This window comes from Runella sp. SP2 (assembly GCF_003711225.1).
In the GTDB taxonomy this organism is placed as follows: Bacteria; Bacteroidota; Bacteroidia; order Cytophagales; family Spirosomataceae; genus Runella.
Window position 1 is genome coordinate 5,817,501 of record NZ_CP031030.1, and the last position, 57,671, is coordinate 5,875,171.

The 57,671-nt window shown below is 42.9% G+C and carries 51 protein-coding genes and 1 tRNA gene (1 of these 52 only partly in view); 22 read left to right on the top strand and 30 right to left on the bottom strand.

Annotated elements, in window-relative coordinates; genetic code table 11:
• Window positions 1–118: 118 nt before the first annotated feature.
• From DTQ70_RS23355 to DTQ70_RS23365, 3 genes are all read right to left on the bottom strand, one after another.
• Window positions 119–478: a hypothetical protein gene (locus DTQ70_RS23355; RefSeq protein ID WP_122933036.1), complete on the bottom strand. Its 360-nt coding sequence runs from the start codon at window positions 476–478 to the stop codon at window positions 119–121.
• An 18-nt stretch (window positions 479–496) separates the two neighbouring features.
• Window positions 497–835 carry a carboxymuconolactone decarboxylase family protein gene (locus DTQ70_RS23360; protein WP_122933037.1) on the bottom strand — a complete coding sequence of 113 codons (339 nt, stop codon included), beginning with the start codon at window positions 833–835 and terminating at the stop codon, window positions 497–499.
• A 113-nt stretch (window positions 836–948) separates the two neighbouring features.
• On the bottom strand, window positions 949–3,618 hold the full coding sequence (locus DTQ70_RS23365; RefSeq protein WP_122933038.1) for an MGH1-like glycoside hydrolase domain-containing protein: 2,670 nt from the start codon (window positions 3,616–3,618) through the stop codon (window positions 949–951).
• A gap of 114 nt (window positions 3,619–3,732) precedes the next feature.
• Between DTQ70_RS23365 and DTQ70_RS23370 the strand changes: the two genes are divergently transcribed.
• Genes DTQ70_RS23370 through DTQ70_RS23400 form a run of 7 tightly spaced genes read left to right on the top strand, consistent with a single transcriptional unit; the run spans window position 3,733 to window position 10,100 of the window.
• Window positions 3,733–4,557: a 5'-methylthioadenosine/adenosylhomocysteine nucleosidase gene (locus DTQ70_RS23370; RefSeq protein WP_164490172.1), complete on the top strand. Its 825-nt coding sequence runs from the start codon at window positions 3,733–3,735 to the stop codon at window positions 4,555–4,557.
• A 46-nt stretch (window positions 4,558–4,603) separates the two neighbouring features.
• Window positions 4,604–6,232 carry an acyl-CoA carboxylase subunit beta gene (locus DTQ70_RS23375; RefSeq protein WP_122933039.1) on the top strand — a complete coding sequence of 543 codons (1,629 nt, stop codon included), beginning with the start codon at window positions 4,604–4,606 and terminating at the stop codon, window positions 6,230–6,232.
• 11 nt (window positions 6,233–6,243) lie between these two features.
• Window positions 6,244–6,942 (top strand): hypothetical protein, encoded by a 699-nt coding sequence (locus tag DTQ70_RS23380; protein ID WP_164490173.1) that lies wholly within the window; start codon window positions 6,244–6,246, stop codon window positions 6,940–6,942.
• Entirely contained in the window at window positions 6,902–7,669 is a 768-nt protein-coding gene (locus DTQ70_RS23385; protein ID WP_122933041.1) for a glycosyltransferase family 2 protein, read from the top strand. The genes DTQ70_RS23380 and DTQ70_RS23385 overlap by 41 nt, the downstream gene beginning before the upstream one ends.
• 43 nt (window positions 7,670–7,712) lie before the next feature.
• Entirely contained in the window at window positions 7,713–8,915 is a 1,203-nt protein-coding gene (locus DTQ70_RS23390) for a glycosyltransferase (protein WP_122933042.1), read from the top strand.
• A complete protein-coding gene (locus tag DTQ70_RS23395) occupies window positions 8,884–9,489 on the top strand; it encodes a sugar transferase (protein ID WP_122934532.1) in 606 nt (201 codons plus the stop codon). Before DTQ70_RS23390 ends, DTQ70_RS23395 begins: the two co-directional genes overlap by 32 nt.
• Before the next feature lie 11 nt (window positions 9,490–9,500).
• Window positions 9,501–10,100: an acetyltransferase gene (locus DTQ70_RS23400; protein ID WP_122933043.1), complete on the top strand. Its 600-nt coding sequence runs from the start codon at window positions 9,501–9,503 to the stop codon at window positions 10,098–10,100.
• A 68-nt stretch (window positions 10,101–10,168) separates the two neighbouring features.
• Here the strand turns inward: DTQ70_RS23400 and DTQ70_RS23405 are convergent, their stop codons facing one another.
• Complete coding sequence (locus DTQ70_RS23405; RefSeq protein ID WP_122933044.1) at window positions 10,169–10,501, bottom strand: phage holin family protein; 333 nt, start codon at window positions 10,499–10,501, stop codon at window positions 10,169–10,171.
• A gap of 111 nt (window positions 10,502–10,612) precedes the next feature.
• Between DTQ70_RS23405 and ubiE the strand changes: the two genes are divergently transcribed.
• From ubiE to DTQ70_RS23430, 5 genes are all read left to right on the top strand, one after another.
• Window positions 10,613–11,335, top strand: coding sequence for a bifunctional demethylmenaquinone methyltransferase/2-methoxy-6-polyprenyl-1,4-benzoquinol methylase UbiE (ubiE, locus tag DTQ70_RS23410; protein WP_122933045.1), 723 nt, complete (start codon window positions 10,613–10,615; stop codon window positions 11,333–11,335).
• The gene (locus DTQ70_RS23415; protein ID WP_122933046.1) at window positions 11,284–12,024 is read left to right on the top strand and encodes an outer membrane beta-barrel protein; all 741 of its coding nucleotides are present in this window, start codon (window positions 11,284–11,286) and stop codon (window positions 12,022–12,024) included. The genes ubiE and DTQ70_RS23415 overlap by 52 nt, the downstream gene beginning before the upstream one ends.
• 105 nt (window positions 12,025–12,129) lie before the next feature.
• Window positions 12,130–13,089, top strand: a complete 960-nt coding sequence (locus DTQ70_RS23420) for an isopenicillin N synthase family oxygenase (RefSeq protein ID WP_122933047.1) — start codon at window positions 12,130–12,132, stop codon at window positions 13,087–13,089.
• Between the two features lie 60 nt (window positions 13,090–13,149).
• Entirely contained in the window at window positions 13,150–14,349 is a 1,200-nt protein-coding gene (gene chrA, locus DTQ70_RS23425) for a chromate efflux transporter (protein WP_122933048.1), read from the top strand.
• 85 nt (window positions 14,350–14,434) lie between these two features.
• Window positions 14,435–16,582 carry a S46 family peptidase gene (locus tag DTQ70_RS23430; RefSeq protein ID WP_122933049.1) on the top strand — a complete coding sequence of 716 codons (2,148 nt, stop codon included), beginning with the start codon at window positions 14,435–14,437 and terminating at the stop codon, window positions 16,580–16,582.
• Between the two features lie 98 nt (window positions 16,583–16,680).
• On the opposite strand, the gene der is transcribed toward DTQ70_RS23430, so the two are convergent.
• Window positions 16,681–17,988: a ribosome biogenesis GTPase Der gene (gene der, locus DTQ70_RS23435; RefSeq protein ID WP_122933050.1), complete on the bottom strand. Its 1,308-nt coding sequence runs from the start codon at window positions 17,986–17,988 to the stop codon at window positions 16,681–16,683.
• A 93-nt stretch (window positions 17,989–18,081) separates the two neighbouring features.
• Complete coding sequence (gene era, locus DTQ70_RS23440; protein ID WP_122933051.1) at window positions 18,082–19,005, bottom strand: GTPase Era; 924 nt, start codon at window positions 19,003–19,005, stop codon at window positions 18,082–18,084.
• A gap of 129 nt (window positions 19,006–19,134) precedes the next feature.
• On the opposite strand from era, the gene DTQ70_RS23445 reads away from it, so the two are divergent.
• A tRNA-Met gene (locus DTQ70_RS23445) sits at window positions 19,135–19,207 on the top strand.
• Between the two features lie 172 nt (window positions 19,208–19,379).
• On the opposite strand, the gene DTQ70_RS23450 is transcribed toward DTQ70_RS23445, so the two are convergent.
• From DTQ70_RS23450 to murD, 22 genes are all read right to left on the bottom strand, one after another.
• Window positions 19,380–19,895, bottom strand: coding sequence for a hypothetical protein (locus tag DTQ70_RS23450; RefSeq protein ID WP_122933052.1), 516 nt, complete (start codon window positions 19,893–19,895; stop codon window positions 19,380–19,382).
• Window positions 19,896–22,928: 3,033 nt separating this feature from the next.
• Window positions 22,929–23,228, bottom strand: coding sequence for a sigma factor-like helix-turn-helix DNA-binding protein (locus DTQ70_RS23485; protein WP_122933058.1), 300 nt, complete (start codon window positions 23,226–23,228; stop codon window positions 22,929–22,931).
• A gap of 350 nt (window positions 23,229–23,578) precedes the next feature.
• Window positions 23,579–24,448, bottom strand: a complete 870-nt coding sequence (locus DTQ70_RS30855) for a hypothetical protein (protein ID WP_164490174.1) — start codon at window positions 24,446–24,448, stop codon at window positions 23,579–23,581.
• A 657-nt stretch (window positions 24,449–25,105) separates the two neighbouring features.
• Window positions 25,106–25,531 (bottom strand): hypothetical protein, encoded by a 426-nt coding sequence (locus DTQ70_RS23495; RefSeq protein WP_122933060.1) that lies wholly within the window; start codon window positions 25,529–25,531, stop codon window positions 25,106–25,108.
• The gene (locus tag DTQ70_RS23500) at window positions 25,528–25,836 is read right to left on the bottom strand and encodes an AlpA family transcriptional regulator (RefSeq protein ID WP_122933061.1); all 309 of its coding nucleotides are present in this window, start codon (window positions 25,834–25,836) and stop codon (window positions 25,528–25,530) included. Before DTQ70_RS23500 ends, DTQ70_RS23495 begins: the two co-directional genes overlap by 4 nt.
• A gap of 93 nt (window positions 25,837–25,929) precedes the next feature.
• The gene (locus tag DTQ70_RS23505; protein ID WP_122933062.1) at window positions 25,930–26,622 is read right to left on the bottom strand and encodes a hypothetical protein; all 693 of its coding nucleotides are present in this window, start codon (window positions 26,620–26,622) and stop codon (window positions 25,930–25,932) included.
• Window positions 26,623–26,656: 34 nt separating this feature from the next.
• Window positions 26,657–27,964 (bottom strand): site-specific integrase, encoded by a 1,308-nt coding sequence (locus DTQ70_RS23510; protein ID WP_122933063.1) that lies wholly within the window; start codon window positions 27,962–27,964, stop codon window positions 26,657–26,659.
• Between the two features lie 310 nt (window positions 27,965–28,274).
• The gene (locus DTQ70_RS23515; RefSeq protein ID WP_164490175.1) at window positions 28,275–28,796 is read right to left on the bottom strand and encodes a histidine phosphatase family protein; all 522 of its coding nucleotides are present in this window, start codon (window positions 28,794–28,796) and stop codon (window positions 28,275–28,277) included.
• Between the two features lie 34 nt (window positions 28,797–28,830).
• A complete protein-coding gene (locus tag DTQ70_RS23520) occupies window positions 28,831–30,633 on the bottom strand; it encodes a tetratricopeptide repeat protein (protein WP_229599998.1) in 1,803 nt (600 codons plus the stop codon).
• 595 nt (window positions 30,634–31,228) lie between these two features.
• Window positions 31,229–32,890 (bottom strand): Ig-like domain-containing domain, encoded by a 1,662-nt coding sequence (locus tag DTQ70_RS23525; RefSeq protein WP_164490176.1) that lies wholly within the window; start codon window positions 32,888–32,890, stop codon window positions 31,229–31,231.
• 151 nt (window positions 32,891–33,041) lie between these two features.
• A complete protein-coding gene (mnmG, locus tag DTQ70_RS23530; RefSeq protein WP_122933066.1) occupies window positions 33,042–34,904 on the bottom strand; it encodes a tRNA uridine-5-carboxymethylaminomethyl(34) synthesis enzyme MnmG in 1,863 nt (620 codons plus the stop codon).
• 97 nt (window positions 34,905–35,001) lie between these two features.
• Window positions 35,002–35,427 (bottom strand): rRNA maturation RNase YbeY, encoded by a 426-nt coding sequence (gene ybeY / locus DTQ70_RS23535; protein ID WP_028522347.1) that lies wholly within the window; start codon window positions 35,425–35,427, stop codon window positions 35,002–35,004.
• Between the two features lie 255 nt (window positions 35,428–35,682).
• On the bottom strand, window positions 35,683–36,654 hold the full coding sequence (locus tag DTQ70_RS23540; RefSeq protein ID WP_122933067.1) for a radical SAM protein: 972 nt from the start codon (window positions 36,652–36,654) through the stop codon (window positions 35,683–35,685).
• A gap of 52 nt (window positions 36,655–36,706) precedes the next feature.
• Window positions 36,707–37,549: an acetyl-CoA carboxylase, carboxyltransferase subunit beta gene (gene accD / locus DTQ70_RS23545; protein ID WP_122933068.1), complete on the bottom strand. Its 843-nt coding sequence runs from the start codon at window positions 37,547–37,549 to the stop codon at window positions 36,707–36,709.
• Between the two features lie 123 nt (window positions 37,550–37,672).
• A complete protein-coding gene (locus tag DTQ70_RS23550) occupies window positions 37,673–38,380 on the bottom strand; it encodes a DNA alkylation repair protein (RefSeq protein ID WP_122933069.1) in 708 nt (235 codons plus the stop codon).
• 1 nt (window position 38,381) lies between these two features.
• On the bottom strand, window positions 38,382–39,866 hold the full coding sequence (gene ftsZ, locus DTQ70_RS23555; protein ID WP_122934534.1) for a cell division protein FtsZ: 1,485 nt from the start codon (window positions 39,864–39,866) through the stop codon (window positions 38,382–38,384).
• 94 nt (window positions 39,867–39,960) lie between these two features.
• Entirely contained in the window at window positions 39,961–41,325 is a 1,365-nt protein-coding gene (ftsA, locus tag DTQ70_RS23560) for a cell division protein FtsA (RefSeq protein ID WP_122933070.1), read from the bottom strand.
• A 69-nt stretch (window positions 41,326–41,394) separates the two neighbouring features.
• On the bottom strand, window positions 41,395–42,159 hold the full coding sequence (locus DTQ70_RS23565) for a cell division protein FtsQ/DivIB (RefSeq protein ID WP_122933071.1): 765 nt from the start codon (window positions 42,157–42,159) through the stop codon (window positions 41,395–41,397).
• A 5-nt stretch (window positions 42,160–42,164) separates the two neighbouring features.
• The gene (murC, locus tag DTQ70_RS23570) at window positions 42,165–43,547 is read right to left on the bottom strand and encodes a UDP-N-acetylmuramate--L-alanine ligase (protein ID WP_122933072.1); all 1,383 of its coding nucleotides are present in this window, start codon (window positions 43,545–43,547) and stop codon (window positions 42,165–42,167) included.
• Between the two features lies 1 nt (window position 43,548).
• Window positions 43,549–44,640 carry an undecaprenyldiphospho-muramoylpentapeptide beta-N-acetylglucosaminyltransferase gene (murG, locus tag DTQ70_RS23575; protein ID WP_122933073.1) on the bottom strand — a complete coding sequence of 364 codons (1,092 nt, stop codon included), beginning with the start codon at window positions 44,638–44,640 and terminating at the stop codon, window positions 43,549–43,551.
• A gap of 8 nt (window positions 44,641–44,648) precedes the next feature.
• Window positions 44,649–45,818: an FtsW/RodA/SpoVE family cell cycle protein gene (locus DTQ70_RS23580; RefSeq protein WP_122933074.1), complete on the bottom strand. Its 1,170-nt coding sequence runs from the start codon at window positions 45,816–45,818 to the stop codon at window positions 44,649–44,651.
• 15 nt (window positions 45,819–45,833) lie between these two features.
• Window positions 45,834–47,189 (bottom strand): UDP-N-acetylmuramoyl-L-alanine--D-glutamate ligase, encoded by a 1,356-nt coding sequence (murD, locus tag DTQ70_RS23585; RefSeq protein ID WP_122933075.1) that lies wholly within the window; start codon window positions 47,187–47,189, stop codon window positions 45,834–45,836.
• A 155-nt stretch (window positions 47,190–47,344) separates the two neighbouring features.
• Between murD and DTQ70_RS23590 the strand changes: the two genes are divergently transcribed.
• The gene (locus DTQ70_RS23590) at window positions 47,345–48,112 is read left to right on the top strand and encodes a cyclase family protein (RefSeq protein ID WP_122934535.1); all 768 of its coding nucleotides are present in this window, start codon (window positions 47,345–47,347) and stop codon (window positions 48,110–48,112) included.
• Here DTQ70_RS23590 and DTQ70_RS23595 read toward each other — a convergent pair whose 3' ends face one another.
• Window positions 48,113–49,618, bottom strand: a complete 1,506-nt coding sequence (locus DTQ70_RS23595; RefSeq protein ID WP_122933076.1) for a c-type cytochrome domain-containing protein — start codon at window positions 49,616–49,618, stop codon at window positions 48,113–48,115.
• On the bottom strand, window positions 49,615–51,603 hold the full coding sequence (locus tag DTQ70_RS23600) for an alpha-L-fucosidase (RefSeq protein ID WP_122933077.1): 1,989 nt from the start codon (window positions 51,601–51,603) through the stop codon (window positions 49,615–49,617). The genes DTQ70_RS23595 and DTQ70_RS23600 overlap by 4 nt, the downstream gene beginning before the upstream one ends.
• 217 nt (window positions 51,604–51,820) lie before the next feature.
• On the opposite strand from DTQ70_RS23600, the gene DTQ70_RS31280 reads away from it, so the two are divergent.
• The 8 genes from DTQ70_RS31280 to prfB form a co-directional block, all read left to right on the top strand.
• Window positions 51,821–51,886 (top strand): hypothetical protein, encoded by a 66-nt coding sequence (locus tag DTQ70_RS31280; RefSeq protein WP_310588037.1) that lies wholly within the window; start codon window positions 51,821–51,823, stop codon window positions 51,884–51,886.
• Window positions 51,887–51,989: 103 nt separating this feature from the next.
• The gene (locus tag DTQ70_RS23610) at window positions 51,990–53,039 is read left to right on the top strand and encodes a TlpA disulfide reductase family protein (protein ID WP_122933078.1); all 1,050 of its coding nucleotides are present in this window, start codon (window positions 51,990–51,992) and stop codon (window positions 53,037–53,039) included.
• 68 nt (window positions 53,040–53,107) lie between these two features.
• Window positions 53,108–53,485 (top strand): glycine cleavage system protein GcvH, encoded by a 378-nt coding sequence (gene gcvH, locus DTQ70_RS23615; RefSeq protein WP_122933079.1) that lies wholly within the window; start codon window positions 53,108–53,110, stop codon window positions 53,483–53,485.
• Between the two features lie 69 nt (window positions 53,486–53,554).
• Window positions 53,555–54,826 (top strand): dihydroorotase family protein, encoded by a 1,272-nt coding sequence (locus tag DTQ70_RS23620; protein ID WP_122933080.1) that lies wholly within the window; start codon window positions 53,555–53,557, stop codon window positions 54,824–54,826.
• A 15-nt stretch (window positions 54,827–54,841) separates the two neighbouring features.
• On the top strand, window positions 54,842–55,390 hold the full coding sequence (locus DTQ70_RS23625; RefSeq protein ID WP_122933081.1) for a DUF4199 domain-containing protein: 549 nt from the start codon (window positions 54,842–54,844) through the stop codon (window positions 55,388–55,390).
• 27 nt (window positions 55,391–55,417) lie between these two features.
• Complete coding sequence (locus tag DTQ70_RS23630) at window positions 55,418–56,542, top strand: hypothetical protein (protein ID WP_122933082.1); 1,125 nt, start codon at window positions 55,418–55,420, stop codon at window positions 56,540–56,542.
• Between the two features lie 75 nt (window positions 56,543–56,617).
• Window positions 56,618–57,070 (top strand): DUF4920 domain-containing protein, encoded by a 453-nt coding sequence (locus DTQ70_RS23635; protein ID WP_122933083.1) that lies wholly within the window; start codon window positions 56,618–56,620, stop codon window positions 57,068–57,070.
• 99 nt (window positions 57,071–57,169) lie between these two features.
• A protein-coding gene (prfB, locus tag DTQ70_RS23640) for a peptide chain release factor 2 (RefSeq protein ID WP_122933084.1) occupies window positions 57,170–57,671 on the top strand; the annotation gives its coding sequence in 2 pieces (ribosomal slippage) (window positions 57,170–57,229 and window positions 57,231–57,671; 1,077 coding nt in all) (it continues 576 nt past the right edge of the window).

Below are 57,671 nucleotides of genomic sequence, written 5' to 3' on the forward strand. Positions count from 1 at the left end.
TTCACCCGCCCTCGTTGTTTGGGGTTGCAAAAGTCCCACTTTTTCCAACACACTCCAAATATTTTAACAACTATTTTTGAAAATATTTCACAATCACCTAACAACCAAACCATTACACCTACAAAAAAATACCCAGCTCCTCCCCAAAATATCGTAAAACGTGCTCACGCAAAACGTTTTCTTGGCTAATTAATGAGATACGAGGCAGTTTTTCGTTCAATTTCCAGTGTGGCCAACCATCTTTATCAAGTCCTTCGAGGGTATAAAAGCCCGATAAACTGAGAACTTTACAGGTAGCAATGTGCATTAAATCCTGTTTTTGCTCTTTTGTAAAGTGCAAAGGCCCCTTCCCCAGCTCTTGAACTCCTATTAGAAATAGGACGCTGTTCAAATCTTCTGGTCTTTTACCCACCATTGACTGGAGCGTATCCAACAGTTTTTCCCAATTTTTTTCGAGTTGTTCGTTTACCTCTATCATATCCTATATATATAAGCACTATTTAGAAAGTTCGTCCCAATACTCAACGGCACGACGTAGGTGTGGAATCACGATTGAACCGCCGATGAGTGTGGCGATTGAAAACACTTCTTGAATTTGTGGTTCGGTTACGCCCAATTCTTTGCATTTCCCTAAATGGTATTTTACACAATCGTCACACCGAAGAACCATCGAACACGCAAGCCCCAACATTTCTTTGGTTGCTTCATCAAGATGCCCTTCTGAATAACAATTTGTATCTAAATTGAAAAGGCGCTTAATAATAAGATTATCGGACGACATAATGCGGTCGTTCATTTTAGTCCGATAGCTATTGAAATCTTCTACAAGTGACATACGTATAAATAGTAAATGCTTTGGTCAATGATATGGTTAACAAAACTGAGGTTATGCCTATTTTGTTCCCTACCTTGACCAAAGCATTGATTCAACAATGAATTAATGGATGATTAATGAGCTGATAGTTCGCTCATTTTCTGTTTATGAACCGAAGTAATTTCTATCAAATCAGCGACTAACCCCGTCCAGCCCATCTGGTGGGATGCTCCTAGCCCATCTCCGTTATCTCCATTAAAGTATTCATAGAATAAGTACAAATCTTTGAAGTGTTCGTCTTCTTGGAACAACTTCGATGAAGTATAGACTGGGATATTGCCGTTTGCGTCTCTACGGAAAATATTAATCAGTCGCTCCGCTACGCACATAGCAGCTTCCCGAACAGTCATAACGTTGCCTGAATTGGTAGGATATTCAATCTCGTAGTCGTCGCCGTAGTAGTTATAGAACTTCAACAGTGAATCGACGATTAGGAAGTTAAGCGGGAACCAAATGGGGCCACGCCAGTTAGAGTTTCCACCGAAGATACTGCTTTCGGATTCGGCAGGCGTATATTTCACTCGAAGCACTTCCCCATTTACGTAAAACTCGTACGGATGTTTTTCGTGGAATTTTGACAAAGCACGGATACCATAGTCCGACAAAAATTCGGTTTCGTCAAACATTCGTTTGAGCAACATCTTCATTCGGTGACCGCGAAGCAAAGCTAATAAGTGTGATTCTCCTTTGCCTGGTTCGTGCCAACGAGACACCAACGACGCCAAATCGGGTCGATTGGTGAGTACCCATTCTACCCTTCTTTTAAAGTCAGGGAGCTTTTCGAGCAAATCGTCGTCCAAAATCTCGACGGCAAATAGCGGAATCAGACCGACCATAGACCGCACTTTCAACAACATACTTCTATTGTCAGGGGTATGGAGTACATCATAGTAAAATTGGTCTTCTTCGTCCCAAAGGCTAATTTTATCTCCCCCCAATGACTTCATGGCAGCAGCAATGTGCAAGAAGTGCTCAAAAAATTTCGATGCCATGTCTTGGTACGCAGGTCGTACCAACGAAATTTCACAGGCAATGCGAAGCATGTTCAATGTGTACATGGCCATCCAACCCGTTCCATCGGCTTGTTCCAAATACCCACCTGTTGGTAATTCTGCACTTCTATCAAATACCCCAATATTATCAAGCCCTAAGAAACCACCTGAGAAAACGTTGTTTCCTTCGGCATCTTTACGGTTGACCCACCATGTAAAGTTGAGCAGCAATTTATGGAAAACACGTTCAAGGAAGGCCACATCTCCCTGTCCGTTCATTTCACGGTCAATTTCATAGACTTTCCAAGTTGCCCACGCGTGTACAGGCGGGTTTACGTCCGAGAAGTTCCATTCGTAAGCAGGCAACTGACCATTGGGGTGCATGTAATACTCCCGAAGCACTACTGCCAGTTGTCGTTTGGCAAAATAAGGATCAAGTCGAGCCAAAGTAACGGTATGAAATGCCAAGTCCCAAGCTGCAAACCAAGGATACTCCCATTTATCGGGCATCGACAAAATATTGGCCGTGTACATGTGCTTCCACGTAAGGTTACGCGGATAGGCTCTTCCTTTGAACTCGAACGGCATCTTAGGATCACCTTTGAGCCATTCGTTTACATTATAATAAAAGAACTGTTTATTCCACAACATTCCCGCAAAGGCTTGACGCTGCACGGTACGAAGCTCAGGGTCAGTAACATTTTTTTGCAAGTCATCGTAAAACTCGTCGGCTTCGGCTTTGCGTTGTTCAAAAATTTCGTCGAAATCCTCAAACGCGTTCATCAAGTGGGTTTGATTTGAAAAACGAAGGCGAATTTCTACGCTTCCACCAGCAGGTACTATTTTTTTATAATGCCCCGCCGCTTTCGAACCAATTTGATTTCGATTGATAAATTGCTTTTTCCCCGTAACAATGTAATTATTGATACCATCTTTGGTATAAGGGATGGCATTCGGTTTTCCAAATATCTTTTCTGTATTGGTTTCGTTTTCACAGAAAATTAGCTCATCGGCTCCATCCAAATAAAACTTATACCGTCCCAGCAAGCGGTGGTTTACGTCAATTTGACGATTGGCAATACCATTCAGAATGGGTTTGTAATTGAACTGCTCGTATCCCCACGACCACGTGTTGCGAAACCAGAGTGTGGGCAAAATGGTCAATGGCGCTTCTTTGGTATAGCGGTTATGTGCCGTAATTTTTACCAACAAGTCGTTTTCATCCGCTTTGGCATACTCTATATATATATCAAAGTAGCGATTATCATTAAAAACGCCCGTATCCAAGATTTCATACTCGGGTTGAAGGCGGTTTCGTTTGCGGTTTTCCTCCGATAGTTTGGCATAGGGAAATGCTTGCTGCGGGTATTTGTACAGCAATTTCATGTAAGAGTGAGTCGGTGTACTGTCGAGATAATAGTACAATTCCTTCACATCTTCCCCGTGATTTCCTTCGGGTCCTGTTAGGCCAAACAAACGTTCTTTGATGATGGGGTCTTGGTGATTCCAAAACGCAAAAGCTAGGCAGATGTGCCCTTTATTATCCGAAATACCACCGATGCCATCTTCACCCCAACGATACGCATACGAACGAGAAAGTTCGTGTGAGATGAACCCCCACGAATCGCCCCAGTAACTATAATCTTCGCGAACAGTCCCCCATTGGCGTTCAGCTAAGTAAGGCCCCCATTTTTTCCAGCCTTTGTTGTCGGCACGCGCATGAATACGCTTTCTTTCAGCAGTATCTTTCATTGTGTATTAGAGTGGGTTATTACAAGGAATTACAAAAATAGCGGAATCAGCGATAGGTTTTTCTGCAATTTTGCATCAAATAAGCATTTATTCCCATCTTCAACTATCTTTTTTATGTATTTTTTGCGCTGGAAACTACTATTTATCTTTCTATGGGGCAATATTCCCTTGCTTTTTTCTCAAGTTTATTCTCCTACCTCTACCATCGCGCTGGTAGGAGCAATGGACGAAGAAATTGAATTACTTCAACGTTCATTGCAACATTCCAAGACAAAAATCATACACGGAATTCCGTTTTATACGGGGAAAATTGGAAAACAAAAGGTCGTTATTCTCAAAACAGGAATTGGAAAAGTAAATGCCTCGATGGCAGTGGCTTTTCTCCTTAATGAATTTCGTCCTAAACAGCTGATTTTTACGGGAATTGCGGGTGGTTTACATCCCGATTTGGAGGCAGGCGATATTGTCATTGGTAAACAAACCCTCCAATACGATTATGGCCAAGCGACCAACGACAGTACATTTACCCGAAGTACTCGCAACCCGATGACGAAACAACTCAATCCTTTGTATTTTTTGGCTGACTCTATGTTATTAACAACAGCTCAAGAAGTAGCCAAGCATACCAATTTTCAGCCATTGGGTACGACTCATCGTTCACCAAAAATTTTGACAGGAACGATTGTCACGGGCGATTTGCTCGTTACTTCTGAAAACAAAGCCAACGAACTGCGTCGAAAATTTGGGGCGGACGCCACCGAAATGGAAGGAGCAGCCGTGGCGCAAATTTGCTGGCAACAAAAAGTACCTTGTTTGGTTATCAGAAGCATGAGCGATAAAGCCGACAGCAAAGCGCGCGATAGCATCGAAAATTTTAAACAGGTGGCATCTTACAATTCAGCGCACCTTTTACTAAATTTATTGGGGAAACTTCCCTAAAAAGGTGCATTTTGTGACATCATTCATTCCCTAAATCAGGTCAATTATGACGAATCGTGAATTTCATCAACAGCTTTTAGACGAATTGAACCGTCGTTACGAAAAAGTAAAATTAGGCGGTGGACTTAAAAACATCGAAAAACACAAAGCAAAGGGAAAACTAACCGCCCGCGAGCGCATCGACTATATGGTGGACGACGCTAACGATTTTGTGGAAGTAGGCGCATTTGTAGGCGAAGGTATGTATCCCGAAGAAGGCGGCTGCCCATCGGGCGGTGTGGTGATTGGGATCGGGAAAGTATCGGGGCGGCAGTGCGTGATTGTGGCCAATGATGCGACGGTGAAGGCAGGCGCTTGGTTTCCGATTACAGCCAAAAAGAACTTACGGGCCCAAGAAATTGCCATTGAGAACCAACTTCCCATTATTTACCTCGTCGATAGTGCGGGGATTTACCTACCCCTTCAAGCCGATGTATTTGCTGATAAAGAGCACTTTGGAAGAATTTTCCGTAACAATGCCGTGATGTCGTCCATGGGCTTACTGCAAGTAGCGGCCATTATGGGAAGCTGCGTTGCAGGCGGGGCTTACTTGCCTATCATGTCGGACGAAGCGCTGATTGTGGAAGGGACGGGTTCGATATTTTTGGCAGGTCCTTACTTAGTCAAAGCGTCCATTGGTGAAGACGTAGATGCCGAAACCTTGGGTGGTGCCTCCACCCACTGTGAAATTTCGGGTGTTACCGACAATAAATACCCCGACGACCCTTCCTGTTTGGACGCTATCAAACGCATTTTTGACCGAATTGGCCATTCGCCTAAAGCTGGGTTTGACCGCATTGTACCCGCTCCACCCAAAAAAAATCCCGACGAAATTTTTGATTTGCTCCCCGCCGACCGCAACAAGCCCTACGATATGCGGGAAATCATTGAGCGAATTGTAGATAACTCCGAGTTTGAAGAATATAAACAATTGTACGGTCAGACTTTGCTCTGCGGTTATGCTCGAATTGACGGTTGGTCGGTAGGAATTGTGGCCAATCAGCGAAAAATGGTCAAAGCTAAAAAAGGAAGTGGAAGCGGTAACGAAATGCAAATGGGCGGCGTGATTTACTCCGACTCCGCCGACAAAGCTGCCCGTTTTATCATGAACTGTAACCAAAAGAAAATTCCGCTGGTGTTTCTGCACGATGTGACAGGTTTCATGGTAGGCAGTCGTTCGGAACAAGGCGGGATTATTAAAGACGGCGCTAAGATGGTCAATGCCGTAGCCAACTCGGTGGTGCCCAAGTTCACGTTTATCATCGGAAACTCTTACGGCGCGGGTAACTATGCCATGTGCGGCAAAGCCTACGACCCGCGTTTGATTTATGCGTGGCCAACGGCTCAATTGGCCGTTATGAGTGGGGCTTCGGCGGCCAAAACGCTGCTTCAAATTCAGGTGGCTACGCTTAAAGCCAAAGGTCAAACGATTGACCCCGAAGTTGAAAAAGAGCTTTTATCCGACATCACCAACCGTTACAACGAACAGCTTTCACCGTATTATGCGGCTGCACACTTGTGGACCGACGGTATCATTCATCCCTTAGACACGCGCCGCACCATTTCGGCAGGTATCGAAGCGGCCAACCATGCGCCTATTCAAAAGCCATTCAATGTAGGAGTGATTCAGACGTAATTAAACGCTTTATGAAAAATCTACCTCGACTGGTTGTATTATTCATACTACTCCTGTCCCACCAAGTGATGGGGCAGGAGTTTTCGCCTTATTTCGAAGGGCTTACCAAGCAATTACGTTTGAATAAGCCTAGATTGCCGCGAAACTCCTACCAAGTAAGGCTCTGGGTTAACCTTTCACTAGCTATTGGAGAGGCCGAAGAATTGTACATCATTACCCAAAAACGAAAAAAATTATCCCTCGAAAAACGTACTCTTTTTCACACCAAAGAAGGATTTCTACGTTCTACGGTTGATTTCAAAGTCAGTTTAAAAGAAACCACTTTTTTTAATGAACTGATTGCCAACGCTGTCTTATCAAGCCGCGACCAATCCATCGTTACAGATTCATTATACAATGTATATCGTTCTTTTAAACAAACGACTCGGGTTGAAATACAAGATGGCGAAGTACAAGTGATTTCTAATAAACCTCCAAAATTGACCATGTTGCTAGACGGAACTACGTATTATTTTGAGGTGATGGGAAATGATTTTTTCAGAAAGTATAAATTTCATTCACCCAAATCCTACGCAAAAATGTATCCTGAAATAGGAGAATTGAGTCGAAACGTAGATTTGGTTCGGCGTATTTACATCGCCTTCTCTGAAAATACGAAAGACATCAGCTATGTGTCCAGCTCAAGTAACCGTCATTTTGCCCGTTTTTAACGGTGAAACTACGCTCGCAAGGGCAGTAAAATCAATTCAGCAACAGACCTACCCACACTGGAAACTCCTCCTCCTCGACGATGGTTCGACGGACTCTACCCTGAAAATTGCACATTCATTTCAAGATTGTCGGATTACAATCATCAGTGATGGGCTTCACAAAGGCATCGTCGAGCGGCTTAATCAAGGGGTGAAGCTCGCCGATACACCCTACATTGCACGAATGGATGCCGACGATTTTTCCTTGCCCGAACGATTAGAACAACAAATCATTTTTTTGGAAAATACCCCCCAAGTTGACCTTGTAGGTACGGCAATTCACTTAGTTAGCCCCACTGGCGAAGTAATTGGAAAGCGTATATTTTCTACTTCACATTCGGGTATAGTTTCTAAACCTTGGCTCAAAACCATTTCAATCGCTCATCCCACTTGGTGTGGACGTACTGCATGGTTTAAAAAATGGCCTTATCAAGATTTTTCCAGAAATGAAGACCAAGAACTTCTCCTGAGAGCAGCTTCTTCGAGCACATACTCAAATCTCTCAACTCCTTTGCTAGAATATACCTTTAAAAATAATTTCTACCAAAATTTTCAAACTCGCTTTAGCTGGTTAATCGTTTTGGTAAAATACTATCTAAAAAGATGGCATTTTATTAAACTATTCTTAGGTATATCTGTATTTTTTGTTAAAATTTTTCTAGATTTTTTGCGAAAGCTCTTGCACTAATTACCTATTTTAAAGTCACCAAGGTTTTAAAAAGTGACTCATTATGAAGGTAATACACACATTTACTGTACCCATTTCGCTTTGTTTCTTAGAAAATCAATCGTCGTTTTGGAATATAAACCAATATAATCTGCACGTCCTTTCGTCAGAACACCGTGGGCTTTTGAAGGAGTTTGGTCAAAAGAATCATCTCACCACTTTTGCGATTCCTTTTACCCGCAACAAAGACATTCTCAATTCGCTCTCAAATATAAGAGTGCTTTACGCTTACTTCCGTAAGCATCGCCCTACCCTAGTTCACGGCAACACCCCCAAGGCCGCCTTTCTAAGCATGATGGCTGCGACGTTCGCCCGTGTGCCTGTTCGCGTGTATGAAATGCACGGGCTTCCACTCGAAACGGCCCGCTGGCCTTGGAAACTATTCTACTGGGGAATAGAAAAAATGACATGTGCGTTGGCTACCCACGTCATCGCGGTCAGTCCTTCCCTACGGCAAAGTGCCATCCAAAAACGTTTGATTTCTACGCAGAAAATTTCGGTTATGCACCACGGCAGTTGCAACGGCATAGATGCCAAACAGAAATTTAACCCTGCTTTTATCGACTTAGAAAAAGTAGAAAATTTACGAAAAAAGTGGAATCTCAATCCTGCTCAGCCCATCGTCGGATTTGTGGGTAGGCTCACGCCCGACAAAGGTATTCAAGAATTGTATGATGCTTGGCAATGGGTAAAGCAGGTCATTCCTGCCGCTAAACTTTTGATGGTGGGTGACTGTGACGACCGACAGCCTATTTCCCATCGGTTGCTTTCACAATTGAAACACGATACTTCGATTGTACACATCAATCACCAATCAGACATTGCTTCCGTGTATGCACTGATTGATTTTTTGGTATTGCCCAGTCACCGCGAAGGACTCGGGAACGTTGTCCTAGAAGCCGCTGCCATGGGCAAACCCGCAGTGGTGAGTAACGTCACGGGCTTGAAGGATGCCGTTGACGATAACCGAACAGGCACATTTTGCGCGCCCCGCTCAGCCCAAGACCTTGCAGCGAAAATAATTGCCTACCTCCAAAACCCGCAGCTCATCCACCAACATGGGCAAGCAGCCCAGCTCCGCGTCCGCAAATGGTTTGTTCCAGAAGACGTATGGCACGCAAAACTTATGCTTTATCGGCGTTTGGTAGCCGCTACCGAATCCGTAACTTTGCCGCATGTACCCACAATTTTTCAAACCGCTGATTGACAAAACCGTCGCTGGTATTTTACTACTCCTTACTTTACCTATTACGCTGTTGGTAAGTGGATTGTTGTATTTTTATAACGACGGAAAACCTTTCTTTTTTCAACTGCGGCCTGGACTTCATGGGCAGATTTTTAGGATTTGGAAGTTTAAAACCATGAACGACCGTAAGAATAAACAGGGAGAACTATTACCCGACCACGAGCGCCTGACAGCGGTAGGGAAATGGGTACGCAAAACTTCGCTAGATGAATTGCCTCAGCTTATCAATGTATTGAAGGGCGATATGTCGCTGGTTGGGCCTCGTCCGTTATTAGTGGAATACTTACCGTTGTACAATCTCCGTCAACAGCGCCGACATGAGGTCAAACCTGGGATTACGGGCTGGGCACAAATCAATGGGCGCAACGCGATTTCATGGCAGCAAAAATTTGAGTACGATGTTTGGTACGTAGAAAATCTTTCCTTCTTTCTCGACTTGAAGATTTTATGGCTAACGGCCATGAAAGTGGTTAAATCGGAAGGAATAAATGCTTCGCAGACAATGACAATGGAAAAATTTACGGGAAATAACTAACTCCAACGACTATGCTCTTATACGGTGCCAGTGGTCACGCCAAGGTAATCATCAGTTGTTTGCGGGCCCAAAATGTAGAAATCAACGCCATTTTTGATGATGATTTATCGAAAAACGAACTTTGGGGAATTCCTGTCGTTGGAAAGTATCGTGCCCAACAATCGCCGTCTCTTCCCCTCATTATTTCTATAGGCTACAATGCCATACGAAAAAAAGTAGCTTCAAGCATACAACATCGTTTTGGAAAAGTGGCTCATCCTACGGCTATCATTGACGAATCGGTGGTATGGGATGAAGGGACCGTTATTTTTCACAACACGGTAATTCAAGCCGACGCTTATATTGGTAAACACGTGATTGTCAACACCGCCGCCTCCATCGACCACGACTGTATTATTGGAGATTTTGTACACATTGCACCCAGAGCCACGCTGTGCGGCAACGTTCGGGTAGGAGAAGCGACGTTGATTGGCGCTGGGACAGTCGTCGCTCCTAACTTAACCATTGGCAAAAACTGTATGATTGCCGCAGGAAGTGTTATCACCAAAAACATTCCTGACAACGCCATTGTACGCGGCAATCCTGCTCGGGTTATCAAAATAAGTGCTTGATTACAAGTTAACTGTTATTTGTTAGCCGTTTGAGTGTGCCGAGGGATGCTCACACCCCGAGCTTTAGCTTAGTTCTTCTTAAAGATGTGGTATAAAAGCCGACGGACAATGTTGTTGACCCAACCTCCTGCCCGAATCCAAACAATTGTTTTTATTAAAAGGAGTCCAAACACAATAGCAAAGCCCCAATAACGGCTATCGAGCCATTCGTTGAGTAAAACGGCTAACATTATAAAAACAAAAATGCCCGTCAGAGAAACCAGCAACAACAAAACCACCAAATAGATGATTTGAATAACAATGTTTTCAATCTGCTCTTGGGCTTCGGTTTTGAATAAATCCAGGCGGGCTTCGAGGTATTTGTATAAATAATCCCGAATTTCTTCGATTTTTTCTATCATTCTGGGTAAGTATTTCAATACGATTAACAATTTTACGTAAAACTCTTTAGTCTTACAAAGCGTTTCACCAATGTCGTTCGTACCTTTGTATCCTTATTTATTGATACTCACATGACTGTAGTTCCTTATAAAGATAAAGACGCTTCTAAGCGTGAGCAAATTGCTGAAATGTTTGATAACGTATCGGCAAAATATGATTTTTTAAATCACTTCCTGAGTGCAGGAATTGATTTTTACTGGCGCAAACGTGCCATCAAACTTCTTCAACCCGAAAAACCTCAAACGATTTTGGACATTGCCACGGGCACGGGTGATTTTGCCATTGAAGCCCTCAAGCTAAATCCCACCAAAATCGTTGGGGTCGATATTTCGGAGGGGATGTTGGCGGTAGGCCGTGAGAAAATCAAAAAAATGGGCAAGGAAAACGTGATTGAACTTCGCAGTGGCGACTCGACCAATCTCATGCTCGAAACCAATTCGTTCGATGCGGTCATTGCCTCTTTTGGAGTCCGTAACTTTGAAAACCTATTAGCGGGCCTCACCGAAATGTGCCGGGTGACCAAACCAGGCGGAACTTGCGTTGTTTTGGAGTTTTCAAAACCGAAAACTTTCCCTTTCAAACAATTATACAACTTTTACTTTCGTTACATTTTACCAGTTATCGGACGAATGGTTTCCAAAGATGCCTCGGCCTACACCTATTTGCCCGAATCGGTACAGGCGTTTCCTGATGGAAACGCCTTTTTGAAAGTTTACGAACAGGCAGGTTTTAAAAACACGAAATGCATACCACTCACTTTCGGAATTTGCTCCATTTACGTTGGCAAAAAGTAATTGTTGGCGCGTTGCTCCTTGGGCAAGCAATCTTGTTTTCGGCAAACGCCCAAACGTCAAGCTATTACCGCAAACATTTAGAACACTACGACGATAAGCCCGTACATTACGGCTTTTTGTTTGCCCTGCCCGTCACCCGTTTTGGTATCGTGCATAGCAATACGTTTTTAACCCAAGATACCCTCAATCGCATTACGGCACCTGCCACGGCAGGTTTCCGCATGGGCTTTGTGGTAAATGGCTATCTCAATGATAGTTGGGATATTCGTACGACGCCTTCGGTATCGCTGTATGACCGCCAAGTTCGGTATGAATTTGCCAAGGGAAGTACCCGCAGTGAACTTCGTGAGGCTACGTGGATTGAAATCCCTGTCTTGTTCAAATACAAATCTCAACGTCGCATGAACACCCGCATGTACATGCTTGGGGGTATGACATTTGGTTTTGAAACCAACGTTCGGAAGCGTCTTCGCCAAGGTTCGGATTTTCTCAATACCCGTGGTTCAGATTTGACGGTGGACTACGGTTTCGGGCTTGAGCAATTCTTGGCCTACACAAAATTTTCCCCTGAAATTCGATTTTCGCACGGCATTGTTAACTTATTCCGTGCCAATGACCTCAATACCGTAAGTAACGGAATCCGTCGTTTGACTTCCCACTCCGTTACAATTTATTTGATGTTTGAATAAACCGATTGTTTTTTCAAACTTTGTATAAATGAATCCCAAATTGTTGGGCTATCCGCTATTTGACCAATAGCGGATAGTTTCTTTTATTCCAAATCATCAACTATCATGTCAGAAATTGCTCTTTTAGACGAAATCCCGTCTTTAGACTTATCCGATTTTACCTCGGGCAATCCTGAGCGCAAAGCCAAATTTGTTCAAGATTTAGGTTCTGCTTTTAATAATATTGGCTTTGTAGCCATTTCTAACCACGGCCTGACGGAAGACATTCGGGTAAAACTTTATGAAACTGTTCAGGCGTTTTTTAAACAACCAGACGAAGTCAAATACAAATACGAGTTTCTTGAACTCAACGGTCAGCGTGGCTACGTCAGCAAAGGGCGTGAAAAAGCGAAAGGGTTTAAAGTAGCTGATTTAAAGGAGTTTTATCACGTAGGCCAGCCTACTCCCGAAGGCGAAATGCCGTCCAATGTTTTCCCCGAAGAAGTACCTAACTTTGAAGAATACACAACCTTGGTTTTCAATACATTTGAAAATACAGGAAAAACCCTTCTTCGCGCCATTGCCCTGTATCTCGACTTGGAGGAAGATTATTTTGAAGACAAGGTACGTAACGGAGATAGCATTTTGCGGGCGTTGCATTATTTTCCACTTGACCCCGAGACTGTACCCGAGGGAGCCGTTCGGGCGGCGGCCCACGGCGACATCAACCTCATTACGTTGTTGATGGGTGCCAGTGCGGAAGGATTAGAAGTGCTCCGTCGCGATGGAGCTTGGATTGCTGCAACGCCTTCGCCCGACCAAATCATCATCAACGTAGGCGATATGCTCGACCGCCTCACCAACCACAAACTCAAGTCAACGATTCACCGCGTAGTCAATCCTCCACGTGAAAAGATGAATACGTCGCGGTACTCGATTCCGTTTTTTATGCACCCACGTGCCGAGATGAACTTGACTTGTTTGAGCAGTTGCGTTACGGCCGAACATCCCAAACTGTACGTTGACATGACCGCAGGTGAATTCCTAAACGAACGCCTCATCGAGCTTGGATTGAAAAAAGCATAATCATCCCCCTCCTCACTGCTTTTTCAGAAGGTAGTGAGGAGACTAAGCCCACCTACTCACTTGTCGGAATCAGTTTTACACTCACACGTTAGGCAAATTCGCTACCTCATCTTTCTCAAAGATGTTCTTATTCTTGCATTGACGTGTTTCGGAGGCCCACAAGTGCATTTGGTGATGTTTTTGGAGCGTTTTGTTCAAAAAAGACGCTACATTACCGAAGCAGAACTCCTTGAATTACAAGCACTTTGTCAAGTACTTCCTGGCCCTACTTCCACTCAAACCATCACAGCCTTGGGCTTTAAAATCGGAGGCCCTACCCTTGCTTATCTTACCGTGCTGATTTGGTCGTTGCCTGCCGTAATTGTGATGACGTTGGCAGCTTTAGGGATTTCTTACCTCCAGCAGCATCACATTTCATTATCGTTTATGCGTTTTGTAGAGCCAATGGCCATTGGTTTTCTAGCGTACGGCGGCTATTCAATTGGTTCCAAAGTCATTCATGATCAGCTTCATTGGATTATTTTGGGAATATCGGCGGTCGTATCGTACATTTTTCCCTCGCCCTACATGACCCCCATTGTCGTGATTTTAGGTGGCGTCATTACATCTTTTCAATACCAACGACTCCAAAAATTGGACAAAACGCCTATTCGCATCGAGTGGGCCAACTTTTTTCTTTGGCTTGGCGTACTCATTGCAGCTGCCCTTCTTGGGAAAATCACCAACTGGCTCCCGATTCGCTTATTTGAAAACTTTTACCGAAATGGTAGTTTGGTATTTGGCGGAGGGCAGGTACTTAACCCCATGCTTTACACTGAGTTTGTGGAGTTTAAACAATGGCTCTCAGAGCAAGAGTTTTTAACAGGTATGGCCTTGGCTCAGATTGTCCCTGGCCCTGTTTTCTCGATAGCGTCTTACATTGGCGCACTTTCCATGCGTAACGATGGCGTTTTTGGGCAGCTCGTTGGCGGTGCTGCCGCAAGTTTTGGAATTTTTCTCCCAGGCACGTTTTTAATTTTCTTTGTGTATCGTTTTTGGAATGAATTAAAAAAATACCGAGGCGTCAGGGCTTCGCTTGAAGGGCTCAATGCCGCCAGTGTTGGCCTAACCACCGCGGCAGTCATTCGGATGTTTATGGCGACTGCTACTTCTTCTACGGGTATTTTTAGTATTCTGCTCACAATTTGTTTACTTTACTTCACCAAAACGCCCCCTTATATGATTGTTTTTGGTGGCATTTTGCTGGGAATCCTGCTTTAAAAGCAGCTCTTTCCTTTCCGACAATCAGAAAAATCTACGTTCAACCAATAGTTTCTTTTTATTACATTTCTGTTTTTAGCAAACCATGAATAAACTTAAAACAACCCTGTGTGCATTGTTGGCAAGCTCGCTGGCATGGGCTGGGAATCCCTCCGACGAAGGAATGTGGCTTCCGCTTTTGATTGGAAAAAATGAAGCCCAAATGAAAAAACAAGGCTTTAAACTCTCCGCAAAAGAGATTTATAACGTCAACAATGCCAGTTTAAAAGATGCCATCGTTCGCATGGGTGGCGGTTTTTGTACGGGCGAAATCGTGTCTGACCAAGGTCTTTTGTTTACTAACCACCATTGCGGCTACGATGCCATCGCGACAAACTCTACCCCACAAGACAACATTCTCGACAACGGTTTTTGGGCAAAATCCTCCAACGAAGAACGCCCCATCAAAGACCTTTACATCGACATTTTGGTACGTATGGAGGATGTAACAGACAAAGTTCTCCCTCAATTGGCAGGTCTTAACGAAAAAGCCCGCGCTGCCAAAGTCAACCAATTGGGCAATGAGCTTTCTCAAAAAGCGACCGAAGGCACCAATTACAACGCTTCTGTACGCGAGTTTGCCAAAGGGAATGCCTATTATTTGTTTGTTTTTGAAAAATTCTCCGACATTCGTTTGGTAGGAACTCCTCCGCAAAGCATCGGAAAATACGGGGGTGATACCGATAACTGGGTTTGGCCTCGCCACACGGGCGATTTCTCGGTATTTCGTATTTATGCCAACAAAGACAACAAAGGAGCTGACTACTCCAAAGACAACGTTCCGTACCGTCCCAAAAAATTCTTACCTATTTCCCTGAAAGGCATTAAACCAGGGGATTTTGCGATGGTATTTGGGTTTCCAGGACGTACCAACCGCTACGAGACTTCTATGGGAATCAAATTGGCGATTGAAAAAGTGAACCCAGGCATTGTCAAAAATCGTGGAGTACGTTTGGAAGCATGGAAAGAAGAAATGGACAAAGACGTGGCAGTCAAACTTGCTCTTGCGTCTGAATATGCCAGCATTGCCAACTATTGGAAATATTTTATTGGTCAAACCGAGCAACTCGTTCACCTCAAAGTGTATGACCAAAAAGTAGCCCTCGAAAACCAATTTAAAGAATGGGCCAAAGGAAAAGCTGAGTACGAAAGTATTTTTGAGGAATGGCAAAAAGCCTACGCGGCCTACGAACCTTACTCGACTCACTCGGTGTATCTTTCTCAGGGAATTTTTGGGGCTCATTTGGTCAACATCGCCCTTCCAGCAGTGATGAGTGCCAATGGATTTAAAGAAGCTGCCACGACCAAAGCTGCTTCTGAGCGTTTAAAAACCGCAGGAGAGGCTTTCTTTAAGTCTTTTAATTTGCCTTCTGACCAGAAAATTGTCGCCCAAACACTCCTTGCTTTCTACAACGATATTCCGAAAGATCAACATCCTGCCATCGTTGCGGAGATTTTATCGAAATTTTCGGCAGGAACACCCGAGGAGTCGTTCAAAAAATTTGCCCAAGACCTTTATCTTACAAGCATTTTTACTGATAAAGGACGATTTACGCAGTTTTTGGAAAGCCCTGATTATGAAAAATTGACCAACGACTGGGCATTTAAGTATTTTTCTGATTTTCAGCGAAACTACGTCTCAAAATACGCAAAATACAACACTGATTTTCAGGAAGTTGACAAACGATTGGCGCGTACTTACATCAAAGGACTTGGCGAAATGAATCCAGCTTTGGTTCAATACCCTGATGCCAATAGCACTTTGCGCGTAAGCTACGGAAATGTGCAAGACTATGACCCACGCGACGGCGTTCACTACAAATACCGCACGACGATTTCGGGTATTATTGAAAAGTACAAGCCCAAAGACGACGAATTTGATTTACCACAGAAGTTTCTTGACCTGTACAAAGCCAAAGATTTTGGTCAATACACGGATAGCGACGGAGAAGTCAGTGTAGCTTTTATTACTAACAATGACATTACGGGTGGTAACTCGGGCAGCCCTGTGCTCAATGCCAAGGGTGAATTGATTGGTTTGGCTTTTGACGGCAACTGGGAAGCGATGTCGGGTGACATTGTCTTTGACCAAAAATTCAAACGTTGTATCAACGTTGACATCCGCTACGTGCTTTGGTGCATAGAGAAACTAGGCGGTTCTGATTTGGTAAAAGAGCTAAAAATTGTGAAGTAATGGCTGGTTGATAGTCAACGGTCGATAGTCCACAGTTTGTAGGTATAAATGCAATACCATCGACTGTTTACTATCGACCATGGCCTATCGACTAAACCCTATTTATCGCGGAAGAATATTGTAATCGGAACTCCCTCAAAATCAAAGTTTTCACGCATTCTATTCTCCAAATATCGGATATACGATTCTTTGATGTATTTAGGGTGGTTTGTGAAGAAAACAAAAGTTGGCGACGGCGTTGGCAATTGAATCATGTACTTGATTTTGATATGCTTACCACGGTGTGCTGGTGGCGGATAACGCTCAATCTCCGCTTGCATTACTTCATTCAATTTAGAAGTCGTGATTTTCTTCGTTTTGTTTTCGTACACCTCCATCACCTTTTCCATCACCTGGAAAATCCGCTGCTTTTCGTGAACCGACGCAAAAATGATGGGCATATAGTCCATTGGCGCCAATCGTTCAATCATCTCTTTACGGAGTTTGTCGGCGGTTTTTGAGTCTTTCTCCATCAAATCCCACTTATTGACCATCACCACAATGCCTTTTTTGGCTTTGTGAGCCATTCCAATAATATGGAGATCTTGGGCTTCTAAACCACGCGAAGCATCTAACATCACAAGCACAACGTCCGAATCCTCCATGGCCTTTACCGAACGCAGTGTTGAATAAAACTCAATGGCCTCTTTCACCCGTGATTTACGACGAATACCTGCCGTGTCAATCAAGATAAAATCTTTACCGTAGGCTTTATAACGCGTATTGACGGCATCACGGGTAGTTCCAGCAATGTCGGTCACAATGCTTCGCTCTTTGCCCGTTAAAACGTTCAAGAACGACGATTTTCCTACATTAGGGCGGCCTAGGATTGCAATTTTAGGGATGCCTGCGTCAGGATCCTCAATCCCTGCGTTTTTGAAATTTTTCACTACTTGGTCGAGCAAATCACCCGTACCAAAACCTGTTTGTGACGAAATTGCATAAGGCTCGCCCAGACCGAGTTCGTAAAATTCGGCAGCAGCCATTTCACGGTCACGGGTTTCAGCCTTGTTTACAACCAAATACACTGGTTTTTTTGACTTACGTACGACATTTGCAAACTCTTTGTCGAGGTCGGTGAGTCCTGTCATGCTATCGACCATAAACAAAATCACGTCGGCTTCGTCCATTGCGATTTCAACTTGTTCACGAATGGCACCTTCAAAGACATCTTCCGAACCCACTACGTATCCACCAGTATCGATCACTGTAAAATACTGTTCTGTCCAAAAGGAATTGCCGTAATGACGGTCGCGGGTCACCCCACTTTGGTCATCCATGATGGCTTGTCGTTGTTGAATCAACCTGTTAAACAGCGTTGATTTGCCCACGTTTGGGCGTCCTACTATTGCTACTATATTTGACATTGAAAAAAGTGTAAAATGTTGGTAATCGAGACTCGGGTCAAACTATACCCCCTTTCGCACATTCGCTTGAGATGTGCCTACAGCCCTTTTCCCTTAGTTATCGTATCCAAACTGTTTCAAGCGTTGAATTTTGTTTCGCCAGTCGGGTTCTACTTTTACGTATTGTTCTAAGAACACCTTTTTGCCAAAAAACTGTTCCATATCTTCCCGGGCTTGGGTTCCTATCTTTTTCAACATCGCGCCTTTATCGCCGATGATAATTCCTTTTTGACTTTGTCTTTCTACCAATATCACCGCCCGAATCACGATGATGTCTTTTTTCTCCTTAAACTCCTCAATCACAACCTCTGTACTGTATGGAACTTCTTTTTTGTAGTTCAAAAACACTTTTTCTCGAATGATTTCCGAGGCAAAAAAGCGCTCTGGCTTGTCGGTAAGCTCATCTTTTGGAAAATAAGGTGGATGTATCGGTAAATACTCCATGATGGCCGTGAAGAGCTTGTCTATCCCCTCTTGCTGCAAAGCCGATACCGTCACAATAGCCGCCGTAAATAGCTTTTCTTTCCAATATGCTATTTTTTCTTGAACTTGTTCTTCCGTGGCTAAGTCAATCTTATTGATGACTAAAATTAGGGCGCCTTCCGTTCTTGAAAGTTGTTCTAGTACTTCACTTTCGTCGTGTTTTTCAAAAATATCGGTGACAAACAAAACGATATCCGCATCTTCCAACGAACCTTTTACAAACTCCATCATTGATTCGTGTAGTTTGTATTGGGGCTTTATGATGCCTGGGGTATCTGAATAAACCAATTGAAATTCGGTTTCTTCGTGAACTCCATTCAAAATCCCCATGATGCGGTGGCGGGTCGTTTGCGCTTTTGACGTAATAATAGAAAGCTTTTCTCCGACCAAAACGTTCATTAGCGTCGATTTTCCTACATTAGGTTTTCCTACAATACTAATAAACCCCGCCCGATGATTGGGATTGTTATACACCTCTTTATCTTCAATTGTCATTGTTTTCGTATTAATACACCTAGCCCCTCTGGCACATGTAGAGGGGCTAGGTGTCGATAAAAAAAAATATTTTTTGCAAAGATAGTTGTTTTTTTGAAAATAGCTCTTACCTTTGCAGTCCCATTATATCGCGGGATAGAGCAGTTGGTAGCTCGTCGGGCTCATAACCCGGAGGTCACAGGTTCGAGTCCTGTTCCCGCTACAAGCAAAAGGCGTAACAAGTTGAAAAACAACGAGTTACGCCTTTTCAATTTTACAGCGTAGGCATTAGCGTAGGCATACAAAGAAAAACGACTACGCACAGAAAAAAATACCCCTCACTCAACCACCGTTTAAACAGCCTCTTTTATTTAAACACCATTTAAACACCCCCCCTAAATAGTGGGCTTAGAAACTGGAACGCCTTTAGACCTTTCAAAAAAATCATTCAACCATTTACAGGCAAACCAAACCGTAGCACGGTCGCGACAATTTGAACCGTCCGTAAGTTCCGAACTTACCCAACACTCGAACATTTCCCAAATTGCTTTTTGATATTCCTCAGCCTCCGTTTGTACTAACAATTCCTTTGCAGCCTCTAAAATTAGACGGTCGTTATCGGTAAACACTACGGGCGCGCTCATACTCCCCCCCTCCTTTCTGACCGTAGCGGCCTTTATGGCATCGGTAGCGGCAAACATTGCATCAGCCTGAAACACCTGCATAGCATTTGCCAAATAGCGTAAATACGTAATGCTTGTTTTAGGGTCAAATTCACCCTCGGCATAACGAACCGTTTGAAGTGTGTAATCGTAGGCATTAAATAGGGCAGCGTTTAGGCATAACCACCCCTCAAATGTACCCTCATTGGGGATTCTTATCACCAAGTCCCCGTTGTCGAATGTAACCATAAGTCTGTAATTTTAGGAAGTAAATAAAAAATGCCCGTCTAAGGTGTCCTAACGCTTACAGAAGCGTTTGGGGGCTTTCGCATAGGGGTACGCCAAAGGGTACACCAACCCACACCATCACGGGCAAAATGTTGATTTCGTAGCATTATCTGTAATTTTTAGGAAGTCAAAGGTTCAAAAAATGCGTAGAATTTTGCAATAGTTTTGAACATCTTTTTTTATTGACCCTAAAAACCCACGTTTTGCCCGTTTAAATGCCATAAAAAGCCCCCAAAAGGCGCAAAACACCGAACGGGCGCAAAAGTCCCCAAAAACACCAATAAAGCCAACAAAGACTTATTAAACGGGAACTAAAGCCCCCTTTGTTCATGTTTCACTAACGCCCAAGGACGCTGTCTTTAGGCTCCGAACCAAAAGCACCGTTGAGAAATCGCGGTGCTTTTGGCGTTTAAAGGCTGAGGAACAAAGTATAAGACAATTTTGTTACCATCATTGCCAGACCTGAGCGGTCAGGCTCACACGGGTTCGGCTCAGGCTTCACCCGTACAAAAAAAGGGTTTGTGCACGGGGCGCTCTGCGGGAGTACTCCACCGACTTGTAAAACTTTCCAACGAGTTCTTACATTTTAGCAAACCACTATAAACGGCACTTTGAGCAATCAGAGTGCCGTTTATGTTTTCAACACGCTGAGGCTAAAACCATCAATCGGCCAGGAACCACCAGGTGCCCGCGCTGAGGCCAAAACTGAAAGCCTGGTACCAACACTTGCCAGGAATGACCAGGCACCCATACGCTGAGGCTAAAACCATCAATCGACCAGGAACCACCAGGTGCCCACGCTGAGGCCAAAACTGAAAGCCTGGTACCAACACTTGCCAGGAATGACCAGGTGCCCATACGCTGAGGCTAAAACCATCAATCGGCCAGGAACCACCAGGTGCCCGTGCTGAGGCCAAAACTGAAAGCCTGGTACAAACACTTGCCAGGAATGACCAGGTGCCCATACGCTGAGGCTAAAACCATCAATCGACCAGGAACCACCAGGTGCCCGCGCTGAGGCCAAAACTGAAAGCCTGGTACCAACACTTGCCAGGAATGACCAGGTGCCCATACGCTGAGGCTAAAACCATCAATCGGCCAGGAACCACCAGGTGCCCGTGCTGAGGCCAAAACTGAAAGCCTGGTACAAACACTTGCCAGGAATGACCAGGTGCCCATACGCTGAGGCTAAAACCATCAATCGACCAGGAACCACCAGGTGCCCGCGCTGAGGCCAAAACTGAAAGCCTGGTACCAACACTTGCCAGGAATGACCAGGCACCCATACGCTGAGGCTAAAACCATCAATCGACCAGGAACCACCAGGTGCCCACGCTGAGGCCAAAACTGAAAGCCTGGTACCAACACTTGCCAGGAATGACCAGGTGCCCATACGCTGAGGCTAAAACCATCAATCGGCCAGGAACCACCAGGTGCCCGCGCTGAGGCCAAAACTGAAAGCCTGGTACCAACACTTGCCAGGAATGACCAGGTGCCCATACGCTGAGGCTAAAACCATCAATCGGCCAGGAACCACCAGGTGCCCGCGCTGAGGCCAAAACTGAAAGCCTGGTACCAACACTTGCCAGGAATGACCAGGCACCCATACGCTGAGGCTAAAACCATCAATCGACCAGGAACCACCAGGTGCCCACGCTGAGGCCAAAACTGAAAGCCTGGTACCAACACTTGCCAGGAATGACCAGGTGCCCATACGCTGAGGCTAAAACCATCAATCGGCCAGGAACCACCAGGTGCCCGTGCTGAGGCCAAAACTGAAAGCCTGGTACAAACACTTGCCAGGAATGACCAGGTGCCCATACGCTGAGGCTAAAACCATCAATCGACCAGGAACCACCAGGTGCCCGCGCTGAGGCCAAAACTGAAAGCCTGGTACCAACACTTGCCAGGAATGACCAGGTGCCCATACGCTGAGGCTAAAACCATCAATCGGCCAGGAACCACCAGGTGCCCGTGCTGAGGCCAAAACTGAAAGCCTGGTACAAACACTTGCCAGGAATGACCAGGTGCCCATACGCTGAGGCTAAAACCATCAATCGACCAGGAACCACCAGGTGCCCGCGCTGAGGCCAAAACTGAAAGCCTGGTACCAACACTTGCCAGGAATGACCAGGCACCCATACGCTGAGGCTAAAACCATCAATCGACCAGGAACCACCAGGTGCCCACGCTGAGGCCAAAACTGAAAGCCTGGTACCAACACTTGCCAGGAATGACCAGGTGCCCATACGCTGAGGCTAAAACCATCAATCGGCCAGGAACCACCAGGTGCCCGCGCTGAGGCCAAAACTGAAAGCCTGGTACCAACACTTGCCAGGAATGACCAGGTGCCCATACGCTGAGGCTAAAACCATCAATCGGCCAGGAACCACCAGGTGCCCGCGCTGAGGCCAAAACTGAAAGCCTGGTACCAACACTTGCCAGGAATGACCAGGTGCCCATACGCTGAGGCTAAAACTGAAAAAAAAGGCACTCCGTGTAAAACAGAGTGCCAAAGCCTAACCCAAATACCACCTAAACACCTTACTAACGCCTGCGGGTGACTACGCCCCCCACGCCCCCCGTGCCTCAACCCCAACAGCCGAACCCGCACACACCCACACACGGCCAAAGGTTCAACTATTGGCGTCGAGGTCTAACCCTCCTTTCTCAAATTGTGATACCCGCCCCTAGTCCAAATAATAGCCTCAATGGTAACTTTAGAGTAAAAAAACTCTTTTGCCAATTGCTCATAAATTACGTCATCCCTCAAACCTTGCTTATACAATTTGAGGTACTTTTCTTTTACTGCTTTGTGCCTAGCTTCTACGTGTTCTTTCATTGAAGTTGAATGTTTAAAGTGATGAAAAAAAAGAAATAACCAAGGGAAGGAAACGGGACGAACCACGCCCATTTTGCCGCGCAATTCCAACGCCTTTTTAAAAAAGTCTCAAAAATCCCGTTTTAGCACCTAACAAAACGCTATCAATTTGCCTATAATAGCCCCTCTTTTGCCTTATATCGCTTCATATAATTAAAAACAGTCCCTTTACTTACTTGCAACATTTGGGCGATTTCTGCGTAAGTTTTACCCCCTTCGTGGAGGTCATACGCTTTTGCCTCAACATTTTTGCCCGTTGTCTGTTCTTTCCATTCTCCAAGCTGCATATATCTCTCAATTGTTCTCGTTGAAAGGTCTAGCAGCTTTCCTATTTCTTGACAATTCAACCCCATGACGTAATAACGAAACGCCCGTTCCTGAGGCGTTACTTGTTTCGTGCTTTTGCTTTTCATGCGTATTGTTTTAAAAAGTTCAACCAAAATTTATACTTCTTTAAAAATTGGCGTGTCGGCTTTTTATGTACGCAAGTGTGCGTATTTTTTTGCATTGTTTTTGCTTCGTTTTTAACACACCCCCACATTCCAATATTTAGCCCCTGACACCCGTTTTTTAGTCAAATCACTACCTTTTTTATTGATTTTCACCCCATGAAATAGGGAATTTCACCCCCTTTGTTCTTGTTTGCGTATTTTATTGATACACTTTTAAACACAGTCCAAAAAAGGTTTAATTTTACCCTAATAAATACCCATTTTATCACTGATTATCAGACACTTATTAAGTATTGAACAGGTTTGAACAACTAAGAGGCACATTGCTCCCCCAAATTACTATTTGTCAACCCCTGTAACAGTTCTTTAGCAGTCGAACCCGCCAAAGTTCCGGGTGTTTCCTTCAATAGTTCAACCCTCACCACCCTATCCAACCACTCCCGCGAAACCGCTATTTCAGAAGAATGAAGCACGTCCGAAAATTGCTCCCCTTCATTGTTGGCCGCGTGGTATGTAATCCTGACATACATATCTTTCTCTTTGGCTCTCATTACTTGCAATCGTTTTGTTTTTCGTTGGTTGCTATCCTTATTTCTACATTTTTTCGCCCCTACTCCTTTGTACTTTTCCGCGCAAAAGCGGCTTTTCTTTCGTTGGTGCGAAATATCCGAACCACACGAACAACACACCCGCGTTTCTACTTCCTTCGGAGGTATCATTTTTGTTTGTTCGTCGCAAAGGGTAAAACCCATGTTTTCACCCATACATTCAAGCGGTGAAAACATGGGTTTTTCAACTGCTTCTTTTGGCTCAAAAATCGGTGAAAACGTGGGTATTTTTTCCGCTTCCGAATCTCCGTTTTTAAGCCTTTCCCATTCTTCAAAAACCCGTTTTTTTAAGTCTGCGTAAACGTTAAAAGCGTTGCATTTTTCCAATATTCTTTTAACCTGTTCTCGCTTACTTCTCCGTTGCTCAAAACCAAGTCCCGCCCATCTTTCGGGCTGTCTGAATGTTTCCAAAACCAACCTTTCGCGCTGATTTAGAAAATTCAATTCTGCGTAAGGGTCTATAAAAACCGTATGTTTTAACGCATCAAAAAGAACCTCAATCAATGCGTAAACCTTGCCCGTGTTAAGCAAATCCGCCAACGTTTCGAGTCCGTAAGCGTCAAGAAATCTCATTTTCAAAACCTTTACTTCTAGTCTCAAAATCGGCTTTTCAATTCCGCTCTCATTCCCTTTATGGTAAATTTTAACCTCATATTCTCCACGGCTACACATTTTACCATTTATACGACTTCGTGGAGGCCATGAATAAGCCTTATCCTTATGAACAATCGCGGATTTTATCACCCTAACAACCTGACTATTAGACGAGTATTCCAAATTTACACCAATTTCCAAGCCGTGTAAATATGCCTTTGAAGGGTCAATACAAAAGCGTTTTTGCATTTCAGCCACTACGTTACGTATGTCGGTAAACGTGAACCTGTCATAATTATACAAACCATCGTTTTTGTACTTATGAATAGAACCATCTACCCAACACCTAACGCCCCCACTTTTTGACGGTGATACGCTGAAAGTCAAGCCTTTATATTTGGCCTTTCGTGGCTTTTCCAGTATTTCCCCCGTACTCTCCATGACCTCCAACGGAAACCCATCGACCCCCAAAAGTTCGGGCGATTCAAACCATTTTTTAGGGTCTAGGGCATGACAAACTATATTGATACCGTCGAGCATCAGCCAACAAAATAAATACCTGATTTTTAAGACATTAAAGCCTTTCTCTATGAAGAAACGAGAAAGAAACAACTACCAACACAAGACCAAACCGCCCTAATGTTTTTTCTTTGGCACTACCTTATCTTCTACCAAAGCGTAACAATCAAAAAGCGTCCCCAATGCCTCACTTAAATGCTCCTCAATAGCATTTAAAACATCCAAACTTATCACGTCTAACCCATGAAAGAGCAATAAAGCCATAGATTTAGCAATCAATAGCGAACCATCAGCCAACGACAAACAAACCTTTTGAGGTACTGTAGGATAGTCAACCATTCCCACGGGATAAGCGTCAAACGCTTCTATCAAAGGCTTTAAATCCCTTAGTATCGGCCTTTTCTTGGCCAAAATGTACCCTTGTAAAATTTGCCTTACAGTTTCCAACTCATCAAGCACTTTTTCAAAAGCATCTATTTTGCTTTGAATTAGTGCGTACTTGTGAGCATGGGCATAGTTTGGAGAATGAGAAAACGGAGTCATTGACGCACCCCCTTCCCTGTAGCTTTGGCCGCGTCCAAAACCTCGCTTTTAAGATAGCGTACTTTGTTCCCAATGTGACGGGGGAAAAGAATACCTATCTCTTTTTTACTCCATTGCCAAACTGTCACCTTTGAAATTTTCAAAAGTGCAGCAACTTCATCACGGGTTAGGTATTCATCAGAAGAAGCGGGAGGGGCTACACGGTCATATAATTTATGTATAGCATCTTTCAAGTTCGCAAACTCTGAAAGGATTGTTTCAGCGTCTAAGTGCTGAATTTGTGTACTAACAATTTGCTTTTGCATTGAGCGTATTTTTTTGTTTACACCGCAAAACAAAGCAAAACAAACTATCTCAAACGGGGCGCAATGGTGCGCACTGTATTTTTCAAATATTTATTATGAAAATTCTATTAATTCAGGTATTCTAAACCTATCCCTATTAGCTTCACTTAATCCTTTTTCATTGTCAGGACTAAGCGCCTGTCGTAAATTTTGCTCACTACCAAGTTCGCCATCAAATGTAGATTTTAACAATTTGGCAAAGGCTGTATAATTAATTTCACCATTGCGCTGACGGGGCGGCTTAATATACCCCTTTACCGCTAATTCGCTCATTAAATGAGCTAATAACGAAGGTGTAGCAATCCACTCTAATTTTTGATTTTTAGCGGGAACATCCTGATACTCTGCATATAACCGTTTGATATATTGGTAAAAATCATAACGCCCCAAATCTTCTGCCAAGTCGCTAATTACCCTTAATCTATCATCTACTTTTGTATCAAGATTATAGGCAATTGGCATCATTATACTTGATTCGTAACTACGCTTAAAATGATACTCAAAATCCGTATCCAAATACTCACTTAATAGCTGTAATTGGTCTAAGCTTTTATCAAAGTCGTTATTCAAATCCCTCAATTGCCGCCCAAACTCCTCTTTTCTCAACTGATTAATTAGACTTACTTCATCATCATTTGGCAAAAAAGGGCTACAACCAACATAATGACCATCAAAACGCCCTTTATCATTTCTAAGCTCCAATAGAACATCAAAATATTTTGCTACTTTAATTTCAGGACTTTTCATATCAAAATTTAATTTGGATTAATAACTAAACACTTTATTTACTGACCTCGAAAAGTCGTTTTTGTTTCCCTTCCCATGCAGCGGCTATAATTTGGGCGTGTTCCTCCTCCGATAGTTTGATATAAGACAAAAACGCCTTTTCCGTTCGATGCCCCGTTATTTTCATAATGGTTATAGTAGGTATATCCATTTTGTAAGCGTTTGTAGCAAATGACCGTCTAGCCGTGTGAGTGCTGACCAATTCCCATTTTTCAAAAGTCTGTGTAATTCTTACCCCCGCTTTAGTGATTGATTTATGCACTAATTCATCCATACCCGAAAGCCTACATAGTTCTTTCAAGTAATCATTCATTTTTTGATTAGAAATGGCACGGGGTAAATTGCCGTCATATCTCCCTAATATAGCCTTAACTATTGGATGGCATGGTATTACTACCTTTCCGCCTGTTTTTGCTTGTTCTAGCCTAATTACACCCTCTTTTACGTGTTCGGGGCGTACATTGGTTAAGTCAGAAAACCGTAAACCAGTCCAACAGCCCACTAAGAACAAATCACGTACACGTTCTAAGCGAACATTTTTAGATAGGTCAAATTCATAAAGCGCCTGTAACTCTGCTTCTGTCAAGTAAATACTATCGGCACTTTCTTTGACTACTTTAAACCGCCTACTTTTATAATCAGCCTTTACATTAATTCCTTTAGCCGTCGCCTCATTGAGAAACGTTTTTAAAGTCTGTATGTACTTGCCTACGTTGTTAGCTGCAAATTTTTTACGGTTGGTTAGATACTCCGTAAAATCCCCGTAGAAATCCAAGTCCATTGAATCAAAATCAATTTTTCTTGAATACCCTTTACCAAATTCTTGCAGCACATCAAAAACCGTTTTATACTTCTGTATAGTCCTATACTCAATTTTTTTGCCGCTTGATGGGTTGACCCGTTCGGGAGACTTTTCTATAAATTCTCGAATGAAAGCAAATAAAGGCGACTCAGTAGGCACAACGGGTACAGGTACAGGAGTTAGAAAAGCCTCAATTTTTTGCCTAAATGTATCTTTGGTTAAAGTTAGTTCACTCCGTAACTCCTCTATTATCCCCAATGCCTCTACCTCAATTTTATGCAATCGGTCATTTATTTTTCTAGCATTGGGAAAATCACTAACCAACCTCACTTTATTATTTCCCCACCATTTAGACAAAACAAACTGACCCGTATTAATCCGAACCCGTTGTTTATCAAAACAAGCTACCAAATAAATAGGGCGTGGCGAATCTAGTTCAGGGCGTATTACTTCAAATTTTATGCCTGTCCTTTCGTTGCGAACTCTTTTCAATTTTGCCATTTTCTACAAAATATTTAGACGTTCACAAACATACCATTTTTACCGACACCAAACAATTATCGTAGGCATTAACGTAGGCATAACTATTTATTTTATTTGAATCTAGCTTAATTTAACTTAATCAACAAATAGTCAAAAACAAAGCTAAAAGCATTAAAAACAACACTTTATGGGCTTTTTCAGAAAGACAACAAGGAAACAAAATTAAAAAGGTTAGAGTCCTGTTCCCGCTACAAAGTAAAAGTGCAACAAGTTGGTCATCAATCTGTTGCACTTTTTTGTTTTTCTACAATGGACAGCTTAGAGGACGTTATGGCAACGTCTGTGCACCGTATGTTTTTTCTTCCAATGTTTTACGGCTACCTCCTACTCCTTTTTTTACCGTAATCACATACAAATTATCATAATCCGACGATTCTATTTTTGCTTTTGTTGGTGTTACACCAAATCCCTTGACGATTTCTAACACCGTGTCGCTGTGGCCCACAATTACTACATTTTGCTTGCCTATTTTTTCCACTGTTTTTACAATGGCTTCGGTAGGATATGGTTCGTACACCTCGTATCCTTTTCCTGTAACATCACAAAGAACTTGAGCCGTCTGTCGGTTTCGTTGGTATTTTGTTCCAAAAATTCGGTCAATGTTTTTGTTTTTTAAGCTATCTGCCAAAGCCTGCGCCCGTTGTAAGCCCGCGCTAGACAACGGCGTATCTGCACTTTGGTCAAGCCGCTCGGCGTGTCGAACTACATATATTTTTGAAGTGTAACAAGCCGATAAACTCAGCCATAAACCTACCATCAACAAACTATTTATTTTCCCTAACTTATTCACGTTTGTGCACATTATTGTGGATAACTGTTGATTCTTAAAGGTTGTCTCCCCGCAGTTGTCTAAATCGTTTTCGTGCATCAGCCGCGTAAATACTCGCTGGATACTTTTCAAGCAATTTTTGATACAACTCCATTGATTTGTCTTTGTCCTTGAGTCGATTTTGGTACAAATCGGCCATCATGTAAAGTGCATCATCGCCAAGAATGTCCATTGCATACTTATCCACAATTACCTGCAAGTTTTCCACTGCTTTTACATTATCCCCCATTTTGGCGTAGGTTTTTGCTTTAAGCCACAAAATTTCGTCGGCCAGTGTATGGTCTTTGTATTTTTTCAACATCTCGTCTAAGCGCCCTAGCGCAAGCTCTGGTTGATTCTGATACAAAAGCAGGTCAATCGACGCATATTCCTTCATCGCGTCTTCTGAGGTATCTAAACCCGTATTATCTTGAATTAATAGACTCAACGAGCCTGCATCGTTCGCAATCTCGCGGGATGTGGCCATTTTCAGGATGTCCAGTAAGGCTTTCGACAGTTCAAAATCGCCCGTATAATAAAATTGTCGTGCGTTTCTAAGTTTGGCCTCATACCCAAGAGGGGTTTCTTTTTGTGACTTTTCCACTTGAGAGTACAGCAATGTGGATTCCCAAGGCTCATTTTTCAACAAATAAATATCTCCCAAGTCTAATTTACATTTGTCGATAAAATCACTTTCAGCACGTCCAATTTTAACAGCATCTTGAAGCACCACAATGGCCGAATCTTTGTCATCCATGTAAAACGCGTATAAATTGGCCATGCTGCGCATCGCTTCTAAGGTGCGGTTGTTTTGTCCCAACTCCGATAATAATTTTCGATAATCATCAATCAGTTTACGCACGCTTGGTTTTTCAATCGGAAACGTGTTTTTCACTTGTTCTTCTCTGGCCACAATCACCATACGGCGTGCATAAGGATACAACTGCCCTTGCGGATATTCTTTGATCAGATAATCGAATGATTGAATGGCCGCGTTGTAATCTTTGTTTTGCAGCGCCAAGTTTCCTAAGTCAAAAACTTTTGTTCCGTTGTATTTGAGCCTTCTATCAAGTGCTCTTTCCTGGATGAATGCTTTTCCGAATTGTTTTTTCTGGGTAAAAAACCAAATCAGCATCTCAGCATAGAAAGTTTCATTTGGGTGCCGCTGAATTTTTTCATACAATACTTTCTCAAATTTCGCTTGGTCTTTTTCTTCTTTGAGAAAATCTTGCAAATAGTTTTGAATCACTTCTTTGTTTTGAATGGCCAAACCAAGACTCAGCAATTCTTCAATCATTTGTTCGGTCTTTCCCGTTTGGGCATACAATGACGCCAGCTCCATTTTGAAAATAGATTCGTTGCCCGCCGCAGCACGTCCTTTCAGTAAGGCCCCTATCGCCGCTTCTGTGTTGTCTATTTCCCGAAACTCATCAGAGAGTTCTTTATACGCATTGATGTCCTTAGAAGGCACTTGTGCTAGGCTTTCATCGTATTTCTGCATTGCTTGGGGCATTTGTCCCGTTTGTTCGAGCATGCGTCCCCAATAGAGCGTATATAAATAGCCAAACCGAGCGTCTGATTTTTGCTGGCGTTTGAAAAACTTTTCCGCTTCTTCAAAATCCTTCAATTTAATTGAACAGCTCACATACCTTCTCAGATAAATCTTGTTGAAGTCTTTGCGTAATATTTTTTGATAAAGCGCAACGACTTTATCACACTCTCCTTTTTGAAAATAGGCATCCGCTAAGTCAGCGTCGCTTTGCGCATAAGCCACACTGGTCATTAACCACAAGCCTAGCCCCACGAGTAGTATCCACACCCGATTTGGGGTTATACACACTTTTTCTTTTCCCATTATAAAAACAATAAACATTAATTTTTAAAACTATTAAAGTTAATTAAGGCCGGGGATAAGTGGAAAACAAAACTATTCACAAGTTTTCCACTTTATTCTAAAACGCTTTTGTGAATAAAATATAAGGTTATCCACTTGTTTTTATTTTTTTCCACAACTGAAATTACTGTTTTTCAAGCAAATAAACAATTGTTCACATTTTGCCGTGGATTGTGGATAGTCTTATCAACGATGTGGATGACTATTTGTCCACAAAATTCAGTGTGAAAAACACCTTGAAATGATGTGCAAAACCTGTGTAGATTCCCACACAGTGGATGTGGACAAATAATTCTCCACAATTCAAAAAGGTTATCGACACCCTTATCCCCGGATTATCCACTAAATTGTGTGAATGAAAACAGTTATCCACAATGTTGTTAACATTTTTTCCGCCAAATGTTCTTTTTTGTGAAAATGACGTTTCACAAAGTAAAACCTACCTACGCTCATTTTGAGTATGTACAAAAAATGCGCCAAGAGGCGCATTAGCTTTTCCACATTGTATGTGAATTGTGAATTATTTTGTGGATAAGTCTATATCTATACCACTCAAGACAAAATTTTTCTTGACTTTGATGACATCAGGATAAAAAAGAATGGGTTCGGCCAATTTTCGGGTTTTAAAATCGCCCGTATCCCACTTCCCATTCTGGTTTTCATCTACAATGACCCGAATATTATATAGGGCTGGTTTTAAGTAACTGAATTGGAATGATGGTTTTGTGGATGTTTTGACGACCTCAAATTTCTCGTCCAATAACTCTATAATAAATGGTTGCTTAGCTCCCTTAATTTCGCCTTCTAACATACCATATTCTTCTTCTTCCATGATGGGAAGTTTATATATCCGCTCTGGAATGGTGTCATTTTCTACGCTAAAAAAAGTGCTTTTGGGAAGGATTACCTTCAATAACTTACGGGCTGAAATTTGGTGGGTAAGGGTAAGGATTGTTTTATTATTTTCCCATGTATAATCGCTAGGAAGTAGCTGTTCGGTTTTGAGGCTATCGCTTACCAACTGAATTTGGTTCAACCTAGCCTCTGCTAAGGGTTTATTGAAGGTGAGTTTTAAAGTAAATAATCGAGGTTCGATTGGGTCATTGTCTTGGTGACTGGCTTTCATATCAAACGGTTCTCTATTGCTTTCGCTATTTTTTCCTGTGTTTCGAGCTTCTCGAAATTTGATTTTTTGAACGTGTTCAAAAGTGAGTCCTACGGAGTCTCGAATCATAATTTTTGCCACTAATGTATCTTTCCTACTTTTGGTATTGAAGAATTTCAACTCGCTTGGACCGTTCTGAAGGTAGGGAATGGAGTCGTTTGGATTATCAAATTTTACTTTATAATCCACAAATCCTTTGTCATAATTGATAGAATAATAATAAGTTCGTGGGATGGTTCCCTTTACTTTTGCAGGGGTAGTATTGGCTAAAAACAGCTTGAGGGAAGCGCCTGAGAATTGCGTAGAATCTTTAATGACGAGGCTATCTCTTAAATATGCAATCCTCTCCGTCTTCGGATTGTAGGTAAATGAACGGTTTTTGTCATCGAAAGCTACAAGTCGATAAAGGTTGGACTGAATATTTTCGATACTAAACCTTCCCGAACTATCAGACCGTGTAAAATACATTGGCTTCATTTTTTCGATATTGAGTGTATCCGAATGTGGGTAGAGGCCAACCAAAACATCAATCATGGGCTTGTTGGTCTGTACATCTTTCACCTCTCCCCTAACGAGTGCAGAGTCGATACCAATCCCTGTACTAAACACGAGTCGTAAATTTTTAGCAGGATTTTTTTCGCTAAAATCTTTGATAGCATCCCCAAACGAAAACGAATATGTCTTGGCTGAATCCAATGATTTTTTAAATACAAGCCGAACACTCGTTGGTTTGGCTTTGTACTCATACTCGCCTGGGTCGGGTGTAACCAACAATTTTTGCTGTAGGTTTTCGGCTACAATGTACTCGTCAAATTCAAGTTCAATGGTTTTTCCTTTGTAGTTGGTTTGCTTATTTTCAGGAATACTCTTTATCAACTTTGGCGGAATTGTATCTCGTTTTCCTCCCGTTGGAGAAATGGGTTGAGAGCAACCTAGTAGTAAGAAGTAAAAAGCAGCCGTCAGCAGACTGTAAATTCGAAGTGTATTTACTAACTGTTTTATGTCGAAGGAACTCATGTGTTGGGCGAAATTTTTAACAAAAATAAAAAGGGCTTTTGTTAGCCCTTGCAAATTAACATCTTTTAAAATGAGTTTATTGTTTGACGACTTTCTACCAAAATAAAAGGGAGCTTTGAAAGCCCCCTTTTATTTTGGTAATCAATAAAAATCAGCGTCCTATGTGGATTAATAAAACCGAAACATCTGAAGGACTAACTCCGCTGATTCTGGAGGCTTGCCCCAAAGTGTGCGGTCTAATGGTTTTAAGTTTTTGTCGGCCTTCAAAAGAAAGCGCAGGGACTTTGTCATAATCGAAATTGGGGATGATTTCGAGGTCTTCCAACTTGTTCATTTTTTCGACCATTAATCTTTCCTTTTCGATGTAGCTTTCGTATTTCACTTTTATCATGGCCTGTTCTGCCGACTCTTCATTAAAGCCATTTAAAAATGTGGCAAAGCTTTCACTGAGTTTTTTGATGTCTTCGATTTCTACATCAGGCCGTTTTAGCAATTGATACAGGGGCTGTTTTTCTCGAATAGGAGACGTACCTATCTCTGCCAAAATCGGATTTACTTCATTGGGCGTTACTTTCACTTTTTGAAGCTCTTCTAAAATTACCTCGGTATTGGCAATTTTTTCTTGTACACGAACTAAACGTGCTTCGCTGGCCAACCCTATCTTATGCCCTAATGCCGTGAGTCGAATATCGGCATTGTCTTGGCGGAGTAAAGTACGGTACTCTGCCCTAGAGGTAAACATTCGGTACGGTTCTTCCGTCCCTTTGTTAACGAGGTCATCAATCAATACACCAATGTATGCTTCGGATCTTTTTAAAATAAAAGCATCTAACTCGTGCGCATTTTGGTGCGCATTGATTCCTGCAATGAGTCCTTGACATGCTGCTTCTTCGTACCCTGTCGTTCCGTTGATTTGACCTGCAAAGAATAAATTACCAATCAAGTGAGTTTCTAGGGTGAGTTTTAGTTGAGTTGGGGGGAAATAATCATACTCAATGGCGTACCCTGGTCGGAACATTTTTGCATTTTCAAAACCTGGTATAAGTCGAATGGCTTTGTATTGAATATCCTCTGGAAGTGATGTCGAAAAACCGTTGATATACATTTCTACGGTTGACCAGCCTTCGGGTTCTACAAAAATTTGGTGACTGTCTTTGTCTGCAAAACGATTGATTTTATCTTCTACTGATGGACAGTAACGCGGTCCAAGCCCTTTAATCCGCCCCGTAAACATGGGTGATTTGTCGAACCCAGTTCTTAAAACACCATGTACTTTTTCATTGGTATAGGTAATCCAGCAACTTCTTTGATGGGTAAGGGGTGGGGTGTCGGTATAAGAAAACTTGCTTGGGATTTCATCGCCTGGCTGTTCTTCCATCTTTGTATAGTCTAGCGAACGACCGTCTATGCGAGGTGGCGTACCTGTTTTCATTCGCCCTGACTCAAACCCCAATTGAATAAGTTGTTCGGTGATTCCAGTGGCAGCCTTCTCCCCTACCCTACCTCCTCCAAATTGTTTTTCGCCAATATGGATTAATCCGTTTAAGAATGTACCGTTGGTTAGCACCACAGCCTTCGCGGTAATTTCCACGCCGAGTGAGGTTTTTACCCCAACAGCTCTGTTATCTTTTACAATAATTTCTTTCGCTGTGTCTTGCCAGATGTCCACGTTTGGGGTTTGTTCCAATGTCATTCGCCATTCTTCCGCAAAACGCATACGGTCACTTTGGCATCTTGGCGACCACATTGCGGGCCCTTTTGAGCGATTCAACATTCGGAATTGAATCATGGTTTTATCGCTAATTATTCCTGACTGTCCTCCAAGTGCATCAATTTCTCGTACAATTTGCCCTTTTGCTACACCGCCCATTGCTGGGTTACACGACATCTGAGCAATCGTGTGCATATTCATTGTGATGAGTAAAACGTGGGAGCCCATGTTTGCCGCTGCCGCCGCTGCCTCACAACCTGCGTGCCCCGCTCCTACTACAATCACGTCGTATTCTGGAAACATAAAGTTTTTGTTTAATTAATCAAATGTCGTGAAAATGTACTGTTTTGTGGAAAATCTAAAAATGTTTCACATGAAACATTTTTGTAAAGAGTCAGATTTAAGACTTCGGAAAGGTGGCAATGTATGTATCTTCCTTTTGTCTCATTACTAATTCGTCTTCATCTTCGTGGTCGTCATATCCCACTAAATGAAGAACACCGTGAGCAAGTACCCTTAATAATTCTTCTTTGAAGGTTTTTGATAATTGTTCGGCATTTTCTTTTACTCTGTCGATACTGATAAAAATATCTCCTTCAACAATCCCTTCTATTTCTTCTGAATTATCAAAAGTGATAATATCGGTATAAAAATCATGATTAAGGTATTGCTGGTTTACGCTAAGTAAGTACTCGTCAGAACAAAAAATGTAATTTAATTGGTTCAGTTCAAACCCTTCGGACTCAATGATGTCTTTGAGCCACGTCTTTGTTTTACGCGGATTAGGAATTTTAAAATCCACGTCTTCGTTGAAAAATTGAATCATTGGGAGGATTGAATATTGGTCGTAGTTCTACTATAATATGCTCGATAATAACCCAGTTTTGCCCGTAAATTACTGAAAACCAGCGTATTTTGTTGCTAGAAAGCATGGTTTCCCTAGACATTTGGGCGAAAATGAGTATCTAAAACGGGATGCTAAAACACTAAAAAAGCAGAGTAAAAGTAACCTTACTTCCTCTAAATTAATGAGTTAGCTTCTAATAATATAAGACAAAATTAAGGAAGAATAAGGGAAGTATCAAAAGAGTTGTTTCCACGTCCCTTTGATTCTGTTGTATTTGAGGGTGCTCGGAAGAGCTTTCCACCAATATTTATTGATAGTCACGGCAAAAGACGGTTGCATGTAACAATTGATGGCACAACCCTCGCAAGCAGGAAGACGGCCTTCTAGTGCGACTAACTTTTGAACTTCGTCAGAGAGATATAGCTCATATAAATTATTCTCAATCGCAAATTCTTTCAGCCCTAAATGATAACAGGGTAGTACGAGTTTGTTTTCAGGAGAAATGACAATGGTAGTACTACCAGCAAGGCAAATGGGGGAATCTGTGTGGTTTCCACCATCAAGACGTAACTGAATGAAGGCATCATTGAGATAAACATTGCTTTTTTTTCCCCACTGCCTAAGCTGCTGTAATGCCGCTGGAGACAGCTGTGAGCCCACTTTATTGTACTCAAAGACGGGATTTAGGATAAGTACAAGGCCGTGAGGTTTGCATATTTCTTGCCAAACCTTTTCTATCTGGTGAATATTCGACTCAAAAACGGTAAAAAGTATGTCTGGACGCTCTCCCAACGACTTCGCGATTTGGATAGACTCCATGACTTTGTCGAAACATTTTACCCCTCGGGATAAATCATGTTCGTCTCGCTCAGGAGAATCAAGAGAAAAATGGAGCATGTCAACCAACCCCCGAAGGCGATTGGCATATTTAGGATATAACAGGCAGTTGGTGGTAATGGTAGTCAACAGACCCAGCCGTTTACATTCCTTTAGCAGCTCGTCAAGCTGACGATGTAATAATGGTTCTCCTCCTGTGAAGTCAACGACTTTCACCCCTAATCGTTTCAGGGCAGCAAGATTAGCTTTGGCTTCTTGGAGGGTTATGTATGGTGAAGGTCGCTCCCAAATGTCACAAAAACTACAAGCGGCGTTACAGCGATACGTCACATAGTAATTACACAAGACAGGGTGGGATACAAGACGCATAGGGTGCAATAAAACTTTCTGGAAAGCTTTATACTTTCCAGAAAGTGGGAGTTTATTGAAGCATTCGTAGTAAACTCGCAAGCTTATCTTTTAAATCTTTGCGATCGACGATAAAATCTAGGAAGCCGTGTTCTAAGACAAATTCTGCACTTTGAAAACCTTTGGGCAAATCTTTACCAATGGTTTCGCGAATAACACGTGGTCCCGCAAATCCAATAAGTGCGCCAGGTTCGGCAATATTAAAATCACCTAACATGGCATAGGATGCCGTAACACCACCAGTAGTGGGATCTGTAAGTAAAGATATATAAGGAATTTTTGCCTCCGACAAGAGCGCAAGCTTGGCCGAAGTTTTTGCCATTTGCATTAATGAATAGCCTGCTTCCATCATTCGTGCGCCACCAGAGCGAGAAATCATCAAAAACGGCATTTTGTTTTGCAATGCGTGGTCAATCCCTCTGGCTATCTTCTCTCCTACTACCGAGCCCATAGAACCACCAATAAAGTTGAAATCCATGCAACTTACCACAATGTCGAGCTCATCCATTTTCCCATAAGCGGTACGCACGGCATCTTTTAATCCTGTTTTCTTTACGGTGTCACGGATACGATCGGGATACTTCTTTGTATCTTCAAAATTCAGAGGATCTCCCGAGAGCATATTGGCATCGAGTTCGGTGTATTCTGCATTGTCAAAAAGAACTGAGAAATAGGCTTCCGAACCAATTTTTTCGTGATAATTACATTTTACGCACGTATAAGCATTGACTTTATGTTCGCGAGTGTGCATAACATGCTTGCAGCTAGGGCACTGATACCAAAGCCCATCAGGAGCTTCGCGTTTCATTTCGGTGGGCGTCTGAATGCCCCTTTCTTTTCTAGTAAACCAAGACATGAGTTAGATTCGAGTTTTGATTTGTGTACATTGAGTTTAGATAAGACGCTGATAATCAAACTCAATAGTGTTTTGAGCCTTTTAAAGGCCGCGCCAAAGATACATAAGAAATCAATCTATGTGTCAAAGTGATAGATAATACTTGCGTTTTGACTCAGGAAAACGTTCAATAGCGTACCGTAATGCGGTTCGAGGCATTTGTTGGGTATGGGTATCTAAAAACTCTTCAAGGACAAGCTCGTCACGTTTTCCTACCTCGCGCAACATCCACCCTACTGCTTTGTGGATAAGATCGTGAGAATGAGATAATAGAAGCTCTGCAATACGCAAGGTGTCACTAAATTGATTGTGTTTGATAAAATACCAAGTGGATACCATTGCCACGCGTTGCGCCCAAAGATGAGGGCGTTGTGCCAAGTCATAAAGAATGCTGCGGTCTTGTTTCAATAAATAAGCACCAACAATATCGCGGCAGGTGACATCTACCAAATCCCAATTGTTGATGTAATCAAGGTGCGTAAGGTAAAAATCAAAAATTTGTTTCTGAGCGGTGGGGTCTTTTTTTGATTTCTGAAAATGCTTCATTAAACCAATCAAAGAAGCCATTCTAATTTCGTGATAAGGGCTAATAAGAAGCGCTTGCCATTCTGAAATAGACAGGTACGCGTATTTTGCAACCACAGACCGTATTTCGGGCATGGTAATGCCTAAAAATAAATCTCCTTCTCCATATTGGCCTTTCCCTGTTTTAAAAAAGCGCGAAAGAAAGGCAGCCTTTTCGGGGCTGCCTAGGGAGTATAAATCTTTTTGAATCGAATCAATTCCTGCCATTTTACCTTTTGTGCTTGTCTAAAACAATCTGAATGAACACTTCGTCAGGTGAATTTGGTTTTTGGAATAAAACAACGTTTTGACGCAGGAAAGCAGGTTTGTCGAGTTCTTTCTCCGAATATTTTCCAAAGGAAATATCGTGCACAAGGCGACGCAAAATTTCGGGGTCTTCCTGTGGTTCTTCAGGTGTTTTTTCAACAACTGGCGGTTTCGGCGGTTTTGGTGGCTCCTCAAAGGCAGGTTTTGGCGGCTGGGTTTGTTGTACTTCCACCTTTGGCAGCTCTTGCACAGGCTTTGTTACCTCAATTTTTGCTTCTTTCACCTCTGGCTTTTGCGGTGATACAGAAATAGGTGAATTGCTAGTAGTCGCTGTCGATTGCCTTGGATTATACTCCGTTGTCTTACGCTCTGTTGAAGGGGGTAACGAAGTATTTCTCTGTATGGTATCAGAAACCGATGGTAGTTGAACGGGCTCTTTTCGCTGCTTTACACTTGTGTCATAATTAAACGGCAAGTGAGAGTCTTCAAAACCCGCCGCAATAACTGTCACCAACAACTGATCACCAAGGGCATCATCAAAAATAATACCCACTTTACACATGTCAGCTTCGTCTCCGATGAGTCCTTCGATGTAGTCAGTAATAATCATTTGCTCATCAAGCGTAGCCATGTGTTCTTCTTGCGTACTTGAAGCAAGCGTCACAAGAATACGTTTGGCACCACGAATGTCACGGTTGTTGAGAAGTGGAGAGTTAAGCGCGGCCTCAATCGCCAATTCAGCCCGATGCTCGCCCGATGAAACCGCAGAACTCATCACAGACGTACCAGCACCTTGAAGTACTTTTTTGACGTCCATGAAATCGGAGTTGACACTTCCGTGGACGGTGATAATTTCTGCAATACTTTTTACGGCGTTTGAGAGAACGTTATCAGCGTGCTCGTAAGCACGGAGAATCGGTAATTTTCCGTATAACTTAGCCAATTCGTCGTTAAGAATCACCAGCACAGTGTCGCAATGTTCTTTGAGGGCATTGATACCATCGATGGCTTGGTTCTTCTTAATACGGCCTTCGTGGCTGTAAGGGGCAGTTACAACCGCAACGGTTAACATCCCCATTTCTTTGGCCACTTTTGCAATGACAGGAGCAGCACCAGTACCTGTTCCTCCCCCCATACCAGCAGTAATAAATACCATCTGGGTTGGAGGTTGCATCAATTGACGAATATATTCAATACTCTCTTCTGCAGCGCTGCGGCCAGTAGCAGAATCAGTTCCTGCTCCTAAGCCTTTGAGACTATCGGCTCCTAATTGAATTCTGTTATTGATAGGACTACGCATCAACGCCTGTTTGTCGGTATTACATACCACAAACACCACATCTTTGATGCCTTTTTTATACATGTGGTTGACGGCGTTGCTACCTCCCCCTCCTACACCAATTACTTTGATGATAGGGGCATCGTCTAAGTGGGTTGACTCTTCCATAACAAACTCGTAGTCGTGCTCAAAAACGTTTTTTCGTGCAAAAACCATATTTTCTTAAAAATAAACAAACTAGGTAGGGATATTTTGGCCTTTATTAATAATCGTCGTGTCCTTTGATGTCATCTTGGGTAAGACCTTTCCAAATAAAGGTACTGATTTCTTTAATGGTTGATTCCTGAGACGTGCTTTTGCGAAAACCAGGGATAGACCAGCTACTGCTTGGTTTTTTTTGCTCTGGCTCAGGACTAACCGTTGTTTTTTCGATTCGTTTATCGAGTGGTTTTACACTAGACCAGGCCAACCCTAGTGCTGTAGTGTAAGATGGGTCAGTGATAAGCGAATCAAGCGCGCTATTGCTTCGTTCGAGGTTTTTTGGCGAGCCAATCTGAACGTACATTCCTGTGATTTCTCGAAAAATGCTCTCAATTCCCTTAATTTTTGACGTCCCACCCGTCAATATGATTCCTGCACGTAATTTGTGCTCATATCCTGCTTTTTTGATTTCGGACAGAACTAAAGCGGCGATTTCACGCAATCTAGCTCTGGCAATCAAAATGACATTTCGTGCTACAATTTCGATGGGTGGAATACCTTCGGCAGTTGGGATAACCAACATTGTGTTGAGTGAACAGTTTTTTGGCTCGGTTTCGCCAAGGAATATTTTGGCTTCTTCAGCGCTTTCATGGGTAAGATGACAGCCCTCGCGAATATCGTTCGTAATGTGATTGCCTCCAAAAGGTAAGACTACAGTATGACATAATAACCCATCGTGATAAATGGCAATGTCGGTAGTTCCGCCGCCAATATCAACAAGTACAACCCCTAGGCTTTTGTGGTCTTCGGAAAGAATAGCCAAGCCAGAAGCCAGTGGAGAAGCCGAAAAACCATCTTCTTCATTGACCGAAAGGTTCGCTTTTTGGAGTGAGTCTTTGATTTGGTGCAACGCCGATTTTTTTGCGGTAATGATTTTAAAATCACCGCTTAATTTAAGTCCAGTATGCCCAACAGGGTCAATAATTTCGTGCTGTTCTCCAACCGAAAACTTGAGTGGAAGCAAGTGAATAATTTGATTCGTATCAGAATCAAACGTTTGCTGCATGGTTTCAAACAACGATTTTACATCTCTTCCTTGCACACCAACGGCGTGGCAGGCCACGGAGCCTGTTTCCGACGTTGTTGCTAAGTGTGTCCCACTTACATTGACAGATGCGAATAGGTTATGAGATAACAAATCAATGCGATCCGCTTTTTTGGCTGCCATTTCGAGCGCTTGACGAATGGCGTCTTTGGTTTTAATAGGGTTATTGATGTTCCCACGATGAACACCTTCATTGCGGGCTGACCCCATCCCTATCACCTGAAGCATCGTATGGTTACTTAGCTTTTTGGGTTTTGCTAAAACCGCAGCTACTTTGGTGCTACCAATGTCTATTCCTAAATAAATTTCGTGTTCTGACATGATGTGCTAAGGCTTTAATAAAAACTTATGATATGTACTATTGATAGGTTGGTGATGAATAGAAAAGGATTATTCACACACTATCTGATTTTTAAATTTTACACTTACTCGATGGTATTTTTCCCAACCACTGATGGGAAGGATGGTCTTATAAAAGACCTTTAACTTCTCAAATTTGAGGTCTGCGTCTTCTGGAAAACCAAAATCAATTTGGTGTTGTCCCACTTGGGGGGTTAATGTTAGTTCTCCGTCTTCTGCCACAATCACTTCGGTCACTTGAGATTTCCAAAAAGAATTTTGCTGTAGCTGTTTTAAAAACTCTATCAGCTGTTCTCCTTTGGGAGATTTGATGGCTTTGGCATTTTTGAAAAAATCGCCTGAAAGAATAACCGTACGAGCGGCAAATCGTCCAGAAAGAGGAATAATGTCCCCAGATTCCGTTAAGTACCCCCCTGATTCGGCCGTTATTGACTGAGTTGCTTCGTTAAAGTTACCCATTATTCGGCCAATGGGGCGTTGCTGTTCGATTGCTACGACCAAATTTCCTGATAAATCTCGAAAAACGTCACATTTTTTTATCAAACGGTTTTTTAGGACTCTTTTTTCGAGCCCTTTAAAGTTAATATCCGAAAAATTCATCCCTTCAACCACATCAACTCCTTTCACAGTGAGTAGGTCTTTGATGTCTTGTTCGCTAAAAAAAGGATACTCTGCTTTGTTATCGAGCCTCACCACGACACTTTTACATCGTTTGTTATTTTGTTGATACTCAACGTAAAATAACACTGCTCCAATCGTTAATACCCCTAAAATGATCCAAATCCAGCGTTTCATGGTCGTTAAGTTGTTTGCAACACGTCTTTGATGGGTAAAATGTACCGATCAATATCCCCTGCCCCAATGGTTGTTACAACATCACATGTTTGTTGTTTAAGTACATCTATTAACTCCGACTTCAAACATTGCACTTTGTCACATGTTATCTTTTGGAATATTAAATCGGAGCTTACCCCTTCGATTGGTAACTCACGAGCGGGATAAATATCCAATAAGATAACACGGTCTGCCAACGATAAACTTTCAGCAAATTCGTCGGCAAAATCACGCGTACGGCTGAACAAGTGCGGCTGAAAAATAGCCGTTACGTGCCGATTTGGGTAAAGCGCCTTGGCTGATGACAAAAATGCTTTTACCTCTGCGGGGTGATGGGCATAATCATCAATTAAGACTTTGGTATCGGTTTTGAGGTAATATTCAAAACGGCGTTTTACACCTCCAAACGATGCGATGGCTGCACGAATTTGGTCGTCTGAGAGACCTATTTCCAAACCTACGGCGATGGCAGCAATGGCATTTTCAACGTTATGAAAACCAGGGACTTTGAGGGTTAGGTCTTTGATGATTCCGTTTGGATGTACCGCATCAAAGAGGAAACAAGCATTTTCGATACGCACGTTTTCGGCGTGGTAGTCACCTTCGTCGATAGAATACTCAAAAACCTTGGCTTGGGTCTTTTCGGCTAATTGTAGCCCTTTGCGCATGAACAAGCGCCCTTGGGGCTTTATCTGACTTACATAAGCCGAAAAAGAAGCAAGTACCGAGTCGTGAGTGCCGTAAATATCCAAGTGGTCGGCATCAGTGGAGGTAACTATCGCAATTTCGGGAAAAAGGGTCAAAAACGACCGATCAAATTCGTCGGCTTCAACAACACATGGTACTTTTTTTAATTCGTCTGTTGGTTCATTTAGCAACATATTGGTACCATAATTTTGCGTGATTCCACCCAAAAAAGCGGCACAATTGATGCCCGAATGCCGTAAAATATGCGCTGTCATCGAAGAGGTTGTTGTTTTACCGTGGGTTCCCGCCACCCCAATCGTAAACATTCCACCCGCGATTAAACCTAAAACCTGAGAACGTTTTTGAAGGATAAACCCATGTTGTTTAAGGTAATTATACTCTGAGTGATCAGCTGGTATAGCAGGGGTAAATACAACCAATGTTTGAGCGGTGTCCTTCAAAAAATTCGCAGGAATGCGCGCAATATCATCTTCGAAATGAACCGAAATTCCTTCTTGTTCTAAGGTGTCGGTGAGGGCAGTAGCAGTACGGTCATAGCCAGCTACTGCAAAGCCGTTGATGTTGAACCAACGCGCCAATGCACTCATACCGATGCCTCCGATGCCAAGAAAGTAGATGTATTTGAAATGTTGAATATTCATTTTAAATCAGACTTAGTACGGTTTCTGCAATTTCTTTTGCCGCGTTAGGTTTTGCTAGTTTCTTGATATTTTTGCTTAATTCTTGCTGTTTATCGACATCCTGTAACAACCGCAATGTGGTTTGAACAAGTTCGTCTTTGGCGTCTTTGTCCTTCACCAAAAGTGCCGCGTTTTGTTCTACCAAGCTCATCGCATTTTTGGTTTGATGGTCTTCGGATGCGTAAGGGAAAGGAACCAAAATAGCTGGTTTTTCTACCAAACATAACTCCGATACTGATAATGCACCAGCCCTAGATACCACTACGTCGGCAAGGGCATAGGCCAAGTCCATTTCATAGATAAAATCAAAAGCCCGAGCATAGGGTGTTTTTAGTGCCTCTACAGCTGCTTTTGCACGTTCTGCATAGGGTTTTCCTGTTTGCCAAAGCACTTGGTAGCCCGAATCTATGATCATTTTCAGGCCAGCTTCGATACTTTCATTGATGGTTTTTGCGCCCAAACTTCCACCAATGACGAGCAAAGTTTTGTGATTAGGTTGCAAACCAAAACGCTCATAGGCTAATTCGCGTTTGTTTATACTATCCACAATATCATTCCTAACGGGATTACCTGTTAGTTTGAGCTTATTTTTTGGAAAGAAAGCCTCCATGTTGGGGTAGGCTACACAAATGGCTTTGGCACGTTTTGCCAAGAGTTTATTGGTAATTCCTGCGTACGAATTTTGCTCCTGAATAAGCGTTGGAATGCCCATCAAGGAAGCAACCATCAACAATGGTCCACTGGCAAATCCTCCCACGCCAATGGCTATATCGGGCTGAAAGCTTTTGATAATGCTTCTGGCCTTCAACAAACTACGCGTTAGTTTGAAAGGAAACGAGAGATTATCGGCCGAAAGCTCACGTTTTATTCCCGAAATAGGCAGGCCAATGATTTCATAACCCGCTTTGGGGACTTTTTCCATTTCCATCTTTCCCAATGCTCCCACAAACAAAATCTGTATGGTAGGATCAATGGCTTTTAGGGAATTGGCAATGGCGATGGCAGGGTAAATATGCCCTCCAGTACCTCCTCCGCTTATGATTACTTTCTTCATAGGTTTTCTTAAATAGCACTTTCGTCGGTTTCGCCTCTACTTACACTCAGGATGATTCCGAGTGAGATACAAGTAAAGAATACAGATGTTCCTCCCATACTGAGAAGAGGTAGTGGTTGGCCAGTGACTGGGAAAGCCCCTACAGCGACGGCCATATTAGTAAATGCTTGTAAACCAATACTTAATGTGAGCCCTGCGGACAGTAGCCCACCGAAGGCTCGATTGGTGCCGCCAATATTTTGGACGCCCCTCACGAGTAAAATGGCGTAGAGTAACATAATAAAAACCCCTCCCACAAGACCATATTCTTCGATGATAATGGCATAAATAAAGTCAGAATAAGCTTGGGTAAGGTAATTGCGCTGGTGACTGTTACCAAGCCCTTGGCCAAAAGTTCCCCCGTTGGCAATGGCAATAAACCCTTGTTTTGCTTGGTATTCGTCATTGTCGAGGAAACGCTCGATACGCCCAACCGCGGTTTCAAGTCGTTGACCAGCAACAAGCCCTAGTCCACCAGTGATGCCGATGGCAACAATCATGGCAATCAGATATTTTCCAGGAACTCGTCCGATATAGAACATTAAAAAACAAGATAGACCAAGCAATACGGCGGTGGAGGTACTGGTGAGGGCAATGAAAAAACAAATAATACCTACCCACAAAATCATTTTACCAAAAACCTGCCAGCTGTATTCCACGCGTTGGCGTTTGGCGAGCATCGCAGCGAGGTTCGCAATGAGGGCTAAACGGGCAAAATCGGCTGGCTGGACAGTAAAACCTGTGCCAGGAATGGCTAACCAACGTGTCGCGCCGTTGATGGTAACCCCTGCTACTTTTACCAAAATCAACAAAGGAATGGAAATAAGAAGTGCCGCTCGTGAGAGACGAGAAAAGTACGTGTAATTGACGCGGTGAACCCACCACATCACAAACAACCCAATACTGGTATAAAAAACGTGTTTGAACAAAAATGTTTCTGGATAACCACCTCCACGTTGGTACGCGAGTGTACCTGTAGCGCTGTAAACAATCAGTAAGCTCACAAGCGACAAAATGGCGACAATCACCCAAATGACGACATCGCCTTTGAGGTTTCTACTCAACCAATTTTTGATATTGTCCCAATGCTCTAATGTAGAAGGGCGAATTGTCCCCGTGTTCATCTCGTTCTTGTTCATCTTTCTAAATGTGAGTTAGGAAATAAAACTTCGTACAGTCGCTTTGAACTGTTCACCACGGTCTTCGTAGTTGTTGAACAAATCAAAACTAGCGCATGCTGGAGATAGAAGAGCAACGTCATTTGGTTGACCAAACGACAAGGCATACTGTACCGCTTCTTTAACGTCCTGTGTCTCAATGACTACGGGGACAATAGAAGCGAAAAACGAGAGAAGTTTGCTGTTATCTTTGCCCAGACAGATAAGGGCTTTTACTTTTTGGCGTACCAAAGGTTCGATTTGGGTATAATCGTTGCCTTTGTCAAGTCCGCCAGCTATCCAAATTATAGGGGTATCAAAGCTATTTAACGCATAAAAAACGGAATCGACGTTGGTGGCCTTTGAATCATTAACGAAACTGATTCCGTTGATTTCGGCTACAGGTTCCAAGCGGTGGGCCGCATTTTGGAAAGTCAGCAATCCATTCTTGATTTGCTCATCGGTCAATCCTACCGCCATAGACGCCAAGGTTGCTGCCATCGCGTTTATAGCATTGTGAGGGCCTTTGATGGGCAACTCGTTTGCGTTTATATCAAAAGTACGTGTATTGCGAGTGAGATGCAAAATTCCTTCCTGAAAAAAACCGCCATTCTTTTCTTTTTTCAAGAAAGAAATAGGTAAGTGGTTGACATTGAATGATTTCTTGGCAAGTTCGAGGGCAATAGGTTCGTTGTCGATGAAATAAATAAAATCGTCGCTCGCTTGGAGATTTTGTAACAAACGAAATTTTGAATCGACGTACTTTTGGAAAGTATAGTCGTAACGGTCGAGGTGATCGGGGGTAATGTTGAGTAGAACTGCAACATCGGCTTTGAACTCGTACATGTTGTCCAACTGAAAGCTGCTAAGTTCGAGTACAAACCAGTCGAAGGTATCGTCGATGACTTGTTTGGCAAAACTCTCACCGATATTTCCTGCTAATCCAACGTTGATGCCTGCCGATTTAAGAAGGTGATAAATCAATAAAGTCGTGGTAGTTTTACCATTGCTGCCCGTAATGGCAACTTTTTTTGCTTTTGTATAACGTGATGCAAACTCAATTTCAGAAATAACGGGTGTGCCTTGTTCATATAATTTTTTAATCAACGGCACTTTGTCAGGAATACCTGGACTTTTTATTACTTCTTTTGCCGAAAGAATAATAGTTTCGGTATGTTTACCTTCTTCAAATGGTATATTGTTTGCAGCCAAAATACCCCGATATTCCTCGGTAAGGGAGCCCTTATCCGATAAAAATACGTCAAAACCTTTGGCTTGAGCCAATAAGGCCGCGCCAACGCCACTTTCGCCGCCACCTAAGACGACGATTCTGAACGAATCTTGGGGGTTCATCAATAAAAATGTAAGAGGTAAAGCAAAGAATGAAAACTCAACCCAAATTAAGGCTTTTTTATAGGAAATTGCAAAGAAATAAAAACGACTAATCTTTAAAAAAAACCTTAAATATGCTTAATATCGAACCCCAAAAAAACACGTTTCTCACTGATATGCCACGAATTATAGACCTTTCCAAACCAATTCGCTTTAATGCCGAAGACCCTTGGTTTATGCGGGTAAAAATTAAACATAAACCTCATAAAGCCGCTCGGTGGCTGATTCGCTTTCTGGGTTTACCTTTCCGACTCTTCCCCAAGGATTTTGTAGGCTGGGCAGATGACACTATTAAACATATGGGAGTTCATGCGACTACGCATCTTGATGCGCCTTGGCATTATTACCCAACCGTGGCGGGACAACCCGCCAAAACCATTGATGAAATACCATTGGAATGGTGTTACGGCGACGGAGTGGTTATTGATATGACTCACAAAGCAGATTTTGATGTCATTACATTACAGGATATACAAGAAAATTTGCAAAAAATGGGCGTTCGCTTACAAGCAGGAATGATTGTACTCATCCGAACAGGACGCGATAAATTCAACGGAACGAAGCAATTTGCAGATGTAGGAACGGGGATGAGCAAAGAGGCGACCGAATGGCTCATTGACCAAGGAATCAAAGTAATGGGTATTGACCAATGGGGATGGGATTTACCCATGCGGTACATGATTCAGAAAGCCAAAGAATCGGGCAATCGTGATTTGTTTTGGCAAGCTCACCTAGTAGGTCGCGAAAAAGAGTACTGTCACATCGAACAGTTGGTCAACTTGGGCGCATTACCGCCAACGGGCTTTAAAGTATGTGTTTTTCCCCTCAAAATTGTGGGAGCATCGGCTGCCCCCGCGCGTGTTGTGGCAATTTTAAACGAATGATTATTTTTTCTTGGCCTCTTCGGGTTTGGGAGCGCTTTGACCCAATTTAACAAACTCAGCAATTTGTTGCTCGTTAATGCCTGTGGTGATTTCTAAAGTAGCATTGGCTTGTTTCAACGCGCTCACCCCTGCTTCGGTTACGTTAGTTTTCCAAAGGTGAAGGCTGGTCAATTTTTTAGCAGCTGCGAGTTCTTTAAGCCCTTGGTCGGTGATTTTTGTGCCGACCAAATTGAGGTACGTCAGACGAGGTAAGTCCTTGATTTTTTGGAGTAAGGCATCTGAAATCGCTGTATTTTCAAGATGTAATTTTTGCAAATTTTTGAGTTGGCTGAGGGTGCTTGCGGCTTGGTCGGTGATGCGAGTATTGTTTAATTTTACCCAAACGATTTGTTCGCTAAGAGGTTCCAAAAGCGCAAGTTGGCTATCTGTTAGACCGCTGGCGTTGACGGCGTTGATGTCTAACAAATGGCTGCCTGTGGCAATGGGCGTAACCAAAACGCCTACTTTTTTGAGGGCTTCGATGTCGTTGGCATTGGGAGCGGACACGTTAAGAGACGCTAACTCATCTTTTTGGCTAGTAGAAGATGCGTTACCTTCAGCAGACTGTGGTTTGTTGAGGGCTGCCAACGCGGGTTTAACGGCGTCGGTTGTTTTAAGTTCTGCCACTTTTTTGTCCACGGGTGCACCTTGGTCAATCCACCAAGATAAAATAGCCACTTGCCCTTCCGAAAGTTGGGTTTTTCCTTTGGGGGGCATGTGATTTTCGTCTTCTAGTGGGAGCAAACAGCGCTTAATGAGTTCACTTTCGTCGGATTTTCCTGCAATAAAAACTGGGCCATTTTCTCCCCCTTTTTTCAATAATTCTATTTCATCCATTCGCAAATCGCCCTTGGATTTTTTTGCGTTATGGCACTGAACACATCGTGCTTTCAGTATGGGGTTGACGATGTCTTGATAGACCAAAGCATTGTTGACGTCGGTAATGGGCTTGATTTCATCACCCCCTTTTTCGGTTTTGGGTTCCATGCCCGCCCACGCTCGAAAGGGTTCGGGCGTTTCTTGGGTAAGATACCCCTCTCCGTGCGTCAGAGAACCGCCATGATGCCCTGCGACCATTGTAAAAAGGCCACCTATTGCCAAGGCAGGAAGGTACAAAAGACCGCCAAATTTGAAGTTTTGAAATAACAAATCGGTCTTAGAAACCCACGCAACCCACGAAGCGACAGCCACCCAAATCCCTTGCCATTTGTGCTCTTCAAGCAGTTCGGTTTCATAGCCTCCGCCCAACGACAACAAATAGCCCGCAATGCAGGATGCCGTAGCTCCAATGGCTGACCAAAACAAAATAAATGAAATCGTCGAGTCTTTTACTTCTACCTTATTGGTCAAGCGCGCCAGTTCGAGTAGTCCCGCTAGGAGTAAAAACCCAATGGGTAAGTGCACCAATACAGGGTGAAAACGTCCAATAAAAGCGGCCCAATCGGAAGAAGCTTGTAACAAAATCATGGTTTGATGGCGACGATGGAGTGAATGTCTAATTTGCTTATGGTAAAGGTAATTTCTCCGTTTTTATACGCAAACGGAATCGGCTTATTTTCGGGTTGAAGCGTTACTTGTTTGGGGCGCAAGAGTGCTTTCACAGTTACTTTTAAATTGTATAAAGGGGGAATTTCGTCACTGGCATGAATGGCCTTGTTGGCGTGATTTCCTGCCATATTGATGAGGTTTACGAAAGTGGTTCCTTGTTTTTGATTGAGTGCAACGTTCACGTACTTAGAACCACTCACGGTTACTTGGGGTTGAAACAATTGTTTGGCCAATGTACCTAAAAAATCTCTTCCGACGTAGGTTTCGCGCTTGTAATGTTGTTCGCCAAAATTAAAATAAATGCCCGCGATTTTGCCCTTGCCAAATGAAGCAATGGATGCAACAGGACCTTCTCCATAATGGAGGTCGCCTCCCGAAAACCACTGTCCAAACGTCTGAGTACCCGAAAGTGGCTCAAAAGGCCGAAACGTAGCTTTGGTACCCGTCAGAAGTTGGCCAAATCCCCAATTGGAAATGGTTTGGGTGGAAGTGCTGAGACGAACGCCTAATTGAGCTTCAAATAATTTCACCGTTTCACTGCCAGTAACCAACAAATTTCCACCTTGGCGCACGTACTCGATTAACTCATCTTTAAGCGTTTCGTCGATTTTTTTCCATTCGGGAATGACGATAAGCGGGTAGGCTTGTGTACGGCCACGGAGGTGATGTTCTTGCAAAATTTCGACGGGTAATTGACTGTACAGTAGCGCATTGAGGGTGCCAATCATGGGTTGTTGTTTGCCATCTCCAGTGTTATAAACAGTCGTTAGCTGACTTTTGTAACCTACGTTGGAATAAAGCAAGGCCACTTGCGGGATGGGCTTGGTATTTTGGGTGAAAGCTTGTCGTTGGCGGCAAAACTTCGCCAAATCGCTCATGGTTTGGTACGAAAAAGTAGGCAGACTTCCGTCTCGCTCTTGGGTCCAATAGGCTTGAAAACCGCCTCCCATCGAAATCACTTGAGCAGCTTCTTGCGAAAGTTGAATGGCGTTTTTGGGTGATTTTACTTGGTCTTCCCATCCGTACCCAAAACTCCACGACATCAAGTCCCAGGGTTTGCCCTGAGGCGCTAGACTGCGCGCCTGAAAAGCCGATTGGTTGGCGCCGTTGAGGGGTTCGGTATCGCCCGATAAGAAATCGACGTTGATGTCCACTTTTTCGGGCATCATGGCCGAAAAAGACCAATTGCTTGCTACCTGAAAACGAGGGTTGTAAGCGTGGAGGGCATCGGTATATTTGCGGACGTACCGACGGAAAGCATCGCGGTGGAACTCCAGCCATTTGTCATAGTTAGGGTCGGTTTTTTTACGAGGAATGTCTTGGATGCCAGTGATAAATCGAAATTCGTCGATAGCAGCTTGGCAATAATCGGGGTTGGTTGCCCAGCAGTCGCCATCGACCCATACTCCGTTGACGCCATAATCGCTGATTTCTTTTAACTGTGGAATGAGCAAACTATCGGCATAAGCGCTCCAGAGCGAGGCTTTTTGGCGGTCTGGTTTGCCTTCTGAATCAATCTGCGACCAATTGGGATGGTGTTTAACGGCTTCATCGTCCCACACACCTGAGTAATGAACGTACAACGCTACGCCTCGGCGCAGGGTAACTTCTCGAAAGAGTTTTAAGATGTCTTTTTCGACCCGCTTGGGCGGGTTTCCTACTTTGGTCGGGTAGCTCGTAACGCCTGAATGACCTTTACAATCTACCTGAATAAAATCGGGTTTTACTTTTGTTAAAAGTGAGTCTATCATCTTATCGGTGAGGGTTTTACCGATGAGTGTGTCTTGCAAAGTGGCATGAAAATCAAAATGTAAGCCGAAATAACTTTCGGAGCGGCGCAAAGGCGTTTGGGCAAGGGCCGTACAGGAAAGTAGCCCGAACAGGAAGATGTATAACCGTTTCATTGGAAAAGGGAATTTAGTAGCCATACTACCAAAGACAAAGAGTAGGCTATTCTTTAACGGCTAACTGAGAAGAAAGAGAGGTTTGTTTTTCTATGATTTTGAATGTAAACTTGTTGTGAGTTTAAACTTATTGAAAACAAACAAAGCTATGGAAACGCTTCTGGAAAGAATTACAATAAATCCTGCTGTCTGTAACGGACGTCCGACGATTCGTAACATGCGATTTACAGTAGCACAACTGCTACAATTATTAGCTTCTGGCATGACTGAACAGAGATATTAGCAGATTATGAGTATTTAGAGAGTCAAGACATAAAAGCAGTGTTGCTTTACGCATAAATAATTGGTTTTAAGCGTTCTCAAAGAGTGCTATTTGTAAAATTCTTATGAGGAGTCTATTGTTTTTACTTGTGCTTCTGGAGTATTCTGAGCTATCTGCGCAAAATTTAACAGGAAAATGCCCCAATATCAAATCGGGTAAGGTTTACGTAATTAATCAATCTAATGAAACTATCGACTCCGTAAGAATTGTAAATGAGTGTTTTGTAGTTACGAGTAAGCTCAGAGAACCAAGTTTGTTTACATTACGCTCTAGTGCGTTTGATGGAGAAGTTTACCTAGTGTTAGAAAAAAATAGGCCATTATCTATTGAGATTAATCCAAGAGGAGAAGTAAAGTACCTCATCAATACTCTCATAAACGTTTCTTTTCAGAAGGTACATAAAGACTATATAAATTTTCAACAACAGATTTTAAAATTATCACCTTCCGTCGATTCATTGGATAATGACTCATTAATGAGTCTTCGGAGCACTGCTTATACCCAATTTATACAAAAAATTACGGATTTTATTGTTCAAAAGTCGGCGAATCAAGTGTCAGCTTTGGTTCTTTTTGAAATAGTTCATCTGAGTAACTTGCTTCCTGTTAATGAATTAAAAAAACGCTTTGATATGCTCTCTGAAGCGGTAAAAAAATCATCGTATGGGCAAAAAATAAGTGAATATCTAATAAAAGAATTTACCCTACGAGAGGGAAATATAGCTCCAGAATTTGAACTCGTTGACGTAGAAAATAAAGTACACAAGCTGTCAGATTACAGAGGTCGTTATGTTTTACTTCACTTTTGGGCTTCATGGTGTGGCCCGTGTCGGGGAGAAAATAAAGAATGGCCAATGATGATGCCTGTTTTAAGCCAGTTACCTGTAACCATTATTCATGTCTCACAAGATTCGGAGAAAAAAGAGTGGCTAAAAGCCATTAAAGCAGATGGCTTGGAATGTTTTATTCACGTTTTGAATACCAAGGGAAAAAAAGGGGATGTCGTTTATGATTACCAGATTTCAGGAATTCCCGATAATGTGTTGATTAGCCCCGATGGTACAATCAAACAAAAAAAGATTCGTTGGACGGACTTAGAAAAACTGGTAAAGTAAGGGGCGGCTTTCGCAAAAGTTAGGTTTTCGTATTATCTTGCAGCCAAAACGAAAAGCCTCAACAAACCATGACATTTCCAGCAGAGCTTAAGTACACCAAAGACCACGAGTGGATTCGCCTAGAAAGCGACGGTACTGCCGTTGTAGGTATTACTGATTTTGCCCAAAGAGAATTGGGTGATATTGTTTATGTTGACATTAACACCGTCGGCGAAACCATCAGCGAAGGTGAATTATTTGGAACAGTAGAAGCCGTAAAAACCGTTTCTGACCTTTATTTGCCAGTTTCAGGAGAAATTCTTGAATTTAATACGGCTTTAGAAGCTGACCCCGATTTGGTCAACTCTGATCCTTACGGTGAAGGTTGGATGATTCGTGTTAAAATAACTGGCTCAACCGATGACTTACTTTCTGTAGAAGCCTATAAAGAATTGATTGGCGAATAAGAAAAAGCTCCGAAAGGGGCTTTTTTTTAGCCCTAATCTCAACGGGAAGCCAAGAAAGTTGATAAAAAAATGTTACTGATTCGTTCTGTAAAAATTACCGATATTCGTTCGCCTTACAATGGGCAAGTGAAAGATATTTTGGTCGAAAATGACCAAATTTCTCAGATTGCTGATCACATTGAGGCTCCTAACGCCCAAGTACTTGAAGGCGACAACTGGCACCTTTCACCTGGTTGGGTGGATATGCGCGTTCATGCGTATGACCCAGGATATGAACACAAAGAAGACTTGCGTTCGGCGTGTGCAGCGGCGGCGGCGGGTGGTTTTACGGAAATAGCCGTCTTACCTAATTCAAAACCTGCCCTCGACTCAAAAGATACCCTTGTCTATGTAAAGCACAAGGCAAAAGGGCAAGCGGTGAATGTCCACCCGATTGGCGCGGTTACAAAAAGCTGTGAGGGGAAAGATTTTACCGAAATGATTGACCTGTCGAATGCAGGTGCGGTGGCATTTTCGGATGGTTCACACCCCATCTACAACACGCATATTTTGTTGAAATCGTTGCAGTACCTGCAACAGGTTGACCGAGTGTTGATGAACCGTCCCGAAGACTACGATTTGACCGTGTTTGGTCAAATGAATGAAGGGGAAATGAGCACATTGCTTGGCATGAGGGGAATCCCGACCATTGCAGAAGAACTCATGGTCATGCGCGACCTAAAAATGCTCGAATACATGGGTATTAAAAGTGAAGCTCCCCTCCTCCACTTCTCGACGATTTCGACGGCGACGACGGTTGAACTGATTCGGGCGGCGAAAGCTAAGGGGTATCCCGTGTCTTGCGACGTAGCAGCGCATCAAATTGCGTTTGACGATTCGGCCTTGTTGAATTTTGATACCAATTATAAAGTCAACCCACCCTTTAGAGCGAAAGCTGATATTGAAGCGATTTGGGAAGGATTGGCCGATGGTACCATCGACGCCGTCGTGTCGGATCATAATCCCCAGGATGAAGAGTCTAAAAACCTAGAGTTTGACTTGGCAGAGTTTGGAATTACGGGATTAGAAACTGCTTTTGCATTGCTCAATACGCACAATAAACATGTATCGCTTCCTCAGTTAGTAGAAAAGTTGACGCATCAGCCACGTACTATTTTACGATTGCCTTCGGTGACCGTCTCAGAAGGAGAAGTGGCCAATTTTACCATTTTTAACCCTGATTTGGAATGGATTTTTAAGGAAACACGTTCAAAATCAAAGAATTCACCATTTTTTGGAACCCAATTTAAAGGCAAAGCCGTCTATGTTATCAACCGTGGAATGGTGGAAAAATGTGGATAACTTTGTGGATAACCTATGCAAAGTGTGATTAACTTCTTCAATAAGCCATTGCTCAAGCTCCCGTTATTCTTCGGGGTGATTGCTGGTGTGGTTTGCTTTTTGTTCTTTTTGCTCGTTCAGAGCCTAGAAAAGTTCTCAAGCACAAGCCGAGCGCTCGACGTCGGTTTTTTTGCCATTATCATTGCGGCGGCTACTTGGTATTACCGTAAGAAAGTCGGGCAAGGCTACCTACACATGTGGGAAGGAATCTCGATTGGCTACGTAGTGTGGATTACGGGGGCGTTGGTCTGTGGATATTTATCCAGCTTGTACTTCTATTTTTCGCCCAAAGCTCTGACGCATTACCAAGGTATTTTGCGCCAATCGTTGTTGGTCAACAAAGCGGAAGCGATAAAAGTATGGGGTAATGAAAGTTTTCAGCAAAAACTGGCCGACATTGATAAACTTGAGCCTTCTAGTTTTATTTTTGATGAGTTTCGGTTTACCTTGATGCTCGTTGTGATGCCTATTTTATTGATTTCGTTGGTGCTTCGTAAACAACACCCCAACAGTTTGAGTCGTTAAAAATTTATCCCATTACTCCCTTGACTGATGGCAAAGATTATCCAAATCACCAAAGAGAAAGCCGAACAATCAAAAGTTCAGAAGGAATTTAACCGTCTCATCAAAAAGATAGAAAAGCTGGAACAAGAGATTGCCGAGTACCGTGCTGGGGTGGATGAAGTAAATCAACGTCTTCAAGTCGCATTGACTCCCGTTCGGAAAGAATATTATGTTCAGAAAGCGGAATTGGTGAAGTGTTTTGACCGCGCGCACGACTCTGGTTATTTCAAAAAAAGGGAACAGAAAAAACTTACGTACCTCATTTGCGAACTTGCGCACGATGTGATTGAATACGGAGGCATGGAGGAGTTGATTCCGATTTACGATAAATACAACGAGACATCGTACGAAGAAGAAAACGAACAAGCCAACGAACAAGCGGCCGAACAGCTAAAAGGAATTTTTTCAATGTTTGGCATCGAATTGGATGATGATGTAGATATGAAAAATCCTGAAGTTTTTCAGGAGCAGATGGCAAAAAAACTAGCAGAAAAGCAAGAAGAATACGATTCAGAGCAGCGCCAAGCAGAAGAACGAAAAGCTAAACGTCCGAAGAGTAAAAAGCAGCAAGAAAAAGAAGAGAAAAAAGAGTTGGAAGCCCGCAACATTACTAAATCGGTGCGGACTATTTACATGGATTTGGTCAAAGCTTTTCACCCTGACCGTGAGCCTAATGAAGAAGAACGTGAGCGCAAAACGCAAATCATGCAGCGCGTGACGGAAGCCTACGAAAAAAATGATTTATTGGGGCTGTTGCGTTTGCAGTTGGAGTTTGACAGAATCGACCAAAACCACATTGAAAATATAGCCGAAAGCCACCTCAAAAATTATAATAAACTCTTGCGCGAGCAGGCCGAAGAGCTAAGTTATGAGCTAGAAAATATGGTTTCGCAGGTTGCTCAAATGAGCGGTAAGCCTGACTACATTGTGAGCAATATCCACCGACTCCGCCTTTCGCTTGAGCAGGACATTAAAGAATTTAAAAGTGCGGCTGCCAGTATTAAAAATGACGTAAAAGCGTTTGGAAGTCAGTTGGTTTTGAAAGAGTTTTTGAAAAGCTATAAAATTCCTAAAGCAGAGAAAGATATGGATTTTTTTGAAGGGATTTTTTAACGAACATCACCAAAAATTGTTTAGTTTTGAAGAAAATTTGTCATTTCATCAATTGTTTTATTGACTAGAATTACCATGAAAAAAGTACTCTTAACAACCTTGTTTGCCGTGTTTGCTTTGGGAGCATTTGCGCAAAGTGATAGCTATTTTGGCGAAAAAATCAGCGATAAAGGAGCCGTGGCGGCTACTGAACTTCCTAAAAAAATGGGAAGTAAAGAAAAAATGACGGCCAAAGTAACTGGGACGGTGGAGTCGGTGTGCCAAGCAAAAGGCTGCTGGATGAAAGTAAAAACGACCGACGGACAAACCATGCGCGTGTCGTTCAAAGACTATGGTTTTTTTGTGCCTAAAGACATTGCGGGCAAAACCGTTGTGATTGACGGTGAAGCTAAAATGAAGACTACTTCCGTAGCTGAATTACAACACTACGCCGAAGATGCAGGTAAAAGCAAAGAAGAAATTGCTAAAATCACTGAACCTAAGCGCGAATTGACATTCGTAGCAGATGGGGTTATCGTGAAAAAATAATAAACCAGATTACCAAGAGCGGTCAGTCGGCTAACCACCGACCGACCGCTTTTTATTTGTACTTTTGCAATCCATTTAACTTTTGAAATAAATAATTCAATGACCACAGAACAGTTGAAAGACTTGAAAGCCCGCGTTTCGGCTTTGAGGGGGTATCTTTGACTACGATACTAAAAAAGAACGATTAACCGAATTAGAACAAATTCAGAACCAACCTGAATTTTGGAACGACAACACCAAGGCCGAACAAACCATGAAGGAGGTTCGGGGCTTGAAAGGATGGACCGAAGGGTACGAATCCGTAGAAGGACGCCTTGGTGACTTGGAAACGCTTCAAGAGTTTTTCGAGTTAGGCGAAGCCACCGAAACGGAGGTTGAAGCCGAATACCAAGCCTTATTGAAGGTGTTGGAAGAGGTCGAGCTTAAAAAAATGCTCTCCAACGAAGAAGATCAGCTCAATGCCGTCCTCGAAATTAACTCGGGTGCAGGTGGTACTGAAAGCCAAGATTGGGCAGATATGCTGTATCGGATGTACGTGCGCTGGGCCGAAAAACACGGCTACAAAGTAACCCAAATCGACTACCAAGAGGGAGACGGAGCG

Bases quoted from the DNA above. Each gene is read 5' to 3' on its own strand.
- DTQ70_RS23355 (WP_122933036.1), bottom strand. From the start codon at position 478: ATGATAGAGGTAAACGAACAACTCGAAAAAAATTGGGAAAAACTGTTG.
- DTQ70_RS23360 (WP_122933037.1), bottom strand. From the start codon at position 835: ATGTCACTTGTAGAAGATTTCAATAGCTATCGGACTAAAATGAACGAC.
- DTQ70_RS23365 (WP_122933038.1), bottom strand. From the start codon at position 3,618: ATGAAAGATACTGCTGAAAGAAAGCGTATTCATGCGCGTGCCGACAAC.
- DTQ70_RS23370 (WP_164490172.1), top strand. From the start codon at position 3,733: ATGTATTTTTTGCGCTGGAAACTACTATTTATCTTTCTATGGGGCAAT.
- DTQ70_RS23375 (WP_122933039.1), top strand. From the start codon at position 4,604: ATGACGAATCGTGAATTTCATCAACAGCTTTTAGACGAATTGAACCGT.
- DTQ70_RS23380 (WP_164490173.1), top strand. From the start codon at position 6,244: ATGAAAAATCTACCTCGACTGGTTGTATTATTCATACTACTCCTGTCC.
- DTQ70_RS23385 (WP_122933041.1), top strand. From the start codon at position 6,902: ATGTGTCCAGCTCAAGTAACCGTCATTTTGCCCGTTTTTAACGGTGAA.
- DTQ70_RS23390 (WP_122933042.1), top strand. From the start codon at position 7,713: ATGAAGGTAATACACACATTTACTGTACCCATTTCGCTTTGTTTCTTA.
- DTQ70_RS23395 (WP_122934532.1), top strand. From the start codon at position 8,884: ATGTACCCACAATTTTTCAAACCGCTGATTGACAAAACCGTCGCTGGT.
- DTQ70_RS23400 (WP_122933043.1), top strand. From the start codon at position 9,501: ATGCTCTTATACGGTGCCAGTGGTCACGCCAAGGTAATCATCAGTTGT.
- DTQ70_RS23405 (WP_122933044.1), bottom strand. From the start codon at position 10,501: ATGATAGAAAAAATCGAAGAAATTCGGGATTATTTATACAAATACCTC.
- ubiE (WP_122933045.1), top strand. From the start codon at position 10,613: ATGACTGTAGTTCCTTATAAAGATAAAGACGCTTCTAAGCGTGAGCAA.
- DTQ70_RS23415 (WP_122933046.1), top strand. From the start codon at position 11,284: ATGCATACCACTCACTTTCGGAATTTGCTCCATTTACGTTGGCAAAAA.
- DTQ70_RS23420 (WP_122933047.1), top strand. From the start codon at position 12,130: ATGTCAGAAATTGCTCTTTTAGACGAAATCCCGTCTTTAGACTTATCC.
- DTQ70_RS23430 (WP_122933049.1), top strand. From the start codon at position 14,435: ATGAATAAACTTAAAACAACCCTGTGTGCATTGTTGGCAAGCTCGCTG.
- der (WP_122933050.1), bottom strand. From the start codon at position 17,988: ATGTCAAATATAGTAGCAATAGTAGGACGCCCAAACGTGGGCAAATCA.
- era (WP_122933051.1), bottom strand. From the start codon at position 19,005: ATGACAATTGAAGATAAAGAGGTGTATAACAATCCCAATCATCGGGCG.
- DTQ70_RS23450 (WP_122933052.1), bottom strand. From the start codon at position 19,895: ATGGTTACATTCGACAACGGGGACTTGGTGATAAGAATCCCCAATGAG.
- DTQ70_RS23485 (WP_122933058.1), bottom strand. From the start codon at position 23,228: ATGAAAAGCAAAAGCACGAAACAAGTAACGCCTCAGGAACGGGCGTTT.
- DTQ70_RS30855 (WP_164490174.1), bottom strand. From the start codon at position 24,448: ATGAGATTTCTTGACGCTTACGGACTCGAAACGTTGGCGGATTTGCTT.
- DTQ70_RS23495 (WP_122933060.1), bottom strand. From the start codon at position 25,531: ATGACTCCGTTTTCTCATTCTCCAAACTATGCCCATGCTCACAAGTAC.
- DTQ70_RS23500 (WP_122933061.1), bottom strand. From the start codon at position 25,836: ATGCAAAAGCAAATTGTTAGTACACAAATTCAGCACTTAGACGCTGAA.
- DTQ70_RS23505 (WP_122933062.1), bottom strand. From the start codon at position 26,622: ATGAAAAGTCCTGAAATTAAAGTAGCAAAATATTTTGATGTTCTATTG.
- DTQ70_RS23510 (WP_122933063.1), bottom strand. From the start codon at position 27,964: ATGGCAAAATTGAAAAGAGTTCGCAACGAAAGGACAGGCATAAAATTT.
- DTQ70_RS23525 (WP_164490176.1), bottom strand. From the start codon at position 32,890: ATGAGTTCCTTCGACATAAAACAGTTAGTAAATACACTTCGAATTTAC.
- mnmG (WP_122933066.1), bottom strand. From the start codon at position 34,904: ATGTTTCCAGAATACGACGTGATTGTAGTAGGAGCGGGGCACGCAGGT.
- ybeY (WP_028522347.1), bottom strand. From the start codon at position 35,427: ATGATTCAATTTTTCAACGAAGACGTGGATTTTAAAATTCCTAATCCG.
- DTQ70_RS23540 (WP_122933067.1), bottom strand. From the start codon at position 36,654: ATGCGTCTTGTATCCCACCCTGTCTTGTGTAATTACTATGTGACGTAT.
- accD (WP_122933068.1), bottom strand. From the start codon at position 37,549: ATGTCTTGGTTTACTAGAAAAGAAAGGGGCATTCAGACGCCCACCGAA.
- DTQ70_RS23550 (WP_122933069.1), bottom strand. From the start codon at position 38,380: ATGGCAGGAATTGATTCGATTCAAAAAGATTTATACTCCCTAGGCAGC.
- ftsZ (WP_122934534.1), bottom strand. From the start codon at position 39,866: ATGGAAGAGTCAACCCACTTAGACGATGCCCCTATCATCAAAGTAATT.
- ftsA (WP_122933070.1), bottom strand. From the start codon at position 41,325: ATGTCAGAACACGAAATTTATTTAGGAATAGACATTGGTAGCACCAAA.
- DTQ70_RS23565 (WP_122933071.1), bottom strand. From the start codon at position 42,159: ATGAAACGCTGGATTTGGATCATTTTAGGGGTATTAACGATTGGAGCA.
- murC (WP_122933072.1), bottom strand. From the start codon at position 43,547: ATGAATATTCAACATTTCAAATACATCTACTTTCTTGGCATCGGAGGC.
- murG (WP_122933073.1), bottom strand. From the start codon at position 44,640: ATGAAGAAAGTAATCATAAGCGGAGGAGGTACTGGAGGGCATATTTAC.
- DTQ70_RS23580 (WP_122933074.1), bottom strand. From the start codon at position 45,818: ATGAACAAGAACGAGATGAACACGGGGACAATTCGCCCTTCTACATTA.
- murD (WP_122933075.1), bottom strand. From the start codon at position 47,189: ATGAACCCCCAAGATTCGTTCAGAATCGTCGTCTTAGGTGGCGGCGAA.
- DTQ70_RS23590 (WP_122934535.1), top strand. From the start codon at position 47,345: ATGCCACGAATTATAGACCTTTCCAAACCAATTCGCTTTAATGCCGAA.
- DTQ70_RS23595 (WP_122933076.1), bottom strand. From the start codon at position 49,618: ATGATTTTGTTACAAGCTTCTTCCGATTGGGCCGCTTTTATTGGACGT.
- DTQ70_RS23600 (WP_122933077.1), bottom strand. From the start codon at position 51,603: ATGAAACGGTTATACATCTTCCTGTTCGGGCTACTTTCCTGTACGGCC.
- DTQ70_RS23610 (WP_122933078.1), top strand. From the start codon at position 51,990: ATGAGGAGTCTATTGTTTTTACTTGTGCTTCTGGAGTATTCTGAGCTA.
- gcvH (WP_122933079.1), top strand. From the start codon at position 53,108: ATGACATTTCCAGCAGAGCTTAAGTACACCAAAGACCACGAGTGGATT.
- DTQ70_RS23620 (WP_122933080.1), top strand. From the start codon at position 53,555: ATGTTACTGATTCGTTCTGTAAAAATTACCGATATTCGTTCGCCTTAC.
- DTQ70_RS23625 (WP_122933081.1), top strand. From the start codon at position 54,842: ATGCAAAGTGTGATTAACTTCTTCAATAAGCCATTGCTCAAGCTCCCG.
- DTQ70_RS23630 (WP_122933082.1), top strand. From the start codon at position 55,418: ATGGCAAAGATTATCCAAATCACCAAAGAGAAAGCCGAACAATCAAAA.
- DTQ70_RS23635 (WP_122933083.1), top strand. From the start codon at position 56,618: ATGAAAAAAGTACTCTTAACAACCTTGTTTGCCGTGTTTGCTTTGGGA.